This window comes from Gordonia sp. YY1 (genome assembly GCF_009872315.1).
Classification (GTDB): Bacteria; Actinomycetota; Actinomycetes; order Mycobacteriales; family Mycobacteriaceae; genus Gordonia; species Gordonia amicalis.
The window spans coordinates 1-50,513 of the sequence record NZ_WXYI01000025.1; the positions used below are offsets into that span (position 1 = coordinate 1).

Here is a 50,513-nt window from a genome sequence, read left to right on the forward strand (position 1 = left end):
CTCCGGATCGATTTTCTTAGGCATGTGCCCATCCTTCCTGACTCAGAAGGAAGCGGCATCAAACCTGGGGTGATTCACCCTCTGGGGCGTCGTGGTCGTGGTCACGACATCTGGATGGGGATGGAAGCCTGCGAAGGTTGTTGGCCGCAATGTCTTTGGAGGACGAGGGAGGCAAGGACGGTACCGAGGTGGTGACGCGCCCCGGCGAGGTCGCCGATCGCAGCGAGGTGGCGGACGAGACCGATGTGTGCGGCGAGGTGGCGGCGTCGGTTCGAGGTGACGCTGAAGTGATGGGCGCGGTGGAAGAACTGGTGGGCCGAGTATGGCGTGGGTGCCCGGTAGACGTCGCGCATGGCATGCAGATACTGACGACGGTGGTCGTCCGGGGGCGAGTGCGTCCCCCTCGGGTTCTCGGTCACAGCGCATCCCTCGAACTAGTACGCGCAGGCTGGGTCAACCCGCGTCATCTAACTACTATAGGGCCTAGTAATTGGCGGCGCGGTGGGTGCTGGAGTTGCGGCGTCACGGACGAGCCCCTGGGGCATACTGGCTGGTGGTGCAGGTGGCGGACCGCCGGGAAGGTGTATTGAGCGTGGGTCTCAGCGAGCACGACGGCGGGCGTCGAGGATCGAGGCGAACGATGGGTGAGCATCCATGAGTGCAGCGGTGGTGCTAGTTGTTGCCGCAGGTGTGCTGGGCTGGCTGTGGCCTCGATGGATGGTTCGGGTGCAGGGCCGTATCGATGCTCGTTGGGTGTTGGTGGCCTGGCCGGCCGCGCAGGTCGTGTTTGCGTTGTTGTGGGTGGGAGCTGTTGTGACGCTGGCGGTTCCCGGTCATTTCGGCATCCATTCGTTGTCTGAGGTGGTGTCGTGTCTGCGGGTGTTGTCACACGGCGCATCCCCGCGGGTGGAAGCGATCTCTGGTGGCGTGCTGGCGGTGGTGACCGTGGCAGCGATTGTCCGAGCGGTGACGATCGCGGTGCGATCGGCGGTGCGGATGCGTGGTGCTCGTGAGGAGTATCTTCAGTCGTTGCGGTTGGTGGGCGCCCGCAGTGAGCGCTATCCCGATGTGTGGTGGCTCGCCGACGGGCGGCCGATGGCGTTTTGTCTGCCGGGCAAGGATGCCGGCATTGCCGCCACGACCGGGTTGCAGGCGGCGTTGTCCGGTGAGGAACTCGATGCCGTCGTTGCTCATGAGCGCGCACACCGGCGGCAACGTCATCACACCGTGGTGTTGGCGGCCCGCGCTCTCGGGCGTGCGTTCCCGCTGATTCCGTTGTTCAGCCGCGCGGGCCGTGAGGTCGCCGGCTTGGTCGAGCAAGCCGCCGATGCCCGCGCGGCCCAGCTGGTGGGTGCGCGGGCGGTCTGCTCGGCGTTGGGAACGTTGGCCCGTTCGGGACCTGTAGCGGGCCCGGTGGGTGTGTTGTCGATCAGCGATTCGTCGTCGGTGGGGCCTCGGTTGAGCCGCTTGGACTCCGGTCACCGGTGCCGGTCGCGACGTCATCATGTGGGTGCTGCCGCGGCGGTGGCTGGTGTGGTGGCGGTGCCGACCACGCTAGCGGTGTCCGGTGTCGTCTCGGCGATGGTGATCGCGATGTGTGTGTAGCCGAGACCGACCCGGGCAGGTCCGACCGCTAGGGGTTGTTGAGAAGCTGCTGCATCCTCGCAATTTCGCTCTCCTGATCAGTGACGATCTGACGTGCCAGAGCGATCGCCTCGGGCGATTGGCCGTCTTGAATCTCGGTCTTGGCCATGGCGATGGCGCCGCGATGGTGTTCGATCATCTGCGTCAGGAACAGGCGCGACGCCTCGGCTCCTTGCGCGTCGCGTAGCTGCTGCATCTGTTCTGGCGACATCATGCCCATCATCGACGGCATCGGGGAGGAACCCGGCGCCATCGACGTACCCATGTCCATGTTGTGTCCCTGGCCCTCGAGTGGGGCTCCCCATTGCTTCAGCCACGACTGCATCTGCTCGATCTCAGGCTGCTGAGCGTCTTTGATCTGCTGGGCCAGACTGACGACCTGGGGGTTGATGTTGTCCTTCTCCAACAGGATGTCGCTCATCATGATCGCCTGGGTGTGGTGCGGGATCATCTGCTGGGCGAACGAGATGTCCGCGCTGTTGTGTTCGGCAGAGGCCGCCGCTGACGATTCGGTACTGACCGTGCTGGTACCCATCCCCGACATCGAGGAATGATCCTCAGTCGAGGTGTCCGAACACGCGGCCACCACTGTCAGAACAGCCGCCGCGGCAGCAACGACGACACCGGTTCGTGTGACTCTCATCGATCTCCTCCTCAAGAGTGATACTTCGCCACCGCCCGGCGGCGCTTCGATAACAATTCTACTAACACCGATAGTAGTTAGTCGCCTGCCCGCACCCACAAAACGGGCGGTGAACTGCGCAAACAAAGCCACCAATGCCCGATTAGTTCGCTTCGTAGTGGAGCCGCGTGTGACTGGTGGGGCACAAGTGACTTGTGGTGTGATCTCGCGGGTACACGCATGGCACTCGTGCGTGGGTCTACGACGTCCGCGGGAAAGGTCCGACCGCATGCAGATGGTGTTGACATCGCTACGGGTCAAGGCGGGGCAGCAGTGGGGCCCCAAAGCGCTGGGGGTGGCAGCGGCGGTGTGTGTGGGTGTTGCGCCTGTGATTGCCACCGCACCGGCGGCGGCCTCGACCGATGGACATGTGGCCGGGGAGCTGATCGCGATCGTGCAGGACTCGGTGAAGGCCGCTTTGGGTGGTGCCGCGGCTGCGAATTTGGGGAAGCCGATCACGCAGACGGCGTCCTGCCTGGGCGCTCAGGCCCAGTCGGGCAGCGTCGGCGATGCGGGCAGTGCAGCCGCACTGCAGTGCTTCGGCACGTTTTCGCTCATTGATCCGATAGACGGGTTCCGGATCATCGACGCGTTACCGCTGGCTCGGCTGGTAGCCACCCTGATCGCCGCAATCGTGCCGCACGATCCGAACGAGCCGCATGGCCCCCAGCCGCAGGAACCCGGAACGCCGACACCGCTGCTGCCCGGTAGTGGCGGTGCGGTGGCGCCGACTGCGGGCGAGATCACGTCCACCTTCGGTGACGGACGGGGCCATCAGGGCATTGATATCGGCAATGATCTGGGCGCGCCCATTGTCGCGATAGCTGACGGGGAGGTCATCACCTCCGGACCTGCCGAGGGGTTCGGGTTGTGGATGCGGATCCGGCACGATGACGGCACGATCACCACCTACGGCCACAACGACGAGAATCTGCTCGAGCAGGGCGCGCGAGTACGGATGGGCCAATCGATCGCCACAGTGGGCAACCGTGGGGTCTCGACCGGCCCGCATCTGCATTTCGAGGTTCTCGACCCGACGGGAGTCAACGTCGATCCGGCACAGTGGCTGGCCGATCGCGGGGTGGTTCTGGCGATGGCCGCTGATGCAGACGCCCGCGCGCCGGGGCCGGTGGTGCCGCAGTGGGTCGGCGAACCACGCCTGTGACGAACCCGGCGTGGTGGGTGGCTCAGGAACGAACGAGGCGAGCGATGGCCGCCGAGGCTTCAGCGATCTTCTCCTGCGCCTCGTCCCCGCCGGCGTGGGCGGCATCGAGCACACAGTGGGTGAGATGGTCGTCGAGCAAACCCAGCGCGACCCCCTCCAGCGCCTTGGTCAGCGCCGAAATCTGGGTCAGGATGTCGATGCAGTACTGCTCCTCGTCGACCATCCGATAGATACCTCGGGATTGCCCCTCGATGCGCTTGAGGCGGGCCAGGTATTTGCCCTTATCGCTGATGTAACCGTGGGAAGAGTGTTCCGAGGCAGAGGATTCTTCCGGGGTGGAGGATTGTCCCGGTGCGGACGCAGCGGTCATGGACTCACCTTCTCAATGGATCTCGGTCGGTTGTGCTGCAGTCCACGCACTGTACTCGCGCCTGGCTGCAGGTCGAGTCGGCGTAACAGTTGCGCGTTGAGTGCGACCACGACCGTCGAGGCTGACATCAGAATCGCTCCGACCGACATCGGCAGGACGAACCCGATGGGCGCGAGAATTCCGGCGGCCAGCGGTACAGAGATCAGGTTGTATCCCGCTGCCCACCACAGGTTCTGCTTCATTTTTCGGTAGCTGGCGTCCGACAGCTCGATGACCGACAGCACCGAGCGGGGGTCGTCGCTGGCGAGGATGACCCCGGCCGAGGCGATCGCGACGTCGGTGCCGGCCCCGATCGCGATGCCCACATCGGCCTGGGCCAGGGCGGGGGCGTCGTTGACGCCGTCGCCCACCATCGCCACCTTGCGGCCTTCGTGCTGCAGTTCGGCCACCTTGCTGGCTTTGTCTTCCGGCCGTACACCGGCGAACACCCGATCGATACCGAGGTCGTGAGCGACGGTGTGCGCCACTGCTTCGGCGTCGCCGGTAATCATCACAACCTCGACCCCGCGGGCGTGCAGCACCTCGACGGCTTGGCGGGATTCCCCGCGCACCTCATCAGCAAGTTTGAGAGCTCCAATCAGCTCAGTGTCGCGGGTGACATGCAGGATGATTGCGCCGTCGGCGCGCCAGCGATCAGCGATGGCCAGTTCCTGATGGCCCTGTTCCTCGAGCATGCGGGGCCCGCCCACCCGCACTGTGGCGCCCTCGACGCGAGCGGTCACACCGACCGCCGGTGACGAGGTGAAGTCGGTGGCCGCCGGCACCGGCCGCGCGCGGTCTCCGGCAGCTGCGACAATCGCTCGCGCCAACGGGTGCTCACTGTCGGCTTCGGCGCTGGCGGCCAGGGCGAGCACGGTGTCCTCATCGACGCCGTCGGCGGCCGCGATCTCGATGACCGTGGGCTCACCCTTGGTCAGGGTTCCGGTCTTGTCGAACAGCACCGCATCCACAGTGCGCATGGCCTCAAGTGCCAACCGGTCTTTAACCAGCACGCCGCCGCGGGCGGCGCGTTCGGTGGCAATGGCCACCACCAGGGGGATAGCCAAGCCGAGTGCGTGCGGGCAGGCGATGACCAGCACGGTGATGGTTCGAATCACCGCCTGGTCGGGTTGGCCGATGACCGTCCACACGATGGCGGTGATGATCGCTGAGCCGAGCGCGAACCAGAACAGCAGCGCTGCAGCGGAATCGGCCAGCCGCTGGGCGCGGGAGGTGGAGTTCTGCGCGTCTGCCACCAGGCGCTGAATCCCGGCCAGCGCCGTGTCATCGCCGGTGGCGGTGATCTGGACCCGCAGCCCCGAGTCGGTGGCCACCGTGCCGGCCACCACCTGATCGCCGATGCCGCGGCGCACCGTGCGCGATTCTCCGGTGACCATGGATTCATCGAGCTCGGCCGAGCCGTCTACGACGCGACCGTCGGCCGGCACGCTGGCCCCCGGGCGCACGATCACCACATCTCCGACCTGCAGCTCACTGGGAGCAACCGTGGTGATCTGGTCGCCATCGACGCGTTCGGCCTCATCGGGCAGCAGCGCGGCCAGCGAGTCCAGGGCCGAGGTCGTCTGGGCCAGCGACCGCATCTCGATCCAATGCCCCAACAGCATGATCACGATGAGCAGCGCCAGTTCCCACCAGAAGTCCAGTTCGTGGTGCAACACACCGATGCTCGCACCCCAGGACGCCACGAAGGCCACCGTGATCGCCAAGGCGATCAACAGCATCATTCCCGGTGCACGCGACCGCAGTTCTGAATAGGCGCCTACCAGGAACGGCCGCCCACCCCAGCAGTACATCACCGTACCCAGCACCGGTGAGACCCACTTCAACACTTCACCATCGGGTAGGTCATAGCCGATGAGCATCGCGAACATGGGCGAAAAGGCCACGACCGGCACAGCCAGGGCCAGCATGATCCAGAACAGCCGCCGGAACTGCCCGGCGTGATCACCATGCCCCCCATGCCCAGCGTGATCATGGTCTGCGCGGGCGCGCTCAGCATGGTGATCGTGGTGGTTGTGTGACGCTGCGGCGAGTTGGCCGTGGTGGCGTTCATCGGCGGCGTCGTGACCGACGTGCTCAGGGGAAGAGTGCTCGTTCATGCCGCTACCTTATACCCCTTGGGGGTATACGTCGAGGGGTTGGTGGGTGGAACTGTGGACGATGAGTGGGGCGGGCTGGTGAAGGCGCGCAGCCGCAGGCTGTTACTGACGACGAACACGCTGGACAACGCCATGGCGGCCCCGGCCAGCATGGGGTTGAGCAGTCCCAGCGCGGCCAGCGGTATCGCGGCGACGTTGTAGGCGAATGCCCAGAACAGGTTCATTTTGATCGTTTTCAGAGTGGTGCGTGCCAAGGCGATCGCGTCGGCGGCAGCGTTGAGGTCGCCGCGGACCAGGGTGATGTCAGCGGCATGCATGGCGGCGTCGGTGCCGGTGCCCATCGCCAGCCCGAGATCGGCGTGGGCCAGGGCAGCGGCGTCGTTGACGCCGTCGCCGATCATGGCCACAACCTTGCCGTCGGATTGCAGGTCGGTGATGACGGCGGCTTTGTCGGCCGGCAAGACGTTAGCGATGACGGTGTCGATACCGACCTCAGCGGCCACGGCATCGGCGACGGTCTGGTTGTCGCCGGTCAACAGGATGGGCGTCATACCCAGTGCGGCGAGCCGGGCGATGGCGTGTGCGCTGGTGGGTTTGATCGCATCGGCGACCGCCAGGACCGCATGGGCGCGGCCGTCCCAGGCGACGAGTACGGCGGTCTGTCCGGCTTCTTCGGCGGCGGTCTGCGCCTCGTTGAGGTGAGGGTCATCCACGGCGATGCCGTGTTCGGCCAGCAGCGTCGGACGCCCGACGGTGACCACACGTCCCTGGACCAGACCGCGCACGCCTCGACCTTCGAAGTTGCGGAAGTCGTCGACCTCGTCGAGCGGCCCGACTTCGGCGGCTGCACCAGCAGCGATGGCGGCCGCGACGGGGTGCTCGGAGGCATTCTCCACCGCCCCCGCGAGGGCGAGCACGTCTTCGCGAGTGGTGGAGGGAGCAGTGGTGACCTGGACGAGTGTCATCTGTCCCGTGGTGACCGTGCCGGTTTTGTCGAGGACAACGGTGTCGACGGTTCGGGTGGATTCGAGGACTTCGGGGCCTTTGATCACGATGCCGAGTTGGGCTCCGCGGCCGGTACCGACCAGAAGTGCGGTCGGGGTGGCCAGTCCCAGAGCGCAGGGGCAGGCGATGATCAGCACAGCGACCGCGGCGGTGAACGCCGCTTGCAGGGGATAGCCGGCGCCGATCCACGCGCCGAGGACAGCGATGGCGACGGCGATGACCACCGGCACGAAGACACTTGAGATCCGGTCGGCCAGTCGCTGGGCGTGGGCTTTGCCGGTCTGGGCGCGTTCGACCATCGCGGCCATTTGCGCGAGTTGGGTGTCCGCTCCCACGCGGGTCGCCCGCACCCGCAGGTGCCCGCCGGCGTTGACCGTTCCGCCGGTCACGGTGTCGGCGGGGGCGACCTGGACTGGCATCGACTCGCCGGTGACCATGCTGGCATCGACTGCCGAGGTGCCGGACACCACCACACCGTCGCTGGCGATCTTCTCGCCGGGGCGCACATTGAACTCGTCGTCAATGGCGAGCTCGCCGATCGGGATCCGATGCTGGTGGCCGTCCCTGATCACTGTGACGTCTTTGGCGCCCAGCTCCAACAAGGCCCGCAACGCCGCACCGGCGCGCCGTTTGGACCGCTTCTCGAAGTATCGGCCGGCCAGGACGAACATCGTGACCCCCGCGGCTACCTCAAGGTAGATGTTGCCTGCACCGTCAGAAGCGCTGACCGTCAGGGTGAATCCTTTACCGGACTAGGATGGCAGGAGCTCGCCAGCAATGCGTTTGCCGCAATCATCTGCTGACGACCGTCTCCCGAACCGACGCGCCAACGAAGGCGTGACTGCTCTTGTCAGAGCTTGATCTTGACATTGTCACCGCGGCTGATTGCTTCGGCGATGCTGGTCAAAGTCGGCTCGACGAGGGCGGTGCCAAGCTTGCGTTGCAGCGCTCGCTTGACCGTGGCTACGGGCTGGCCTTTGCACTGGCGGTAGACGGCGTCGACCTCCCGCTGCATGTTTCCCGCAACCTGCTTCGCGAGCTTCTTCTCGAAGTTCGGATCCATCGTGAATCCAGCCATGTCGTCCCCCTTGTGGTCACCACTTGAGTGATCACGATCGTATCTGCGGGCACCGACACCAACCCCGCCATCAGCGTCTACCTGACCATCCGCCTGACGAGGTAGCGAGCGTCACGGCCGACTCCCCGTAAAGATGCGGAGGAGAGGCTGCGCTGCCATTCGAGGCCGATGTAGCCGAGTCCGGTGTGGGTGGTGGACAGGCCTTTCCGTTGCCGGGGGCGCCCGTCCTGGTCGAGAGCACCGATACCGGCGAGGTAGGGCAGGTGGGGTGTGTATCCGGTGGCAAGGACGATCGCGTCGACGTCGCTGGAGGTGCCGTCGGGCCATACGGCGGTGTCGCCGTCGAGTCGGGTGAACATCTCGCGGGCAACGGGTTGGGATGCGGCGAGGGCGGCGCGGTAGCGGCCGGTGTCGAAGACCGGCACGGTGGGCGGGTTGGTGATCCGGTGCCCGATGGGGAGGGCGTCGATGCCGGTGATGGTGAACCAGAAGTGCATGTCGCGGCCGAGGGGGCGTTGCGGGGCGAACTTCACCGGTGTGCGGCTGGCGAGGGTGACTGTGGTGGTGTCGGCGAGTTCCGCGGCGATCTGGACCGCGGAGTTGCCGGCGCCGACGACGATGACGTTCTCCCCGGTGTGGTCGGCGGGGGTGCGGTAGGTGCTGGCATGCAGCAGTTTTCCGGTGAACGTGTCTTGTCCTGGCAGTGCCGGGAGGTGGGGTGAGCCGAATCCGCCTGTGGCGGCGACGAGCCGGGGTGCGGTGAAGGCGGTTCCGATGTCGGTGTGGGCGGTGAAGGTGTGGCCGTCGTGGTCGACGGCGTCGACCCGGTGGTTGAGGTGGATGTCGACGTCGAGGCCCTTGGCGTAGCGGCGCAGGTAGTCGACGACTTCGTCGCGGTGCGGGTAGTGGTCGGGGTCGCCGGGGAAGGAAAGCCCGGGTAGGGAGCTGTATTTCGCGGGCGAGAACAGGGTGAGGCTGTCGTAGTAGTGCGGCCAGGATCCGGCGGTGTCGTCGGAGGCTTCGAGGATCGCGGCGGTCAGGCCACGCTGGCGGAGGGAGTGGGCAGTGGCCAGGCCGGACTGGCCGGCGCCCACGATGAGGGCGTCGTAGTGGGACATGTGGGGGTCCTTCGAATCAGGGAGTGGCGTCGACGGTGCGGCGGGGGACGCTGGCGGCCGCGACGAGGGCTGCGAGGAGTGCGATGGCACCGAGGACGAGGTAGGCGTGGGCGTAGCTGCCGGTCCAATTCGACAGGGCGGTGCCGGCCCACGGGGCGAGTGCCATCACGATGACGATGGGGGCGGACATCAGGCCGTTGAGGCGGCCGTAGTGGACGGCGCCCCACCGGTCGGTGATGGCGGTGGCTTGGACGAGGGTGAACAGTCCACGGATCAGTCCGGCGCCGATCGCGACGGTGATCAGGGTCACGACCGTGGTCACGACACCCAGTAGTGCGGTGCTGACGGCGGTCGCGACGAGAACACCTATGGCACGGCTGCGAGCCGAGGTACGGGCCGCGAGGGGCAGGTAGCCGATGCGGCCGAGGAGCTGTCCCGCCCCACTCAGGCCGAGGGTCAAAGCCGCCAGAGACGGGGAGAAGCCTTGTTCGATGAGCAGCGGCACGAGGTTGAACACGCCAGCGAAGGCGGCGAACGCGCCGAGGCTCAAGGCGGCGACGAGGGCGAGGAACGCGGGGCTGCGGGAGGCGTCGCGGTGATCGGCCGCGTCTCCGTGCGCCGGTGCCGGTGGGTGCGGCCAGCGCCCGCGCAGCCCCCACAGGTGGGCGGGGATGGTGATGACGGCGAGGATCGCCGCGAGGATGAGATAGGTGGCGCGCCAGTCGGTTCGCTCGACCAGCGTCGCGGCGAGCGGGGCGAAGACGGTGCTCGCCAGGCCCGCGGCGAGGGTGAGGATCATCAGCGCCTTGACGTAGCTGTCGCCGTACCAGCGGGTCAGCGCCGCGAACGCGGGCGGGTAGAGAACGCCGCCCATCGCGATGCCGGCGAGGATCCAGCCGGCGTAGAACGTCGGCAGGTTGTGTGCGGTCGCGATGAGGAGCAGTGCGGGCACGGCGAGTACGGAGCCGGCGGTCATGATGGCGCGCGGGCCGATGCGGTCGATGATGCGGCCGACGGGGATGCCGGTGAATGCGGCGGCGAGCTGGCCGATCGAGAACGCGGCCATGATCGTCTGTAGGGACCAGCCGGTGTCGTCCGCGATGGACACCGACAGCACGGGGAAGGCGTAGTAGAGGATGCCCCAGCTGGTGATCTCCGTCAGGCACAGGATCGCCAAGACCCGCCGCAGACCAGCCGCGGGAAGGGTGTCGGTCTGCGGCGGGGCCTTGGTGTCCGTCATCGGGCTATCGTGACCCGCCGGGTGCGGTCAGGGTCACCAACTCTGGCTGCGGCGCGCCGCAGCAGCCGCCTTCCGAGGCGTCGGCGTCGGGCTCGTCGAATACCCCTGCGCCGCCGCAGACCCCGGTTTCGGGGAGGATCAGCTCGACGCGGGCGGCGGCCTCGTGGTCACCGGCGATCGCGGCGGCGATGCTGCGGACCTGCTCGTACCCGGTCATGGCCAGGAACGTCGGTGCGCGGCCGTAGCTCTTCATTCCGGCCAGGTAGAAGCCGGGTTCGGGGTGGCTGAGTTCCTCGGCGCCGTGCGGGTAGACGGTGCCGCAGGAGTGCACGTTCGGGTCGATCAGCGGGGCCAGCTCGATCGGGGCCTGCAGGACCGGATCGAGGCCGAGGCGGATCTCCGACAGCCAGGACAGCTCGGGCCGGAAACCGGTGAGCACCACGACACGGTCGACACCGTCGACCCGCTGACCGTTGTCGGAGGTCAGGGCAACCCGGTCCTGATCGGCGGGTTCGACTGCGGCGGTGCGGAACCCGGTGACGACGTTCAGCAGGCCGTCGTCGACGGCCTTCTTCGCCTTCAGGCCCAGGGCGCCGCGGGCGGGCAGCTGGTCGGATTCGCCGCCACCGAATGTGGAGGCGACGTCGCCGCGGCGCAGGATCCAGGTGATCCGGGTGCCGGGTGCTTCCTTCTCGAGCGCGGCGAGGGCAACGATGGCGTTCAGTGCCGAGTGGCCGCCGCCGGCGATCGCGGTGTGCTTGCCCGCGTACTGCGCGCGCACTTCCCGGTCGTCGAGGTCCGGGACGCGGTAGGAGATGACGTCGGCCGCGGCCTTCTCGCCGAGCGCGGGTAGTCCTTCGCCGCCGAGCGGGTTCGGGGTGCCCCAGGTGCCGGAGGCGTCGATGACCGCCTGCGCAAGCACACGTTCCTCGGTGCCGTCGGCGCGGCGGATGTGCACGGACAGCGGTTCGGTGTCGCGGCCGGAGTCGACGACGAGGTCGCGGCCGCGGCGGGCGACGCCGATGACCTCGGTGCCGAACTGCACGGCGTCACCGAGTGCGGCGGCGAGCGGGACGAGGTAGTCGCGGACCCACTCCTGCCCGGTCAGATACGCCTCATCGTCGGGGGCATTCCAGCCGGTCTGGTCGAGCAGGCGGCGGGCGGCGGGGTCGATGACCTCGGCCCAGCGGGAGAACAGTCGCACGTGGTTCCACTCGGCCACGGCAGCTCCTGCGCGGGGGCCCCGCTCGAAGACCAGCGGGGTGAGCTGGCGTTCGCGCAGTTCGGCGGAGGCGGCCAGACCGATGGGTCCGGCACCGATCACGACGACGGGCAAGTCGTTCATCATTCGACCTTTCATCGATGTTCTTCGATCAATGCCCACAGTATCGATGGCCATCGATGAATGCAACCATCGATGCCGATCGATATACTGAGTTCATGGTTACGTCCACTGAGTCCGCCGAGTGCCGTGTCCCGCCGAGTGCAGGTGCCGGGCATCCGTCGGCCGGTTTGGCGGCCGAGGACGCGGCCACCTACGCCGGTTGGTTCGCCTGCCTGGCCGAACCGACCCGTGTCCGGCTTCTCCACGAGGTCGCCAGCACCCCGGCCGGCGTCAGCATCGGGGAGCTGGCCACACGGCTGGGCATCGGCCAGCCGACCATCTCGCACCACGTCCGCAAGCTCGCCGACGTCGGCTTCGTGACCGTCCACAAGGACGGCACCAGCTCCGTCGTGGTGGTCAACCCGGCGTGCTGCACCGGCCTGCCGAGCGCGGCCGACGCAGTCATGGGCCTGCTCACCCAGCGCCCGTGCTGCCCGGACGATCTCCCCGGCGACGTGACCGTTCGACCGATGACCGACGAGGACTGGCCCGCCGTGCGCCGCATCTACAGCGACGCCATCGCCACCGGTCTCACCACCTTCGCCACCGAGGTGCCGCCTCGGAAGACGCTGGACACCCAGTGGCTCCCGGATCACCGGTGGGTCGCCGAGATCGACGGCACCGTCGTCGGCTGGGCCGCCCTAACCCCCGCGTCGCCCCACGAGCACTTCCGCGGGGTCGCAGAAAGCGCGGTCTGTGTCGCCGAAGGCTGGCGCGGCCGCGGCGTCGGCAAGGCCCTGCTCCGAACGCAGGTGATCGCCGCCGACCAGGCCGGCCTGTGGACGCTACAGACCTCGGTCTTCCCGGAGAACCGGGCCGCGATCGCGCTGCACCACTCCGCCGGGTTCCGCACCGTCGGGGTCCGCGAACGCATCGCCCAACTCGGCGGCGAGTGGCGCGACACCGTCCTGCTCGAACGACGATCCGAGACCGAGGCCGCCACCAGCTGCGCGGCGTTCTGACCGTCGTGGACATCGAGCTGCTCTACTTCGACGGCTGCCCCAACTGGCAGATCGCCCGGGACCAGATCGCCGAGGCCCTCGCCGCGACCGGGAACGCCGGAACGCCGATCGTGCTCCGGGCGATCGACACCCAGGACGAGGCAGAACGCGAAGCGTTTCCGGGATCGCCCACCATCCGCATCGACCGGGTCGACGCGTTCGGGCCGACCACCGGGGTGGGACTGACCTGCAGGGTCTACCACACCGCCAACGGCCCCGCCGGAGCACCGACAGTTCCCGACCTCGTCGAGGCGCTCCGCCAGGCGGAGCTGCGGCGACACTGACGTCAGACACTCAGTCCGCGTATGCGGACCGTGCGTTCGAGCATCGTCGAAATGTCGAATTGGCGGAAACCGACCCGATCAGTGACCTCGCGAGTGAGGGCAAAGATGCCCGCTCGTTCCGCCCACAGCGCAGCACTGCACCGAAGGCGACACGAGCGGGTTCACGGCCGAAGCAACATGCGACCTAGCAGCAGCCCGTCATCGGCGTGCACGCGCACATCTCACATGTTCCGTTCGCCATCATTACCTGACAGGTCCACCAGGCCTGCAGATTCGTCAGCCAGTTCTCCATGTCCTCACCTGATCTCCAACCCCCATCTAACATCGTAGTTCATCGGTTATCATCGCCGTATGACGATTGATCGTGCGGATGGTTGCCTGACAGCCGGGAGTACCGGCTCGACCCTCGATGCGGCGGTGGCGTTGTTCCACAGCCTGTCGGACGGGACCCGGTTGGCGATCGTGCGCCGCCTCGCTGCGGGTGAGGCTCGGGTGGCGGATCTGGTCGGCGAGTTGGGGTTGGCGCAGTCGACGGTGTCGGCGCATGTGGCGTGTCTGCGAGACTGCGGGCTGGTGACCGGCCGCCCGCAGGGGCGGCAGGTGTTCTATGCGCTGGCCCGGCCGGAGTTGATGGATCTTCTCGCCTCGGCGGAGACGCTGCTGGCGGCGACCGGGAACGCGGTCGCGTTGTGCCCGAACTACGGCACCGATGCCGAGGAGAAGTCATGAGCGACGCGTGCGGCTGCGGCCACGACGAACCCCGCCCCGAAGGCGAGGAAGAACACGAGCCCGAAAAGCTCTGGCACATCACCGAGATCCGCGCCGCCGCCGCGGCCGGCGTGCTGCTGGTCGCGGCGCTGATCGTTCGCGTGACCGGCGGAGCCGATGCGCTCGCTGTGGGGTTCGAGGCGGCCGCGCTGATCGTGGCGGGTTACACGTTCGTCCCGTCCACGCTCAAGAGGCTGGCCAAGGGCAAGATCGGCGTCGGCACGCTGATGACGATTGCCGCCGTCGGAGCGGTGCTGCTCGGCGAGGTCGGCGAGGCCGCCATGCTCGCGTTCCTGTTCGCGATCAGCGAGGGGCTCGAGGAGTACGCGGTCACCCGCACCCGCCGCGGCCTGCGGGCCCTGTTGTCCCTGGTCCCGGACACCGCCACGGTGCTCCGCGGCGGCCGCGAGGAGACCGTCCCGCCGGCCGAGCTCGCTCTCGGCGAGATCATGATCGTCAAGCCCGGGGAGCGGATCGCGACCGACGGCGTCATCCGCACCGGACGCACCGCCCTGGACACCTCCGCGATCACCGGCGAATCGGTGCCCGTCGAGGCCGGTCCCGGCGACGAGGTGTTCGCCGGGTCGATCAACGGCACCGGAGTCCTCGAGGTCGAGGTCACCGCTGGCGCGCAAGACAACTCGCTGGCCAAGATCGTGCGGATCGTCGAGGCCGAGCAGTCCCGCAAGGGCGAAGCGCAACGCCTGGCCGACAAGATAGCCAAGCCGCTTGTCCCGGCCGTGATGGTCGCGGCCGCGGTCATCGCCGCAGTCGGCAGCCTCGCCGGTGATCCGCGGGTGTGGATCGAACGCGCCCTCGTCGTGCTCGTCGCCGCCTCACCGTGCGCGCTGGCGATTGCCATCCCCGTGACGGTCGTCGCCGCGATCGGCGCCGCGTCCAAGCTCGGCGTCCTGGTCAAGGGCGGTGCCGCCCTCGAAGCACTCGGCCGCATCCGCACCGTCGCGCTGGACAAGACCGGCACTCTCACCCGCAACCAGCCCGTCGTGATCGACGTCGCCGCCGCTAACGGCGCCACCCGCGGCGACGTCCTCGCGGTGGCCGCGGCGTTGGAGGCCCGCAGCGAACACCCGCTGGCCCGAGCGATTCTCGCCGCCGTCGGCCACTACGTGCCCGCCGACGATGTCGATGCCGTGACCGGCGCGGGCCTGACCGGCCGCATCGACGGCGCACCGGTTCGGCTCGGTCGACCCGGCTGGATCGACCCCGGCCCCCTCACCGCCGACATCGAACGGATGCAGCGTGCCGGCGCCACCGCGGTCCTGATCGAGCGCGCCGGAACCGTGATTGGGGCGGTCGCCGTCCGCGATGAACTCCGCCCCGAGGCACACGAGGTGATCGCCGGCCTGCGCCGCGACGGCTACCAGGTCGCGATGCTCACCGGCGACAACGACCGCACCGCCCGCGCCCTGGCCGCCGACGTCGGCATCGACGAAGTGCACGCCGACCTGCGCCCCGAGGACAAGGCCCGCATCGTCGGAACCCTCCGCGCTGCGCGACCGACCGCGATGGTCGGCGACGGAGTAAATGACGCCCCCGCCCTCGCCACCGCAGACCTCGGTATCGCGATGGGCGCAATAGGAACCGACGTGGCGATCGAGACTGCCGACGTCGCTCTGATGGGCGAGGACCTGCGCCACCTACCTCAGGCGCTGCACCACGCGCGCCGGTCTCGGACGATCATGCTGCAGAACGTCGGCCTGTCCCTGGCGATCATCACCGTCTTGATGCCGCTGGCCCTGTTCGGTGTCCTCGGCCTGGCCGCGGTCGTCCTCGTCCACGAAGTCGCCGAGATCGTCGTCATCGCCAACGGCGTCCGCGCCGGACGCGCCCGAACCCTCACCGCAGCGACACCCTCGGCGATCACGCGCGAACCGATCGCCGGGACTCGGTCATGACCTACGCCGAGCCCACCACCTCGACCTCAGCCAGGTGGCGCCGCGGCCGCCGCACCCTCGTCGCGGTCGCCGTCGCCTTAGCTGCGATCGCGCTGGTCGTCGATCCGATTGCACGCGACACTCTTTCCTGGGGTCGGACCGTCGATCTCGGCCTGCTGCAACTGCGCCTGACCTACAACACCGGGGTCGCTTTCAGTCTCGGCGACCAACTCCCCACCGCCGTCGTTCTTGCCGCCACCGCGGCCATCACCGCCACGATCAGTGTGTTCGCGTGGCGTACCGCACCGGACAGTCACCCGATCCAGACCGTCGGGCTCGCCGCGATCGTCGCCGGCGCCGCCGCCAACGTCATCGACCGTCTTCTCGACGGCAAGGTCACCGACTACTTCCACACCGGATGGTTCGCCACCTTCAATATCGCCGACACCTACATCACCTGCGGCGTCGTCCTCGTCATCGGCGCATTGCTCCTCGAATCCAACGAGGACCACTCACCATGACCCGCATACCCGAGCACCTTGCGCAACGCCCACACCGCGGAAGCGTCCGGGTGAACGTGGGCGCGCTCGTCGCCGGTCCCTTATCGGACGAGTGTGGTCAGTCGTCGAGGTCGAGTTGGGCGACTGCAGCTTTGGCAGTGCGTCCGACGCCGAGGATGGTCGCCGAGCCGGGGCCGGTCCAGTCCCCGTAGCCGAGCAGGTGCAGGCGGGGCTCCTTGAGCGCCTTCGTGCCCGAGACGGCGATCGTGCCGTCGTGCTCGCGCAACCGCAGCGGACGCAGGTGGGCCAGCGCGGGCCGAAAGCCGGTGGCCCACACAATGACATCGGCGTGCTGAACCGTGTTTCCCCAGGCGACGCCGTCTCGGGTGAGACGGTCGAACATCGGTAGCGCCTGCAGGACACCACGATCGCGGGCCTCACGCACCTCGGGCACCATGACGATGTCGCCGAGGGAAGCCGGTCCGCCGGGATCGGGTTTCCCGGCGGCGATCGCCGCGGCGCGCTCGGATGCGACCTGGAACAGCACCCGCCCGTCGACGTCGTCGGCGAGGAAGCGGGGTGGCCGGGTCGTCACCCACGTGGTGGTGGCCACGGTGGAGATTTCGGCGACGAGCTGGGCGGCGGAGTTGCCGCCACCGACGATCACCACCCGGGCGCCAGCGAAGTCCGACGGTTGCCGGTAGTCGACCGTGTGGAGTTGGCGGCCGGTGAACTCCCGCGCACCCGGGTACAGCGGCCAGAACGGTTGCTGCCAGGTGCCGGTCGCGCTGATCACCCGCCGGGCCCGCCAGATCCGTTGGTTCGTGGTGACGGCGAGGTGCTGCCCGTCGCGGTCCACACCGGTGACCCGGACGGGCCGCTTGATCGGCAGGTCGTAGCGCTCCTCGTAGGCGGTGAAGTAGTCGACCACGTGCGAGGCGGGCGGGAAACCGTCCGGCCACGGCGGCATCGGCCATCCCGGCAGGGCCGCGAACTCCGCCGGGGAGAACAGCCGCAGCGACGGCCACGTGTGTGGCCATGCCCCGCCGGGTACCGGTTGGTCGTCGAGGATCACGAACCGGTGCCCGGCTCGCCGCAGGTAGTAGCCCGCGGCGAGCCCGGCCTGTCCGCCACCGATCACGACCACATCCATGTCGGTCACCGATCGCTGCTGCATCATGCTCAGACGGTGACGGGCTCGCCCGCGGCGGCGAGGGTGTTCTCGGTGATCTCCCCCTGGTCGGCCAGCCAGCGCTCGGCGTCGATCGCGGCGGCACAGCCGGTGCCGGCCGCGGTGATGGCCTGACGGTAGGTGTGGTCGACCAGGTCGCCGGCCGCGAAGACACCCTCGGTGGAGGTGGCGGTGGTCGGCGACTGCACCTGGACGTAGCCGGCGGCGTCGACGTCGACCTGGCCCTTGACGAGCTCGCTGCGCGGGTCGTGGCCGATGGCGACGAACATGCCGGTGACGTCGAGCGTGGACCGCTCGCCGGTGACCGTGTCGCGGACCACCAGGCCGGTGACGCTGTTCTCACCCAGCACCTCGACCGGCTCGGCGTTGGTGACGAAGCGGATCTTCTCGTTCGCCTTGGCGCGCTCGAGCATGATCCGGGACGCGCGGAACTCCTCGCGGCGGTGCACGAGGGTGACGCTGCGGGCGAACTTGGTCAGGAAGGTGGCCTCCTCCATCGCGGAGTCGCCGCCGCCGACCACGACGATGTCCTGGTCGCGGAAGAAGAAGCCGTCGCAGGTGGCGCAGGCGCTGACGCCGCGGCCGAGGAGCTTCTCCTCCCCCGGGATACCGAGGTAGCGGGCAGCGGCACCCATCGCGAGAATGACGGCGCGGGCGTAGTACGTCTCACCGTTCGCGACGACCTTCTTGACCGGGCCGTCCAGCTCGATCTCCTCGACGTCCTCGGTGCGGATGTCCGCGCCGAAACGCTTGGCCTGCTCGCGCATCTCGTCCATGAGATCCGGGCCCATGATGCCCTCGCGGAAGCCGGGGAAGTTCTCCACCTCGGTGGTGGTCATCAGCGAGCCGCCGAACTGGGTGCCCTCGAAGAGCAGGGGCTCGAGCTCCGCGCGGGCGGCGTAGACGCCGGCCGTGTATCCGGCGGGTCCGGAGCCGACGATGATCAGGTCGTGGATGGTCGCGTCAGTACTCAATGAGGAGCCTTCCGTGCGGCCCCCGCAGGGGCGAAGAGGTGGACGTTGTCGGTCAGGAACGGGCGGGCTCGGCGGTCAGTTCTGCGATCAGCGCCTCGACCTTCGCCTTGATCTCGTCACGAATCGGGCGGACCGCGTCGACACCCTGACCGGCCGGATCCTCGAGAACCCAGTCGCGGTAGGACTTTCCGGGGAAGACCGGGCACGTGTCGCCGCAGCCCATCGTGATCACCACGTCGGAGGCCTGTACCGCGTCCACGGTGAGGATCTTCGGGGACTGCGTCGAGATGTCGATGCCGACCTCGGCCATCGCCAGGGTCGCGGCGGGGTTGACCTGGTCGGCCGGGGCGCTGCCCGCGGAGCGGACCTCGATCCGGTCACCGGCCAGCGCGGTGAGGAATCCGGCGGCCATCTGGGAGCGGCCGGCGTTGTGCACGCAGACGAACAGGACCGACGGAGTGGCGTTCGGGGAATCGGTGGTCATCGAGAACCTTTCGGGAAGATGGAGGGGTCAGGCCTGGGTGGTGGTGGTGAGTTCGGTGAGCAGGCCGCGGACACGAATATCGATCTCGTCGCGGATCGCGCGCACCATGTGCGGCGATTGCCCTTCCGGGTCGGGTACCGACCAGTCGAGATACCGTGTGCCCGGATGGACCGGGCAGGCGTCGCCGCAGCCCAGGGTGACCACCACGTCGGCGACGGCGACGACCTCGTCGGTCAGCGGCTTGGGATACGCGGCGGCCAGGTCGATTCCGGTTTCGGCCATCACCGCGAGGACGGCGGGATCGATCCCGCCGGTCGGGGCCGAGCCCGCCGAATGGACGTGGACACGGCCGCCGCTGTGGTGGTCGAGCAGCGCCGCCGCCATCTGCGAGCGGCCGGTGTTGTGGGCGCAGACGAACAGCACCTCGGGCGCCGTCTTCACCACGGAACCGTCGGTGTGGGCGCGGGCGGTGAGGCGTTCGGCGGCCAGCCTGGGCGCGAGCGCCGTCAGATGGGTGTGCACCGTGGCGGTCTCGCGGAGCGCGGCGTACGACTCGAACACCGTCCGCTCCACCGTTTCCGGGGAGAAGACCCCGACGTATCTGCCGGCGAGATGCTCGGCGGCCCGCCGCAGGACCGCCTCGGGGACGAGTAGTTCGGACTGATGGCGGTCGACATGCTGGGACATGTTCGTCTCCTGGCCTTCTCGGGTCACGAAGCGATGGGTGCGGGAGAGTCCGTGCGGTTGAAGCGTTTGCGTAGCGCGAGGGAGACGTAGACCAGGCCGACGAGGACGGGGACCTCGATCAGCGGTCCGACGACCCCGGCGAGGGCCTGGCCGGAGGTGACGCCGTAGGTGGCGATGGCGACCGCGATGGCGAGCTCGAAGTTGTTGCCCGCGGCGGTGAACGCGAGGGTGGTGGTGCGCTCGTAGCCCAGTCCCATTGCGGCGCCGAGTGCGTAGCCGCCGCCCCACATGATCGCGAAGTACGCGAGCAGCGGGATCGCGATCCGGACGACATCGAGTGGCTGCGAGGTGATCTGGTCGCCCTGTAGCGCGAAGAGGATCACGATGGTGAACAGCAGGCCGTAGAGCGCCCAGGGGCCGATCTTCGGCAGGAACCGCTCCTCGTACCACTCGCGGCCCTTGGCCTTCTCCCCGAAGTGGCGGGTGAGGAACCCGGCGAGCAGCGGGATGCCGAGGAAGATCAGTACGGACTTGGCGATCTGCCACGGTGAGGTGTCGATGGTGGTCTGTTCGAGGCCCAGCCAGCCGGGCAGCACCGAGAGGTAGAACCAGCCGAGGACGGCGAACATGATTACCTGGAAGACGGAGTTGATCGCGACCAGGACGGCGGCCGCTTCGCGGTCGCCGCAGGCGAGGTCGTTCCAGATGATGACCATCGCGATGCAGCGCGCGAGGCCGACGATGATCAGACCGGTCCGGTATTCGGGCAGGTCGGGCAGGAAGATCCAGGCGAGCGCGAACATCAGCGCCGGGCCGAGGACCCAGTTCAGCAGCAGGGAGCCGAGGAGGAGTTTGCGGTCGCCGGTGACGGTGTCGAGGCGGTCGTAGCGCACCTTCGCGAGGACCGGGTACATCATGATCAGCAGACCGAGCGCGATCGGCAGGGAGATGCCGTCGAGTTCGACGGCCCCGAGTGCGTCACCGAGGCCGGGGATCATCCGGCCCAGGAGCAGGCCGGCGACCATCGCCACACCGATCCACACCGGCAGGAACCGGTCCAGGGTCGAGAGCTTGCCGACAACAGCGGGATGGGTGGTCGTCTCGGTCACCGGGCCACCTCCACGACCGCAGCTGCGGGCACGCAGGCCGAGCCTTCGACGACACCGACCTCGGACGCCAGCACCGCCGACAACTGCGCGAGCGCGGACGGGATCACCCGGTAGTAGACCCAGGTGCCGCGGCGCTCACAGTCGAGCAGACCGGCCTCGCGCAACACCTTGAGGTGATGCGAGATCGTCGGCTGCGACAGCTCGAACGCCGGGGAGATGTCGCACACACAGCTCTCGCCGTTCTCGTGGCTGGCGATCAGACTCAGCATCCGCAGACGCACCGGATCCCCGAGCGCCTTGAACATCCGGGCCAGGTCAGAGGCCCAATCTGAGGTCAACGGCTCCCGCGTGATGGGCGAGCAGCAGGCCTCGACCCCACTCGACGATTGATTCGACATACGTCTATATTGACTCTTATCGATTCAACTCGTCAACCGAACGGCCGGTGAACACGGCCACCCCGGAAGGATCCGAGCGTGAACAAACCTTCGGTGCTGTTCGTCTGCGTGAAGAACGGCGGCAAGTCCCAGATGGCGGCCGGGCTGATGCGCAAGGCCGCCGGCGACGCGGTCGAGGTGCACTCGGCCGGCACCAAGCCTGGCGCCGCGGTCAACGCCCTGTCCGCGCAGTCGCTTCTCGAGGTCGGCGTGGACATCACCGCCGAGACCCCGAAGGCGATCGACCCGCAGCTGCTGCGGGCAGTCGACGTGGTGGTCACCCTCGGCCGCGAGGCCCACGTCGATCCCGTCCCGGGGACCCGGTTCGAGAACTGGGACACCGACGAGCCGTCCGAACGCGGCATCGACGGCATCGACCGCATGCGCCTGGTCCGCGACGACATCGCCGCCCGCGTCGACCGGCTCGCCGCCCAGCTCACCGCCCCCACCCACCCCTGAGAACTGAGAGGCCCCCCTGATGACCCGTATCGAGGTTTTCGAGCCCGCACTGTGCTGCAACACCGGAGTGTGCGGCGACGACGTCGACCAGGCCCTGGTCACCTTCACCGCCGACATGGACTGGATCAACACCCAGGGCGGCGACATCGCCCGCTTCAACCTCGCCAATGAGCCCCTCGCCTTCGCCGAGCGGGAACCGGTCAAGGCGTTCCTGCAGCTCTCCGGCTCAGAGGGCCTGCCCCTCGTCCTCGTCGACGGCGTCACCGCCGTCACCGGCCGCTACCCCGACCGCGCCCAGCTCGCCAAGTGGGCCGGCATCGCCCCCGAACCGGTGGCCGCGCCCGCCGCGATCCAGATGCTCGGCCTCACCGACACCACCGACGCCGGATCCACCCGTGGGCCTGGGTGGTCAACAACTCGATCGCTGCAGCTCACCCGACATCACCGCTGCTCCGACGGCGTGCCGGGACAGAAGTCGTCGAGATCAGCTCCATCACCAGCACACACAACCGGAGTGCGATCGTGCCGATGCTGGCCACTGAACCTGTAGGGATCAACGCACTGAATGCACTGACCCGCCCGTCCGAGACGACCCAGTCGAACCTCCCGCCGACCTAGAATCTCCCGCACCACTGGAACTTGGTCTGGTCATCCAATTCCCGACGTTCTTTTGAACTTCGGCGTGCCGCTGGTTCACTGAACGACCGTCTCGCCCTGAGCGGATCAGCGAGCCGACGGGATACCCAAGTCGGCCAGGCCTGTTCGGCCGTACGGGCCCGATCGGTCGAGGACCGTGAGCTTGCGGATCGCCGCGTCTCGGCTGGTCTCGAGCCCTTGGATTTCGCCGAGCCACCCGTTTGTTCGCGCTTCAGCGATCCTCTCGCGCAGGTTCGCGATGATCGCGACCAATCGTGGTCGCGCCCGGGGGTCGACACGGAGCATCGGGCAACGGATACAGGCGTGTTCATGGTTGCAGGGGGATCCGTAGGGGCGACCGCAGGTGCCGAGTTCAAGCTGTCGGGTCGCGAAGTGCTGCTCGAACTCAGCCCACTCTGTATCGGTGGGTTCCCGGTACTCGACGGCGGGGCGCATCGCTCGACGGTGGTCGAGGTAACGGCGGTAGGACCCGATCAGCTCATCCTGGAAAACCGCGACGTACCCCTGCGTGGTGGTGATGTTGGCGTGTCCGAGGAGCTTGGCGGCGATGTGGACCGGGAGTCCGCCCGTAACCGCGTCCGTGGCGAACAATCGCCGGAAGTCGTGCGGTGTGAAGTGCAACGGCTCGCCGGCCGCGTCACGAAGGCCGATGCGCTCGATCGCCTCTTCGAGAAGGCGTCGCAGGGTTCCGTACCCGATCACTGAACGTCGGTGCCCGTTGCGGCACTGGAAGAGGTGCGGAAGCGCTGGACCTGTCGTCCGCTCATGCTTGTCGTATCTGGCGACCAGCGGGATCACTCCATCGTTCTCACCGCGTAGTCGAGTGATAATCGAGGCGAGGACGCTGGCGAGTTCGGGGCTGACGAGCAGCAGGCGCTCCTCGTTGCTCTTCGAGGGAAGAATCTGCAGAAGTGGCACCGTCTCGCCCGTATCCGGCGGCCTGTAGGTGACGAGTGCGAGGTGAGTGAGTTCGCCGAGCTCTTCCACTCGTATTCCGGTGTGGCGCAGTGTCTCGATAACAGCCCAGGTCCAGAAGGCGTCGTCTTCCTCCTTGACGACGTCGATGCGCCGGCCCGCTGGATCGATGACGTGAACGAACGTCGTGTTGCCGTTGACGCGTCGCTTGTCGCTGGGGTCGACCCTGCGGTATTTCGTTGCGCGGTACTCGAACTCTTCGCCGGGTTGGGCCCTCCGCGCATGGTCGAGAAGCGCCGCCCGGTCTTCGCGATGGTCGTTTGCGCTGTCCACGAGACGGTCGAGATGTGGAAGCCGAGTGCGGACGCGTTGGTGCATCCGGGCTTGTCGGGTGCGCTTGGCCTTCTCGATTCCCTTTGTGTCCATACGGTGCACGGGAGACGGAGCCGCCCACGGAGCCCAATAGGGATCCGCGAGGGCCCACTCCTGGATGTCGAGGTAGAACGCGCGCACAACCATCAGCACGTCCAGGTAATTCAGCCGCGGTCTGGTGGACCCATCTCGATTCGTGACGGTACGCAAGCGCAGCTTCCAATCTCGCGCGGCATTGTCGCTGAGGTGCAGGGAGTCGACACCCGGATGGTGGGCTTCGATATCAGCCCAGAAGGAGCCGAGTAGGCGGGCTGTTGAGTCGAAGGAGGTGTAGTCCAGCGCTGGCTTCCTCTCGTTGAGATAGCGAACGAGGAGATCCCGGATAGCCGAGTTCTGGATGGCGAATCGGTCGATGATCTGTTCGGCGCTGCGCTGGCCGACTCTCAGACACGTCAGCAGGTCGTTGTCGGGAATGGGGGCAATCCCGCGGACGAGATCCCAGGCCGCGTGGACGCCGTTCGGGTTGGACCCGTTGGAGTGCCGGTTGTCTGCAAGATAGTCGGTGAAGTCATGTAGCTGCAGTTGGTTGAGGTCTCGGCCGGTTGCCAGGACCATCTTGCTCAACACCAACCGCGCTTCGCGGAACTGGTACGCCGTCAGTTTGGCGCGCGGTGCGTTGGCGGCGATGCGTTCCCAGAGATCGGGGCGGAGCCTCTCTCGAACCGTCTCGTACAGGCTTCGTGCCCTGTATGCGCGCAGGAACGCGTAGTCGACGATCACCACTCGATGGATGAGGAGCGCCGGCACTGTGTCGATCACGTTCCTGCGGGCGACTCCGCGCGCCGAGAGATGCTCGGTCATGGTGGTGATCCAGCTCGGGTAGTCGTTCCCCGATGCGGCTGACCACCGCTCTTGCCAGCCGGTTCCGGGGAATGTGGAGAGCCACTCGAGGATGCCGCGCAGCGCGATCGCGGCCCGCTCGCCGCGTACCGGGTGATTCCGCCAGCGAAGGTCTGCCTCCACGGCGGCAAGCACCTCATCGATCGAGTGGCCGTCGTGGTGTCCGTGAACGCGCTCGGGGCGGACGGTCACTGAGGGAGTTGCCACTGTCGTCAGCACAGATCCTCACCGCCAAACAGAACAGACATGTCATGGTCCCGGTATCCCAGCGACTTCCCCGCGAGGGGGTGTGGTGGTGAAGGCCTGCTCAGGTGCTCGAGTACACGCGACGCCACCTGGACATCTGATTCGTGCAGGTACACCTGGACGGTCGTGGCGATTTGTCGGTGGCCGAGGATTGTCTGAACGTCACGGAGCGAGAGCTTCGAGTCGTCGGCCATACGTCGTGCGGCAGTGTGCCGCAGATCGTGCATGCTCCAGTTGGTTCCGAGCGCGACGTTGGTGCGACGGAAGACGCCTCGGAGCGTTTCGTAGTTCATCGGTTGGCGGGACGCACCAGCCCGACGATTGCGGACGCGAAGGGTCCACCACAGTGGGGCGTTCGGTTGCACATCATCGATCTCGGACAGATACAGGCGGAGCCACAGCAGCGCCTCCGCGCTCACAGGTAGCCATTGTTCGTCCCGTGAACCTTTACGAGTCACCCGCACCAACTGCTCGCCCCAGTCGACGTCGGCCATCCGCATCCCGAGGATCTCCCCAGCTCGGGCACCATTGCTGACCGCCATCGACAGCAGTGCCCTGTCGCGATTGGAGGTGAGCGCACCGAAGAGCCGAACCCATTCCGGATCGGGAAGGACCCTCGGACGACGTTTCGGTATGGGCGGGTTGTAGCGAAGCCGGCCGTCGGTTCGGAATGATTCGAGGGGGTTGTGGTGCGCATGGGCGCGCCGGCTCGCGTTGCGCAACTGGACTGGGTTTACCAGGGGCCCAGTCCCTTCGATGATGGCCCATTCGTAGAAGGTGCGCAGCACCGCATTGCTGTGGCGGATGGTCCGCGGCTTGTAGCGGTCGTCGAGGTACTGCTTGCGTGTGACGGCGTTGATCGTGCCCGCGGTCGAGACGGACACGGTCCGCCGACCACTTTCCGGCTTGATGGCATCAGACAACCAGAGAACGAACTCGCGCAGGTCTTCTTGTGTGGCACGGTTCCACGGCCGGTCGATCACACGCAACCAGCGCCACCATCGCAGCAGGTCATACGCATAGCTCCGAACCGTCCCGGCGCGGTGACCACGAGTGACCAACTCCTTCAGAAACTCGCCGACCGGCTCGATCTCACGATCGTCCGGTCCAACCAGAGACCAGAACGGAACCCCATCTACTGGGTTCACACGACCCCAGGCCGGAAGCCTCGTCGGCACACCCTTCGCGTCTTCACGGTTCACGGACACTCCCTTCAACAGTGCCCTCGACAATGACCACGCTGACCGCCCCCGCCTCGATCGTCCTCGGCGTGTCCGAACTTAGTCCGGTCAACATCCCGTGGGTCGTGCCTGGTTGTCCGGCGGTGCCGAAGAACAACGCATACAACGACCACAACAGCGCCGCGGTGGTGCCGACCGAGATGAGGGTGTCCATGGTGGCCGCACCGTGGCGCAGGTTGAGCAACGCGGCGCGATGAAACGGCCATGCCGCCCACACGATCACTGGCGCGGCCAACGTCAACGACGCCCACTGCCAGTAGGTGAACTGCAACGCCGGGACCATTGCCAGCGCGATCACCGGTACCGAGAGAACCACCGCACCGATCAGTCGGTGACGCAAGGCCACGAGCTCCCCGTCGTCGTCCGAAGGGTCATCGTCGGGGGCGGCACCTTTGGTGGGAGTGGCGGGCAGCGCAGCGTGGTATCCGGCCTGTTCGATGGTCTCGATCAGCAGGTGTGGGTCGACACCGGCGGGTGCGCTGACGTGAGCTTTTTCGGTGGCGTAGTTCACCGAGGCGCTCACTCCGTCGAGTTTGTTCAGTGTGCGTTCGATGCGTGCCGCGCACGATGCACACGTCATGCCCGACACGGCGAGTTCGATATCGACGGCGCCTGTCTGCTCGGCGGTGGCCGCAGGTGGGTGGATCGGAGCTGAGGTGGTCATGGGGGGTTCCTCGTTGGGTGAATGCCTCGGCGCAGTGCCCCGGGTGGCGCTGGTCAGCGAGTTAGTGTCCGGCGTGCGGATCGGCCGGGGGGCCGTGGAGTCAGGTGTCGGGGCCGGGGCGCCGGTGGGGACGTCGAGAACGAAGGTGGCGGTATGCACAGCGCCCTGGACCTGGAAGTCGAGGTAGAGCAGATAGCGGCCCGGGGTGGGGGCGGTGGTGGCGAAGCGGACCTGTGGTCCCGCGAGTTGACCGGCGGTTGGTGCCGCGCCTTCTGGGTGAACATGCAGGTAGGCCAGGTCACCCTGTCGCAGGGCCACCAAGTGACCGAAAGCGCCCAGATACGGCTGCAGGGTGGTGACTGGTTGTCCTGCTCGGCGCACGGTGACGGTCAGTTCGGACTCGGCTCCAGCGCGCAGGTGCCCGGCCAGTTCGATGTCGAACCCGTCGACGGGTGACTGTCGTGATTCGGCGGCGGGTGGGGCCGGCTGGTAGTCACCGCTGACTTCGACGGTGCTGGTGAGGGTGAGGGGTTGGCCGGTGGCGGCGGGCACGAAGTCGGCGTAGATCCGGTAGCTGCCTCCCGTCGCCCACTGCCAGGGCAGCGTCCAGCGCCCTTCGGGCGAGAGAGTGGGGTGCACGTGTCGGAAGTGGGTGCCATCCGCGCGGACGACGATCAGGTGCAGCTGCTTGTCGTGCTCGGCGGCGAAGTCGGTGACCGCGGCCCCGGCGGCGTCGAGGATCTCAAAGCTCAGCGGTGCCTGCACCCCGGACGCATGGGGTGCCACCACATTCCCCAGGATGAAGCCGGCTGCTGCCATCGAAACTCCGCGAACCTGATCGGCCCCCGGAGACGAGGCGGATGTTCGCGACTGTGGTGCAGCATTGTGATCGGCATGGGCGGACTCAGCCGGGGAGGTCGACGCCCTGTCGGGAGCGACACCAGCGGCGATGGCGTACGCCGCAGCGAAAACTATCAGCAGGGCCGCGGCGAAGACGCCGAGCTTGGTTGGAACATTCATCGCTGGATTCCTGTCATCGGTGGTGGCGACACCCACGCCGCCCGGGAGAGGCTGAAGTCGCCAGTGGGGCAGACACTTCAGCCCCCCATCGGCTACTGCGCCAGGTGGTAGCCGGCCTCTTCGATCGCGCCGCGGATCGCGTCGGGCTCGATCGGGGCCGAGCTGGAGATGGTGACGTGCCCGCTGGCCACGTCGACGTCGACGTCAGTCACGCCGGCCAGTGCTCCGACTTCTTCACGCACCGACGACGCGCAGTGCCCACACGTCATTCCGGAGACGATCACTGTCGATGTGCTCATGAGATGTGCCCTTTCGGTACAGCAGTGGTGCCGACGACCCTCAGGGGGTCTGTCGCTGTGGCGTCTCGCCACACCACATTCATACCTTACCCCCCTAGGGTAATCAATGGGTTGTGGTGGGCTGAGCTTCGGTGGTGGCGGTGAAGCCCAGCCATCCGCGGCGGTGCAACAGCAACAGGGCTGACGCCGCCGCCATGCCGGTGAGGACTAGAGCGATCCACACCAGTTCGGGCATGTCGCGGGTGGTGGCCGCGCTGAACAGCCACCCGGTCGCGGCGTTGCCGAGCAGAATCCCGATCCCGACGATGGTGTTGTAGAGCCCGTAGTGGGTGGCGACAAGCGTGCCGCGGGCCAGTCCCACCACCGTGTCCATTTCGAATGGGAACACTGCTGCGGTGGCGGCGGCGAGCAGAGCTGCGGTGAGTAGCAGGGCGGCGATGTTGAGGGCGATGTTGCGCTGATGCGTTGCGGTGCTGGCGACTAGGGGCAGGAAAGCTGCAGCCATCAGCGTCATTCCCACGCTCAGGCTGCCGGTGCTGCCCCAGCGGTTGCCGAACCATGTGGTGATGCGTAGCTGGCCGGCGATGGCCACCAGACCGGTCACCACGAACATTGCGGTGACAACACTGGTGGCGAGGGTGGGGTTGTCTGCTATGCGGTCGGCATGTAGGGGCAGGGCGAGGTAGACCTGGAAGGACAGCACGTAAGAGCTGGCCATCGCCGCAGCGAAGAGCAGGAATCGCCGGTTACGGACGACGCTGCGCCAGTCCTGAATGATTGAGGTGCTGCTCGGGGCAGGTGTTGTTGCGGGTAGCGCTTTGATCTGCACGAGGGTCAGGACCGCGAAAACTGCTGCCGCACAGAGAGAGGTGAGCCGGAAGTCCAGGGCGGTCAGGGCTAGTCCGACCAGCGGCCCGAGCAGGATCCCGGCCTGGTAGAACACGTTGAACACGGCGAATGCTTCGATGCGGCGCTCACCGGCGTCGGCGGCCAGGTAGGCCCGTACGGCGGGGTTGAACAGCGCCCCGGCGAATCCCGTTGCCGCCGAGGCGATCAGGATCGCCGGCAGCGAACTGACCAGGGCCAGTAGGACGAATCCGATGACCCTCATCAGGCATCCGGCGATGATGAGCGGTTTGTAACCCCAGCGGTCAGCGAGTGTTCCCCCGATCAGGAACATGCCCTGTTGGGAGAAGTTGCGTATCCCCAGGACCAGGCCCACTGCCCATGCGGCCAGGGCCAGCGGGCCGGCGAGGTAGGCGGCGAGGTAGGGCATGAGCATGTAGAAGCCGAGATTGATGGTGAACTGATTGACCATCAGCACTTGGCTGGGGCGATCGAAGCTGCGGAAACTGCGGTAGAGGCGTCGCATAGATCAGCTCGTGGGCTCGGCGTGCGGCACGCAAGTGGGGTCGATGATGGTAGGGCACCACGTCCAGCTGCTCGCGACCTGAGTGAGCGGATCGCTGATGGTGCGGGGTTCAGTGGGCGGCGCCGGGGCGCCGATCAGGTCGTGAGCGCGGCAGTACTCATCGTTGTAAATGGTTCCGTAGTAGCGAGCGGGGCCATCGGGGAACACCGCCGCGATGCGCGTATCGGCCGAACGAGTACGCGCCAGCCAGCCCGAGACCAGGGCCACCGCGCCCACGCTCCAGCCGCCGGTGGCGTAATGCGTGGCGGCCAGGGTGCGACATGCCCAGACTGCCTCGGCCGGCGCCACCCAGTGCACCTCACTGAACTGGTCATAGGCAACGTTGCGGGGGTAGATACTCGAGCCGAGTCCCCGCATAATCCGTGACTGTGCCGGCTGGCCGAAAATCGTCGAGCCAATGGTGTCTACGCCCACAACCTCCAGCTCAGGGTTGAACTGCCGCAGAGTATGAGCCACACCGGCTGAGTGCCCACCGGTGCCCACCGAGCACACCAGCACATCGATATGTCGCAGCTGCGCGATCAACTCCACACCCAACGAGCTGTAACCGGTCACGTTGTCGGGGTTGGAATACTGGTCGGGACACCACGCAGCCTCGTCGCGCTCGAGCAGGGTGCGCACGCGGTCGCGGCGGGCTTGTTGCCAACCCCCGACCGGATGGGGATCGCTGACGACATCGACCTGGGCGCCGTATGCGGCGAGCATCTGCCGCAAGATCGGTTCCAGTCCTGGATCGGTCACCAAGGTCACCGGATGCCCGAACACGATGCCCGCTAAAGCCAGGCCTAATCCCAGTGTCCCACTAGTTGATTCGATGATCCGCGCCCCCGGGGCCAGCTCTTCACGGGCGCGGGCGCGTTCCACCATGTGCAGCGCAGGCCGGTCTTTCATACCACCGGGGTTGAAGCCTTCCAGCTTGGCCCAGAAGCCGCGCCCGTGCTCGGCGAAGGGTTCCTCGATGCGCAACACCGGGGTGCCGCCCACCAGCTGACGACTCAGCCCAGCACGGGGCGACGCGGCTTCGGCGGGGAAGGTACTGGCGAATGGATCACTGGTGGTGAGGCTGTAGGAGACAGTCACACGGGCATCCTCTGCGTTGTTGAACAGGACGCCGCCGGGCAGAAATCAGATCATCAGTGTGAGAGGGAACTGTGTCGTAACGTTCCACCCGGCGACACCGCCACCTTGCCCACCGAACCTCAAGGCTGATCGGCAGCGTGGATCAAGATCTGCTCAAGAATGCCCACGAGGTTGGATGATCGTGTAGACCACCGCCACCATAGGAGCGTGCCCCAAGATCGCAACGTCGTCGACGACCTCCATATGCCGGTGGTCCGACCACCGCACGGTCTGCACGCCCTGGTGATCGAAGATGAGCCCGACATTGCCGAAGTCGTTGCTGACTACCTGCAGCGCAGCGGATTCACGGTCACCGTTGCGCCCGACGGCCAGGAGGGAGTCGCCGCCGCACGCACGGCGAGTCCGGCAGTAGTCATCCTCGACCTGGGCTTGCCGTCACTCGATGGCGTCGAGGTCTGTCGACAGTTGCGCACCTTCACCAACGCCTACATCGTGATGGTCACGGCCCGCGCGGACGAAGTCGACACAGTCGTTGGCCTGTCGGTGGGGGCCGATGACTACCTCACGAAACCATTTCGCCCTCGTGAGCTGATGGCGCGCATCGACGCCATGCTGCGCCGACCACGGCCGACCCCAACCGGCGAGTCGCACCCGCGGACGATAGGGGAGCTCACCCTCGACCCTCAGGGTCGTGAAGTCCAGGTGGAGAGCACACCCGTGGAGCTGACTCGGACTGAGTTCGACGTTCTCGAAGCGCTCACGCGGCGGCCCGGTGTTGTGTTCAGTCGAGAGCAACTGCTCACCGAAATCTGGGGACCCGACTGGGTCGGCGATGCCCACGTCGTCGAAGTCCATGTCGCCAGTCTGCGCCGCAAACTCGGTGACAGCGCCGTAGCCGGCCGATTCATCCGCACCGTTCGCGGAGTGGGCTACCGGATGGGTGACGGCCAACCTCGAGGAGCCAGCGATGAACGATGAACGTCGACGGTTACGTATCCCCGGCAGCTTCGGCTCCCGGCTCATGCTCGCTCAAGCTATCGTCATCGCCGGCGGCGGCATCAGCGTCGCGATCGTGGCACTATTCGTGGCTCCACACACCTTCCACGACCACCTCGGCCAAGCTCGCCTCGAGCCAGGGTCAGTTCAGGCCGACCATGTCGAAGCCGCGTTCACTTCCTCGATCGTCGTCTCAATGTCTGTCGCATTGATCACCTCGACGATCCTGGCCACGGCCGTCAGCTGGTTCCTGGCTCGCCGCGTACAACAGTCAGTCGCCAGTGTCGCCCGCTCAGCCGTGGCTATTGGCGCCGGCAACTACCGCACGCGCGTACCCGATCGCCAGCTCGGCACCGAGTTCACCCAGCTCAGCCGAGCTATCAACCAACTTGCACAACGGCTGGATTCACAAGACGACATCCGTAAGCGGATGCTGTCAGACCTTGCCCACGAACTGCGCACCCCACTGACCACCATCGGCGCGATCACCGACGCCATCGAAGACGGAATCCGGGCTCCCGACTCACAGACCTTTGACGTCGTGCGCACCGCCACCACCCGCCTGCAGCGTCTCGCCGAGGACATCGCGACCGTATCCAGCGCCGACGAGCATCAGATGCCCCTCCACCCGGCGACGATCACTGTCAACGAACTGCTCATCGCGACCTACGAAGAAGCCGCCGACCTGTTCACCGACGCCAAAGTCACGCTAGGCATCGTCACCACCGCCGCGCGCGTACACATCCATGTCGACGCCGAACGAATGAGCCAAGTACTGCTCAATCTGCTCACCAACGCGCTGCGACACAGCTCCCCGGGCCAGCGAGTCGTAGTGAAAGCCGACACCGCCCCGGCACACGCGGTGCGCATCAGCGTCGTCGACTGCGGTGACGGCATTCCCCCTCAACACCTTCCACACATCTTCGACCGCTTCTACCGCACCGACTCCTCACGCACCAGAGACGCCGGCGGCAGCGGAATCGGCCTCACCATCGCCCGCTCTATCGTCGAAGACCATGGGGGCACCTTGCTCGCCGAAAGCCTGGGAGCCGGACACGGAGCCACCTTCACCATCACGTTGCCGACCACCACCCGACGTCACATCCACCGCAGCACCCCTGGAACCGAATTCTCCGTGGCCTTCAAACACCGCCCGCGTCGCGGCGCTGCCGATGCGCTCCAACGGGACCAAGCTACTAACTGAGGTAGTCCGTCGTAAGATTGACCCGCATCTAGAGATGGTGGGTGAAAATGACTGGGCTGGGTTCACTGGAACGCGCAGTGATGGACGTGCTGTGGTCAGCCGGTGCGGCGATGTCGGTGCACGACCTAGTCGAGGAACTCCACGACCGCGAACCGGCCTACACCACAGTGCTCACCGTCGTCACCAACCTGCACAAAAAAGGGTTCGTCGGTCGAGAAAAAGTCAGCCGCGCCTACCGGTACTTCCCCATGCAGACCCGTGAAGAGGCCACCTCACGCACCTTGCGTCAGGTCCTCGACGCCAGCGGGGACTCCGCGGCAGTACTGATGCACTTCGCCCAGACCGTGACACCCGCCGAGCGTGAAGTGCTCAGCGAATACCTCACCCTTAAACCTCGCCACACCCGCGGCGGCGGCACCAAAGCCTAAGCCATAGAAACCCTCCGACAAGGGAAACTCCGGCGAGGCCCAGGCCCGACTACTCAACCGGTCGCGCGCCCCTTGACTGCTGGGAGTAGACGCGCCACCAGCGCACCGGCCACACCCGCAGCGAAGGCCGCAGCACTCAGAGCCGACACCCAGTCGTGCACATCCACAGCGGTCAGCACCCGCAGCTCAACCGGATCACCGCGCCCGACTCCTGAGCGGGGGTCGGATGGCACGAGATCCGACGTTCGGAGCAGCATCACCAGCCAGAACGCGGCCACCGCCTCAAACATCACCACAGCAAGACCCACCGCACGGGAGATCGTACGGGCAGGACCGCGCGGGCCGAACCGACCCGCACGCCGCACCGCGACACCGTCAGTCATGCCTCACCACCTCCCCGCACACCCGCATCACACCCCACTTCTACTAACCACCTTCGTATTTTGTGGCCATCGGGCGTGGGCGCCGGGAACGAGGGTCTCGAAGCAATCACCACAGGAGGCCGGCCGGGCCAGGCGGAAGACTATCGCGGCCACCAGACCGAAAATCGCGATCACACTGCCAGTACGGACCCACCTCGGGGGTCGATTGAGCTCTGCCCTCAACGCCAACTCGGCAATCGGATCAGCAGGCACCACACCACCCTCGATCGGCCCGCCCGTGGCGGCGAACACGATGAACACCCACATCGCCGAGGCCATCCACACGAGCGAGTCCACCATCACCGCCAACGACGCGCCGTGCAGACGAGCAGAAGACAGCATGAACGCCCCAACACAGAGCAGCGCCAACACGATAGCCGCCGCGAAAAAGCCCTGGGGAGCAACCACCATCACGCCGCCGGCCGCACTCACAGCAAGCGCACACGAAACGAGCGCCCGCCAAGCCTCCCCACCTCGACCCGGCCGACGGGCAGCGGCGACACCACACGCTACGACCGCACCGAACAGCCCCAAGAGTGCCCCTTGGGCCACAACGCTTGCGATCACCGCGCCTCCAACAGCCATCTTGAAACTAATCCAAATAGTAGTTCAGATGAGCCGGAGGACGCTGAGCGGAGGGGGAGTAGCCCTACCCCATGGATGAACCGAGGCCTCCCGAGGCGAGGAACCCTGGGCCGCGCTCACACCAGTCCCTAAAAGGTGTCTGCCACCCGACTTCGAGAGTGACCGCGCGGTACACGCCAAACTGGCGTGCCCGTAACTGGAAGCGCAACAACCAAGTGCTCTCTGGTATCAGATCTCCTGGCAGGTCCCCGATAGCCGGTCCAGGCAGGGGTCACGGTAGTAATGGCGCAAAAAACAACGAAGTTCGCGTAGTGCCTGGTCAGCGGGTAGACGGACGCTCTTGTTGGTGGCCGCTATCGGTGGCTGCGGTCGGGGCCGATGAGGCTGGTGATGCCGCGCATGGCTGCCGGTGAGGGTTTGAAGTAGCGGCGTAGGTTCTCGGGTTTGCGGTGGCGGGACTTGGCCATCAGCTCCACCAGGCTGGCACCGGCCTCGCCGAGATGCGTCAGGCCGGAATGCCGAAGTTCGTGCAGATCCCAACCGGTGCCGGGCCCATTCGTCGCGGTGGCGGCATCCAGCACGGCGCGGGCCTGGCCGTAGGACAGCCGGGCCAGCCCGGTGTCGGGGCAGATGTCCCGGTCGGCGGCGGCCTTTCCGGGGCCCGGTCGGCGGTGGGTGACGAACAGCGGTCCGCGGGTGCGGCCCTTGGTGAGGCGTGGCAGGAGCCGGGCGGTGCCCGCGTCCCAGTACACGAGCTCGTGCGCGTACTCGTGGTAGGTGGCACCGCGGCGGCGGGTGCGGGGCTTGGCGCCCTTGGACTTCACCGGGCAACACCGCCCGGCCAGATCGAGGTCCTCGATGTTGACCTGGAGCAGTTCCTCGGTGCGGGCGCAGGTTTCGTAGAGCATCCGCCACAGCGTCTTCTCCCGGAGGTCGATGTCGCGGCGGGCGATGAGCCGGTCGATCGCGGTGCGCGAGTGCACCGGGGTGGTGGAGTCCGGTGGAGTGGAGCGTTTCACCCAGGCCGGGACCGCCGGGGCGGTGTGGCCGTGCTCGCGGCACCACGCCAGCCACGACGCGACCGCGGCGCGGCGGGCGTTCCAGGTGTTGACTGCTGAGGAGCCCCACAGGGTTTCGAGGGTTTCACCGATCTCATCGTCGGCGACGTCGGCCAGCCGCCGGGTCTCGCCGAGCGTGGCGGTGGTCTTGTCGACGGCGATGCCGTAGGCGCGGCGGGTGTTCGGGGAGCCGATCGAGTCGAGGAAGCTGTCGCCGGCGGCGCGGACGGTGATCCCGGACGGCACGGTGGTACCTCCCTCACTGGGCTTGCCGCAGATAACAGGTCCGCGTCGCGCACCGCCGGAGCGGAGTCGGCGCAGGCCGGATGTCATGATGCTACAGATAACAGGGTGTTATCCGTGGCAGTCGGAAAATGGCCTCACCCGAGTACCGGGCGATGCTCATGGGGTGTCTATGCGCCGATTTCGCGGTGGACGCCGCCGGCGGCGGTGTTGACCGCTTCGGCGAGGGTGGGGTGGATGTGGATGGCTTGGGCGAGTTGGGTGTAGGTGGCGCCGGTGGTCATGGCGATGACGGCCTCGTGAACGAGGTTCCCGCCGTCGGGTCCGGCGATGTGGCAGCCGAGGATACGGTCGGTGGCGGCGTCGGCGACGAATTTGACCAGGCCGCGGGTGTTGCCGATGGCGCGGGCTTTCACGACGCCGGTGAAGTCCTGGCGCCCGACGACGACGTCGTAGCCGGCGGCGCGGGCGGCAGGTTCGGTGAGCCCGACGGCGCCGACTTCGGGGTCGGTGAACACCGCGTGCGGCACGATGCGCCCGGTTGTGGTGCGGTCCTGGCTTCGGAATATGGTGCGGTAGACGATGTCGGCGTCGTCGCGGGCGGTGTGGGTGAACATGGGCCCGCCGCGCAGATCGCCGAGCGCCCAAACATTTTCGGCGTCGGTGCGCAGGGAGGCGTCGACGGTGAGGAAGCCCTGTGGGTCGGGTTCGAGACCGAGGTACTCGAGGCCGAGATTGTCGCTGTTGGGGGTGCGTCCTGTCGCGATCAGCAGGTGGCTGCCGGTGATGTCGTCGGCTTCGCTGCCGGTGCAGCCGAGCCGGATGTTCCCGGTGGTGCCGGTGGCCGCGGTGCAGGTGGTGCCGGTGAGCACGGTGATGCCGTCGGCGGTCATGCCCTCTCTGACGGCGGCGGAGATGTCGGGGTCCTCGCCGGGCAGCAGCCGGTCGGCGCGTTGGATGAGGGTGACCTCGGAGCCGAATCGCCGGAACATTTGGGCGAACTCGCAGCCGACGTAGCCTCCGCCGACGACGAGCAGATGTGAGGGCAGGTCGGTGAGGTCCAGCAGGGTGCGGGAAGTGAAGTAGGGGACGGTGTCGAGGCCGTCGATGGCGGGGATGGTGATCCGGGTCGGGGCGGACAACACCCCGTGGCCTTACGGGCGCGGCGCCGCAGGGTGTAGCCGACGGCGGCGGCCACGACCAGCACGCCTGCGGCAAGCAGCCACGGGCTGGTCAAGACACCGCCGAGACCGGCGAGCACGCCGCCGGCGATCAGGGCGGGACCGGCGCAGCAGGCGACCATCACCAGCACGCCACCGGCCACTGCGAGCAGACCACCGAACCCGCCCGAGTCGTTGTCGGGTGTGTTCATCGCCTTGTTGTCGGGTGTGTTCATCGCCGCCCACTACCGTCCGCGGCGGGGATGCGCGGGCAGCAGCCCAGCGCGGCGGAGTTGTCGGCCGCCAGCGACCGCGCCAGCATCACCAGGTCAGCTACCCGCGGATCACCCACGGAGTACCGCAGTTTCTTCCCGTCGCGGCGCGCGAGGACATACCCGCAGTCGGCCAGGCAGGACAGGTGTACCGACACCCGGGGCTGCGAGATGCCGGCGTGTTCGACGCAGTCGGCGGAGGTGCGCTCCCCGGCGAGGATGAATTCGAGGAGCTTGAGCCGGGTCGGATCCGACAGGGCGCGAAAAAACTTCGCCGTCGTATCCAGATGCGTACACGCCGACTCGGCACCGGGCACGGTGACAGTGGCGGTGGTGGACCGGGCCATGGGATCGCCTCCACGAGACTTGAACTATTCGGATAAGCGCATAATATGGTTCCGGTAGATATTCGTCAACACGAATAGCAGCCGTTGTCGGTTCAGCGGTTGCCCGACCAGGAGGCACCCTCGTGACCTTGACAGATTCCCGCGCCGATCTGGCGATCATCGGTTCCGGCTCGGCGGCGTTCGCCGCCGCCATCGCCGCGGTCAACCTCGGCAAACGGGTGGTGATGGTGGAGCGCGGGACGGTCGGGGGCACGTGCGTGAACGTCGGGTGTGTGCCCTCGAAGGCGCTGCTGGCCGCCGCCGAGGCCCGCCACGCCGCCGAGGCGGCGGGCCGGTTCCCCGGGCTCACCCCCGCCGAGGTGCCGCTGGATTTCCCCGCCCTGATCGCGGGCAAGGACGCGCTGGTCGGGCAGCTGCAGGCGGAGAAGTATGTCGACCTGGCCGCCGACTACGGGTGGGAGATCGTCTCCGGCACCGCGGTGTTCGACGGCAGCGCCGAGGCACCCGTGCTGCGGGTCGCGCGCGCCGAGGGCGGTGTACGGGTGATCGAGGCCGACCAGTATCTGATCGCCACCGGTGCCGCGCCCTGGGCTCCGCCGATCGACGGCCTCGTTGAGGCCGGGTATCTGACCTCGACCACCGCCATGGACCTCCAGCAGCTGCCGGAGTCGCTGATCGTGGTGGGTGCGGGCTATGTGGGGCTCGAGCAGGCCCAGCTGTTCGCCCGCCTGGGCAGCAAGGTCACGGTGATCGCGCGTAGCCGGCTGACCTCGGGTGAGGAACCGGAAATCTCGGCCGCGCTCGAGGCCGTCTTCGCCCACGAGCGCATCGACGTGCTCACCGCCGCCACCGTCGAGAAGGTCCTCGCCGACGACGGGCACAAGGTGGTGACCGTGCGCACCGGCGGCGGCGCCAGCACCGAGCTGCGGGCCGAGCAGGTGCTGATGGCCACCGGCCGCCGCCCCAACACCGCCGGGCTGGGCCTGGATGCGGTCGGCGTCGCCGTCGACGAGCGGGGCGCGGTCGTGGTCGACGACCGCCAGCGCAGCAGCAATCCGCGCATCTGGGCGGCCGGGGACGTGGCCGGGGATCCGCAGTTCGTGTACGTGGCCGCCGCGCAGGGCACCCTGGTCGCCGACAACGCCCTGGCCGGTGCCGATCGCGTCCTGGACTACACCACGGTGCCGCGCGTGACGTTCACCAGCCCCGCGATCGCCTCGGTCGGACTGACCGACGCGCAAGCCGCCGCGGCCGGGCTGGCCTGCCAGTGCCGGGTGCTGGGGTTGTCGAGCGTGCCGCGGGCGCTGGTCAACCGGGACACCCGCGGCCTGGTCAAGATCGTCGCCGAAGCCGGCACCGGCCGGATCATGGGCGTGCACGCCCTCAGCGACGGCGCCGGGGACCTGATCACCGCCGCCACCTATGCGATGACCGCGGGTCTGACCGTCGACCGGCTCGCCCACACCTGGGCGCCGTACCTGACCATGGCCGAAGCGCTGAAACTGACCGCGCAGACTTTCACCACCGACGTCACCAAACTGTCCTGCTGCGCAGGCTGACGCCGTCGGACGGGAGGCAGTGATGAACGGACACATGACGATCGGGGACCTCTCGGCCCGCACCGGGGTGCCGGTGAAGGCGCTGCGCGAGTACACCGACCTCGGCCTGATCTACACCCTGGGCCGCAGCCCGGCCGGCTACCGCCTCTACACCGACGACGCGGAGTGGTGCGTGCGGTTCATCGGCGAGCTGCGCGGCCTCGGGCTCACCATCGCCGAGATCTGCCAGCTCACCTCCACCGACCGTGACGACCACGGCCGTTCGGTCGGCGCCCATCTCGCCGAGCTGCTGCAGCGGTCGCGGCAGCGGCTGCGCCAGCGCATCGCCGATGCCGAGCAGATCCTCGACCGCATCGACGCCTTCGAAACCGCACACCGTGCGCATCTGGCCACCGACGACCTGTGCTGGGCCGGTGACCCGTGCGGATGCGAGCTACGGGCTTGACCCTCACCCCGGGGACAGACCCTACCGTCGGCACCGTCACTGTCCGATCGCCCTCGAGGAGTCCGATCCCATGAGTACCGACAACCTCACTGCCGACGTTTTCGCCAAGATCCTGCCCGCCGGCCGGGACCGGGCGCTGATGCGCGCCGCGCTGCGGCTGCTCACCCACGGCACCCCGGTCACCGTCACCGAACTCGCCGCCGCCGCGGGAGTGCCCGACCTCGACCCCGCGCAGACGCCGATCGGCGCCGACGTCGAATACGACGAGGCCGGCCGGATCGTCGGCTGGGGCCTGACCCTCAACCCGACCCCGCACCGGTTCAGCGTCGGTGGCCACCAGCTCTACACCTGGTGTGCCCCCGACACCCTCATCTTCCCCGCCGTCATCGGCGCACCCGCCTGCATCGAATCCGACTGCCCGATCACGGGCACCACCGTGCGCCTGACCATCGACCCCGTCACCGGGGTCAGCGACCTGGAACCGGCCACCGCGATGGTGGCCTTCGTCGACCCCGACCGGATCCAGCCCGGTCACCTCCGCGCCACCTGCTGCAACCCGCAGATGTTCCTCGCCACCTCCGACGCCGCCCACCACTGGCAGGCGAAATTCCCAGGCATGACGGTGCTGCCGGTCACCGACGCCTACCACCAGCTCGCCCGCCCCCTCGCCGACGCGATCACCGACCCGACCACGACCACCGGAACCAGCGCCTGCTGCTAGATCGCGCCGCCGCCGATCCGGGCCGGCGCTGCGGGTCAGAACAGGGTGTCCCGCACGCGCAGCGGCCGGTACCCGGTGGGGCCGAGCTGGGCGAGTTCGGCGTCGATGTCGACCTCGATGGCGCCGAAGAAGTTGATGTTCTCGCTGTGGGCCGGGGAGATGTGCGTCAGCACCTCGTCGTCGATGCGCCGCCCGGCCCGCCGCATCTGTTCGGTCGCCAGCCCGTAATACTCTGTGGTCCAGGCGATGACGGCGTTGGTCGCCAACGTGAGGCACCATGCCTGTTCGGTCTGTCCCTCCAGGTGCCTCGCGCGCACGGCGCCTTCGTGCGCGTAGAGCAGGTCGCGGCGGAGCGCGTGCAGGGATTCGCCCTTGTTGAGCTGTCGGGAGATCTTGCGCCGATAGCCCGGGTCGGACAGGTACCGGGCGGCGTAGATCGTGCGCCGCAGCGCCCCGTATTCCTTGAGCGCCGCCGCGAGGGCGTTCTGCCGGCCCGACGCGGAGAGCTTGCCGACCAGCAGCGACGCGGTGGCGTGCCCGAACTTCAGCGACCCGCTCAGCCGGAGCAGGTCGTCGTAGTGCTCGGCGATGAGATCCAGATTCAGCTTGCGGGTCAGCAGCGGCCCGGCGTGCGGGAACGCGGACTCCACCTGGGCCCGAGGCGCCGCCCGATACAGGGTGATCCGGCCCAGGTCCCGGATGCGGGGCGAGAGCTGCAATCCGAGCAGGTCGAACAGCCCGAAGTTCACGAGGGTGACGCCGTGCGTGTCGGTCGCATGCTCGGTGATCGGCAGATCCGTTGCATTGCCGAGGATTTCGTCCAGCACGTAGTGAGCTTCGCGTCTCGTCGCGACGATGACCTTGGTGCCGTAGGTGGCGTGCTGATCGGTGACATGGGTATACGTGCTCAGTCCTTCGTTCGCGAAATAGCGGCTCAACGCTCTGGCGGTGACCGATTTGCCGCGGGTCGGGAACCGTTGCCCATCACTCGACGACAGGGTGCCGGCGCCGAAGACCGGGGTCAGCGGCAGCCTTTGGTGGTAGTCGATGATCGTCAGGTTCGCCGCCCGCAGCGTCTCCTCCCGCACATACCATTCGCTGGTCCAGGCCAGGATGTCGTAGGAGAGGCCCGACGCCTCGGCCATTCGGGTCAGCCCGAGGTTGGTGGAGTAGGCCAGCAGGACGGCGATGAGGTTGCGTTTCAGCTCCGGGCTGCGGGCCTGTTTGCCGCCGGCGTGGGTGAAGCAGTCCAGGTAGCCGGTGCGTTTGTCCAGCTCGATCAGCAGCGACACGATCGGCGCGAACGGCAGCATCTCCGTCAGCTCGGCCTTGAGCGCCGTCGCCTCCGCGGGCACATCCTCCGCCGACAGCGGTGAGATCACCAGGTCACCGGCCTCATCGAGACGGACCGGCCCGTCGCCGCCGGCGAGCACCTTCTCCAACTCGCCCATAGCGGCGTCGAGCTCGTCGGTGGCGGTCGCCAGCGCGCGAGCGGGATCAGCGGACTTGCCGACCAGGCGGCAGAACTCGTCACGCTGCGGCTCCCACGCCTGCGGGGTCAGCAGGTACGCGGCCGGGTCGGCGTAGCGGCGCGACCCCGGCACGAACACATCCCCGCTGCGCAACCCGTCACGCAGCCCCAGCAGCACGCACAGCTCCCAGTAGTGCCGATAGGCGGTGGTGTTACCGGCTTTGCGGGCCTCGTCGAGGTAGCCGCGCCACTTCGTCGGCACGAACCCGGTCGGCGCGTCGTCGGGCACCTTGCGGGTACCGGTCGCGTTCAGCTCCCGCAGCATGTGCACCCCGATCAGCAGCTCGGTCGCGGCGGTGCCGCCGGCGAACCGGACTGTCGACAGCACCTGCGGGGTGAACTGCCGCAGGTAGGAGTACGAGCTGTCCAGAGCGGCCAGGTGCCCGTGATCGCGCGGCAGCCGAGGCTTGGCCTGCGCGACCGCGGCCCGCAACCGCTCCCATCCGATCCGATCGCCCCGGATCAGGCCGCCGATCTCCTCGTCGGGGATCTGCAGGTCACAGACGATCGCCAGCAGGTCGTCGAGCAACCCCTGCCGATCCTCTCCGGCCTTACCGCGCTCGGCCAGCTCGTCGCGCATCCGGCGTTCGGCCTTGCTCAACCTGGCCGAGATCGCCTGATCGAACAGCTGCACCACCTCGTCGAGCACATCGGTGGCCGACTGCGCCAACACGGTGAGCAGAATCGGGTAGCGGCGTTGCGGATCCCGGCGTTCGAGGGCTTGGCCCGTCAAGCGGCGGCCCACCGTCGCCAGGAACCGCCGCCGCTCCGCGGCAGCACCGACATGTCCAGCTCATCCGCGCCCAGGTTGCGCAGGAACACCAGCTTCTCGACCTCGGCCTTCACCGCGGTCGCCGACGCCTCCACCGGGCCGGTCGACAACCACCGCAACCGCGACATCTCGATCGACGGGTCGACGACCAGCAACGCATTCAGTTCCTTACACCGCTGCGGCGTGAACTCGCGCGCCAACCGGTCGTAGGTCTCCCGCTGCGCCCGCGTGCGAGCGTGCGCGACCCGGCGGACCACCGTTTCCGGGCCCGGCCGGATCACCCGCGCCGAGATCAGGTACTCACACGCCAGCCGGAACAACAGCGTCGGCGAATCGTGCTCCATCGCCCGCGCCAGCAGAAACTCATCCAGCTCCTTCAACTCCATCGCCCCGGCAGGCCGCCACCCCAGATACTGGGCCACCAGCCGCACATGCTCGGTCCGCGTCTGCGCCCGCTTGCCATACGAACGAAGCTGCGCTGCATCGATATTCAGCTGATCCGCCAGCCGGGCCACCGCCACCGGCGGCGCCGACGGCACCTTGTCCGGCACGAACCCCAGCCACGGCAAGGTGCACAACGCCACCGCCAGGCCCAGACGGACCGCAGGGCCCCTGCCCTGCGGAGCAACAAACGCCAGATCCGCCGGGGTCAGCGTGAAGTACCGGAACAACTCCTCACGACTGATCTCCGGGAACTCCCGCAGGCGCTGCAACTCCTCGTCCGCGAATACCCGCGTCGCCACGAACCCCAGCCTCCAACACGCCGACCAACCTCATCGGCAGACAAGCCAAGCACCAACCACCCCGGCCCGCAGCCCGAACCGAGAAATCGCCGCTGACCAGGCACTACGCGAACTTCGTTGTTTTTTGCGCCATTACTACCGGGACCCCAGGCAGTTCTAGAGCCAGTTTCTTCTAGCTGTCGGTCAGTCGATCTCGCAGCCCACAGGGTGGTGCTGGTGGGTGCATCGGGCAGCGTACTCGGCCGGGGTCTGGTAGCCCAGCGCCGAGTGGCGGTGCCGGTGGTTGTGGTCGTCTTTGAAATCGTCGATCACCACGCGAGCTTCGAGCAGGGTGGGCCAGCAGTTGCGGTTCAGGCACTCGTCGCGAAGCCGGTTGTTGAACGATTCGATGAATCCGTTGTTCCACGGCGTGCCGGGCGGAATATAGGAGATGCCTACCGACCCTGCACAGAACGCCTGGAGCGCCTCTGAGATGAACTCAGGGCCGTTGTCCATGCGTAGCACCATGGGTGGGCCACCCCAGATCGCGAAGGTCTTCTCCAATTCCTCGACCAACCGGTCGGCGGTGATCGAGCGATCCACGATGTTGAGCAACGACATCCGGGTGTGTTCATCGACCATTGATGCGATCTTGACCTTCTTGCCATCCACGGTCGAGTCAAACTGAAAGTCCAATGCCCACACCACCTTCGGCGCATCCGCCGCCACGATCGGCACTGACGATTGCCCGGCTCGTTTGCGCCGCGGCGCCCGGCGCACCTGCAGGCCCTCCTCCGTCCACAGCCGATGCACCTTCTTCTTGTTCACCTCGATACCGTCGTCGAACCGCAGGTGCGCCCACGCCCGCCGGAACCCGTGTCGCGGGTGCTTGCGGGCGTAGGTGCGTAGCTGTGCACGCATACCAGCGTCCGGGTCGGCCGGTGTCTGAGCCAACGGCAGACGCCGGTAGGTAGACCGTGAAAGCCCAACAACCCTGCACGCCATACGTTCTGACATGTTCTTCACGTCTTTGAGCATGTCGATCGCGGCGCGTTTGGCGGTCGGGCTCAGAATTTTCCCTTGGCGATCTCCCGCAGCGCGTCTTTCTCCAACTCGGCGTCGGCGAGCAGGCGCTTGAGCCGGCCGTTCTGCTCGCGTAGCTTCTTGAGTTCCTTGGCGGCATCAGCGTCCATACCGCCGTACTGGCGGCGCCAGTTGTACAAGGTGGCCGCCGACACCTCGAGGTCGGCGGCGATCTCCTCGCCGTTCTTGCCCTCGGCCGCCAGTTCATCGGCTCGGCGCAACTTGCGCACGATGTCCTCAGCCGAGTGACGCTTCCGTCCCGCCATGATCCCTATCGTCCCTTCTCCGCCCTCAACAGGGCAATCAGGACTCTAGAACCACCCGGACCGGTTCACGGGGGACACGCCACTCCGACCGTGGGTGAGTGCGATTGACGGGCTTTGCAGCCGAGGCGCGTGCCGCGCCGTGTGCCGTTGATCGCGACCGCAAGAGTGTTGCGGCTCAATCTTGTGTCTGCGTGAACGCTGGTAGCAGGATCGCACCGATGAACCACGGGGCGTCGTCAGCGTCAAGGCGTCCGGCGCGTACTTCCTCGGCTGCCGCGTTCATCACCACGTGGGTGGTGGTCAGGAGCCACGTCACGGGCAGATCAGTTCGGAACGCATCTTCGCGTTGTCCACCTCGATCGGATTGCTGGTCGCCGGCCCGGTTGTCGGGCTGTGGTTCGTCATCCGCCAGCTGCGCGCTCAACGTCATCATCGGCTGGGTGCTCACTACAGCCGTCGTGGCCGGGGTGAACCGTCTGATCAACCGCTCCTAACCTCGGGTGCGACCTTCGAGATCACCCTCGACCGGCGGAGCCGCTGACGTTACGTCAGAGAATGTTCAAATACATACTCCCCCAACGCCTTTCAGCTGGTAGCGAGACGTGTTGAAGTAGGACGAGTAGCGACGGGAGTGCAGCGTGCCGTCCACGACACCAACCGGCCCGTGCGGCGAGCGCTACCAACAGGCACTGTAACCGCCACCCCACCATCCTCACCTCGAGCAGACGTATGCAGGGAGGAGTGGCACAACCACGCAGGGCCACTACAGCGAGTGGTCGGCAAAATGCGCGACACGCTGTCCACACCTCGGACGATCGTTGACAATGGCTCAATGGATGCTTCCGCCATCGTTGCCGCGATTGCCGCCGCCATCACTTTGGCTGCCCTGTACTTCACGCGACGACAAGTCAAGACCGCAGAAGAACAGACCGCAATCCAGCGGGGAATGTACAAAGATGCCGCTCAACCGTACGTCTGGGCAGATATCCGACCTCACGCCCAGCATGCTTCATTCATGATGCTCATCCTGAAGAATGAAGGACCGACCGTCGCTACCGACGTCTCACTGAAGATTAATCCAGGATTGCCGTCTGAATGGGCCCGGAACGAAGACCACGAGAAGTTCGCGAGCATGCGCTGCTTTGATTCGCTACCACCTGGACGTATGATGCAGTGGAATCTCGGATTGCCACAAGACCTCTTACCATCCCCCGATACTCCGGGTAACGGTGATGGGCGTTTCAAAATATCGATCTCTTTTCGTGGACCGAACGGGACGAAAACCACTTTAAGTTATTCGATAAACCTAAGCGAGTACCGATGGGTCGCAAAGACGACACCCGGCACCCCAATGACTATCGCAAAGTCAGTGGACGACGCCACCAAGACCCTATCCAAGGCAATCAATAACGTTGCGATACAGCTTTCCGAATAGCTTTTTCACGAACGGCAGCAGCGCAATTTCGGAAGCAGGGCTGTCAGTAGTATAGCTCCTAGTCTGGCAGCCCTCCCTCTGAGCGTCGCTCTTGAATTAAAGCATCAAGAACAGCTTGATCTCGAAGCATGGACCGCGGAATAGGTGCAGGCAGGCCGAGTTGATCAAGTAGCTCTCTCAATGAGACGGGGACAGGGCCAGGCTGTAACGTCGTCCACGAACCCAATAGATCAGCGATGTCTCTGGGAGTCGTGGAGAATGCTTCACCGAGGCCCTCGAACAACGCTAGGTCACTCAGCCTCAGTGGCACAGGGGCTCGCGCGGAGCCCCGCAACTCCTCGAACGGCGCAGACCTTGTAATCCAATCCAACCGGACGGAGGTTATGTTTGCGAGACCGTTATTCGGCACAACAACGTACGGTATGAATACCGGATTCGCCTCAACTCCAAAGGATAAGTGCTCCCTAATCAATCTCGCAGTTGACAAAATCTGGTTGAACTTGCTTTCGACAAACGAAGTATCCATATCTTTGTCGTAGGCAGAGACGTCAGCAAGACCTTGAGCAAGCCTGGCACTCAGGTGGTGATTCGTTGCGTCAATGAGAATGCAGGCACGTCCCGCAACCAACAGGAAATCGCAGACCGAAGGGGCTTCCCCTTTAGTACTAGACCACTCCTCCCGCATTTCGCTTTCATATACTACCCTCGAAATTTTGGAACTATAGGATGCAATCCGCCCCAGAATGTCACCAGCGACACGCTCGAACGCATAATTCATTGCAAGGCTGAATGCCTCGGCCGCTGAACCTGGCTTCGCAGGACCAAACGAGAAAAATGTTTGCCAATACAACTGCGAACCAAAGAACCTATCAACAATCCATTGATATCGGAGCGCAAAAACTGTGTCGTCGTCGTCCCGAAGAAATGGACGTTCCGTGAAAACGTATCGCTGATTCGTAACCGGACCCTGCTCGCGATCACGACGAAGCCTGCGCGCATAATCATTCGCCGAATATGCCATGTTCTTAAGTACGAACTCTACGGCGCATTCGGTAGCACCAGCACGCACTAGGTCCGAGCGTCGAACAACGAACCGCCCAGAGGAAACGATCTCGCTAATGATCTGGCCTGCAACCATGACATCGAGCAGCGGGATGCCATTTGCGAGTTCGAAAGCCTCAGCCGGGTTGGCACCTACTCGCGCGTCACTCACGCGTGCCGGCCAAGGCCGAAACCACAGATCGTACGTTAGAGCCTTGATCAACTCGATCTTGACGGGTTCATTGCTAAGGAAATTCGCCATATCATCCAATGCATGCTGACGAATCGCCGCGATGGTCTCGTCAGAGGTATACGCTTCGATCTCTGCGATGTACGCACCGACGTCGGCGGGGTCTGGGTTCGCCATTGAATCGAGTGCGTTCTGTACGCTTACGTGTTCCGTCGTAATGGACATAACTAGCTCAATCACGTCACTTGTTTCGATATCACGTACCCCGGATGATCCCTCTGTGACTGGACACGACTCAAAGACTTCTCGTATGAGTTGCGTTACTGATCGAGGGGGTACGAGACGATGGGTGACCCCGATCATCGGAGACAGCCGGTTAGCCCACTCCGCCCCAACTTCTGTCAGGAGTTCACGTTCGACACTCACCTCTGACCAGTCAGTCGTAGTAGCAACGTCAAGTCGAGACTGCATTGCTGCCAACGCATGAAGAGCCGATCTCTGGGAAATCTGTCCAAGTCGCTGAACCCGCTCGGCGTGGCTCAATGCGGTCAGCCCCGCGTGGTCAGAAATGATCGCGAATAGCGGTGCAGGCTGTCCGGTGGGTAGACGCTTGGGCGCCATGGAAGGTGACGTTCCGGGGCGCGCCCCGTTCGACCGCCTCTCGCGACGCCGTTGTTTGGTTGTCTTACCCGTACGAGGCTTGCCTCGCTTCTTCTTCGACATCTTAACCTCCGCGATCACGTCGGGAATTTGTGATATTCGCACCACTGCCTATACAGAATAATGGCAGCGTAAGTCATGCGCCGTTGTCAACGATTGAATACGTCTCTTGCGTATGCCGCCGCAGCAGAGACCGAATTCCGCTCGATCGTCGCAGGGTACTACCCAAGCATGTGTGGAAGGAATCCCATTCGAATTATCCCCCCAGTGTCGGACTTACATGATCAATCGTCGCCCAAGTTGCTCACATATTCTGCGTACGTTGCAGCAGCTGCCACAGCATGTCGCTCGATCGTCGCGGGGGAGTAGCCTAGGGCATCCGCGAGGATCGCGGGTGGTGCGAGCTTTGTGAGTTCGTGAAGTGTTCCAAGGCGGGCCGCCCTGGTACTGCAGATCGTCGTGAGGCACGTTCGTAAGTACCCCGGGTTGATATGTTGACCAGGCATGTACCCGCGGAACACCCATGTTGTGGCCGGATGCGCAGCGGTGTTCGCGAGCTCGCGCTCGCCAGCGAGGTAGCGGAATGGCTCATCAAGGGGCTCGGGCAGGGCGATGGCGATGTCGCCGAGCGTTACTGTCACAAGCTCGTCGGAGACAATCACGTCGTCCCACGTGAGTTTGACGACGCGATCGATCTGCTGGCCGAAGACGAGTACCAGGATCGCCGCAGCTCGGTCTCGAGGATTCAGCGCCAGTTTGTTCGACGTGATGCTGTCGACGGCATCGTGCTGGTCCTCAGTACTCATCTTGCGACTGCCACGACGGTGCGGCGTCATCGTTAGGTTCGCAGGGACCAGCGTGGTCTTGATAGCCCACGAAAGGAAGCGTATGGCGAACTCTCTCGTGCTCGGACCTTCGGCTTGCCAAGCGTCTAGGTCGGGCTGAGACAGGCCCGTAATCGAGATGTCCCGAGCGGTGAGCCAGTTGAGGAAGTCGATTGTTACAGTGACGGTTTGCTTGGATCTCAAGAAGGTTCCTTGCGACACCGACTCCATCGAATGCATCTGACGTAGATGGTGCCAACGAATATAGCGGTTTACGACGTCACGATGTTCCTCGGATATTACACGGCTGAGGGCTTCGTTGGACCATTCGATATAGCGGTGGAGCAGTCCGTCCCTAGGCGAAAGGATCTCGTGGGCCACCAACAGTTCTCGAACGTACTCGCGTGTTCGTGACTTCGGTAACGCATCGACCACCTCATGAGTCACCGCTGGCGACTGTGCAAGGTCAGTGAGAAATGCAGTGACGTGCGGTTGGTTGATCCACGTGAGTCCGCTATTGGCTCGTTTCATGGACTTCAACGCGGCCGCGAAGGGTTTGAGCTCAGCGTTGATGGCCCCCGTCTCTGGGTTCGTCAGGATCCGGTCAATCGTCGATCCGAAGACGCATCGCCAGCACCGCCCCTTGGCATAGAGCTCTTCTTCTGCGCCGCATTCCACGCAGTCGACGTTCAGTTTGATGCCGCTGCAGGCACGGCAGGCGGGTCGACCGTTGATGATTCCGGGCAGGACGCCGTTGTGGCCACATGCGCACACACCGCGGGTCCGTTTGGCCGCTTGGTAGCAGTAACCACAGATCTCTAGCTCCTGCCAGGTAACGACGCATTCGCGGTGCTCTCCGCAACGCTCGCAGGGGAGCCAGCGCTCTGGGTCTTCTGGCTTACGTGGGCGTGCCATCGTTACCGTCATCTCGGACGATCTTGATCCTGCGTGCCACGGAGCGCTTCTCACCTACGCCTAAGTCCGCCGGATTCGCCGGCGCGTCTGCGGTGGCCGCGGCTCGCATCTCGACGTAGGGCTCAAACAGATCGTTGGGTGTGCATTCGAGGATGTCGCATAGGGCAGCGAAGGTACGAGCCGGGATCCGTTCGGGAGTACCAGTCACCAATCGGTGCACTTGGGCGTTGGAGAGGTTGATCCCACGTGACTTCAGCAACGGGATGAGTTCCGTTGTCTTCCAAAGGTTGTGGTCGGCCATTCGTTGGCGCAGATTCCAGTGATAGCCGATTCGGCGTTGCTCGCTCACGGGTACTTCTTACTCCCACTTTCGTCACGAGTGACGATTCTCTGTTGGATCATCCTCTGGATGGTCTTCTGTTTGAAGTCTGCAGATACCGATGTGTAGAGGGCGGTGGTCGAGGAGTATGCATGGCCGACTTGCTGTTGTACGAACATTGGGTCGTATCCCGCCTCGAGGAGATGTGTGACGTACGAGTGGCGCAGGCAATGCATCTTGAGCTCCTTCGGCAGGCCGGCCATGTCGCGGACTGCGGTGAAGGTTCGATTGAAGTTTCGGATACCCGTGGCGCCGGCGCGTTCGGATGGCCACAGTGATGCCGAGCGGTCCGCAGTCGCAAAGAGCTCACGCCCGTGCTGCGACATCCAATGTTCGAGAATGCCTACGACCCAGTCGAACTCAGGCACAGTCAGGACCGTGCGTCGCCGTGGGCCCGACCCTGACATGCCCTTGGCGTAGCGGACTTGAACAGCGCCGTAGTGTCCATACTTCTCGACATGCGGATTCGGGCCGAAGTCGTAGTGTTCCAGCATCGCCAACTCGCGGCGCCGGAGACCGTAGGCATAACAGACCTTAAACGCTGTCGAGTCTCGCATGAGCGGGAGCCAGCGTTTCGAGCCCTTCGTGAACTCCTGGTCTACGAGGTCATCACACGCGTCAAAGAACGTCTGTAATTCGACCTGGGTGAAGCTACGCCGATTGGCCGGAATCGCGTCATCTGTCTTGTGGCGCGGCGTGTTCCACTCGAAGACAACTTGTCAAGCCCCGAGTTTTGTGGAGAGTCGGTTAGCTGGTTTCCTGTAACAGAATCCGATGAAGGTTGTCGCCGTGGG

45 protein-coding genes and 5 pseudogenes are annotated in these 50,513 nt (G+C 66.1%); 16 read left to right on the plus strand and 34 right to left on the minus strand.

The features are described from left to right. Window positions 1-101 precede the first annotated feature (101 nt). Complete coding sequence (locus BPODLACK_RS21580; protein WP_024499308.1) at window positions 102-419, minus strand: hypothetical protein; 318 nt, start codon at window positions 417-419, stop codon at window positions 102-104. Between the two features lie 235 nt (window positions 420-654). On the opposite strand from BPODLACK_RS21580, the gene BPODLACK_RS21585 reads away from it, so the two are divergent. After that, window positions 655-1,605, plus strand: a complete 951-nt coding sequence (locus BPODLACK_RS21585; protein WP_005179979.1) for a M56 family metallopeptidase — start codon at window positions 655-657, stop codon at window positions 1,603-1,605. 28 nt (window positions 1,606-1,633) lie between these two features. Here the strand turns inward: BPODLACK_RS21585 and BPODLACK_RS21590 are convergent, their stop codons facing one another. Beyond that, complete coding sequence (locus tag BPODLACK_RS21590; protein ID WP_024499309.1) at window positions 1,634-2,287, minus strand: DUF305 domain-containing protein; 654 nt, start codon at window positions 2,285-2,287, stop codon at window positions 1,634-1,636. 268 nt (window positions 2,288-2,555) lie between these two features. Here BPODLACK_RS21590 and BPODLACK_RS21595 point away from each other — a divergent pair, with 268 nt between their 5' ends. Next, window positions 2,556-3,491 (plus strand): M23 family metallopeptidase, encoded by a 936-nt coding sequence (locus BPODLACK_RS21595; protein WP_024499310.1) that lies wholly within the window; start codon window positions 2,556-2,558, stop codon window positions 3,489-3,491. Window positions 3,492-3,513: 22 nt separating this feature from the next. On the opposite strand, the gene BPODLACK_RS21600 is transcribed toward BPODLACK_RS21595, so the two are convergent. The 7 genes from BPODLACK_RS21600 to BPODLACK_RS21630 all read right to left on the minus strand — a co-directional run bounded on the left by BPODLACK_RS21600 (window position 3,514) and on the right by BPODLACK_RS21630 (window position 11,806). Continuing rightward, window positions 3,514-3,861 carry a metal-sensitive transcriptional regulator gene (locus tag BPODLACK_RS21600; RefSeq protein WP_005195356.1) on the minus strand — a complete coding sequence of 116 codons (348 nt, stop codon included), beginning with the start codon at window positions 3,859-3,861 and terminating at the stop codon, window positions 3,514-3,516. Continuing rightward, the gene (locus tag BPODLACK_RS21605; protein WP_024499311.1) at window positions 3,858-6,020 is read right to left on the minus strand and encodes a copper-translocating P-type ATPase; all 2,163 of its coding nucleotides are present in this window, start codon (window positions 6,018-6,020) and stop codon (window positions 3,858-3,860) included. Before BPODLACK_RS21605 ends, BPODLACK_RS21600 begins: the two co-directional genes overlap by 4 nt. Then, on the minus strand, window positions 6,017-7,696 hold the full coding sequence (locus BPODLACK_RS21610) for a heavy metal translocating P-type ATPase (protein ID WP_024499312.1): 1,680 nt from the start codon (window positions 7,694-7,696) through the stop codon (window positions 6,017-6,019). The genes BPODLACK_RS21605 and BPODLACK_RS21610 overlap by 4 nt, the downstream gene beginning before the upstream one ends. Before the next feature lie 179 nt (window positions 7,697-7,875). Next, window positions 7,876-8,103, minus strand: a complete 228-nt coding sequence (locus BPODLACK_RS21615) for a hypothetical protein (protein WP_005195354.1) — start codon at window positions 8,101-8,103, stop codon at window positions 7,876-7,878. A 77-nt stretch (window positions 8,104-8,180) separates the two neighbouring features. Further along, window positions 8,181-9,221, minus strand: coding sequence for a flavin-containing monooxygenase (locus BPODLACK_RS21620; RefSeq protein WP_005195353.1), 1,041 nt, complete (start codon window positions 9,219-9,221; stop codon window positions 8,181-8,183). A 16-nt stretch (window positions 9,222-9,237) separates the two neighbouring features. Next, window positions 9,238-10,461, minus strand: coding sequence for an MFS transporter (locus BPODLACK_RS21625; protein WP_005195350.1), 1,224 nt, complete (start codon window positions 10,459-10,461; stop codon window positions 9,238-9,240). Window positions 10,462-10,465: 4 nt separating this feature from the next. Then, entirely contained in the window at window positions 10,466-11,806 is a 1,341-nt protein-coding gene (locus BPODLACK_RS21630; RefSeq protein ID WP_005195348.1) for an NAD(P)-binding domain-containing protein, read from the minus strand. Window positions 11,807-11,901: 95 nt separating this feature from the next. On the opposite strand from BPODLACK_RS21630, the gene BPODLACK_RS21635 reads away from it, so the two are divergent. The 5 genes from BPODLACK_RS21635 (at window position 11,902) to lspA (ending at window position 16,314) form a co-directional block, all read left to right on the plus strand. Beyond that, a complete protein-coding gene (locus tag BPODLACK_RS21635; RefSeq protein WP_005195334.1) occupies window positions 11,902-12,807 on the plus strand; it encodes a GNAT family N-acetyltransferase in 906 nt (301 codons plus the stop codon). Between the two features lie 5 nt (window positions 12,808-12,812). Further along, a complete protein-coding gene (locus tag BPODLACK_RS21640; RefSeq protein ID WP_005195331.1) occupies window positions 12,813-13,130 on the plus strand; it encodes a hypothetical protein in 318 nt (105 codons plus the stop codon). A 351-nt stretch (window positions 13,131-13,481) separates the two neighbouring features. Beyond that, window positions 13,482-13,859: an ArsR/SmtB family transcription factor gene (locus BPODLACK_RS21645; protein ID WP_005195330.1), complete on the plus strand. Its 378-nt coding sequence runs from the start codon at window positions 13,482-13,484 to the stop codon at window positions 13,857-13,859. Further along, the gene (locus BPODLACK_RS21650; RefSeq protein ID WP_005195329.1) at window positions 13,856-15,814 is read left to right on the plus strand and encodes a heavy metal translocating P-type ATPase; all 1,959 of its coding nucleotides are present in this window, start codon (window positions 13,856-13,858) and stop codon (window positions 15,812-15,814) included. Before BPODLACK_RS21645 ends, BPODLACK_RS21650 begins: the two co-directional genes overlap by 4 nt. After that, complete coding sequence (gene lspA / locus BPODLACK_RS21655; protein WP_005195328.1) at window positions 15,811-16,314, plus strand: signal peptidase II; 504 nt, start codon at window positions 15,811-15,813, stop codon at window positions 16,312-16,314. The genes BPODLACK_RS21650 and lspA overlap by 4 nt, the downstream gene beginning before the upstream one ends. Window positions 16,315-16,411: 97 nt before the next feature. Here the strand turns inward: lspA and BPODLACK_RS21660 are convergent, their stop codons facing one another. The 6 genes from BPODLACK_RS21660 to BPODLACK_RS21685 are packed head-to-tail and all read right to left on the minus strand — an operon-like array spanning window position 16,412 to window position 21,137. Beyond that, window positions 16,412-17,473, minus strand: a complete 1,062-nt coding sequence (locus tag BPODLACK_RS21660; protein WP_005195327.1) for an ArsO family NAD(P)H-dependent flavin-containing monooxygenase — start codon at window positions 17,471-17,473, stop codon at window positions 16,412-16,414. Window positions 17,474-17,475: 2 nt separating this feature from the next. Further along, window positions 17,476-18,459, minus strand: a complete 984-nt coding sequence (trxB, locus tag BPODLACK_RS21665; RefSeq protein WP_005195324.1) for a thioredoxin-disulfide reductase — start codon at window positions 18,457-18,459, stop codon at window positions 17,476-17,478. A 52-nt stretch (window positions 18,460-18,511) separates the two neighbouring features. Further along, on the minus strand, window positions 18,512-18,943 hold the full coding sequence (locus tag BPODLACK_RS21670) for an arsenate reductase ArsC (RefSeq protein ID WP_005195323.1): 432 nt from the start codon (window positions 18,941-18,943) through the stop codon (window positions 18,512-18,514). Between the two features lie 27 nt (window positions 18,944-18,970). After that, on the minus strand, window positions 18,971-19,630 hold the full coding sequence (locus BPODLACK_RS21675; RefSeq protein ID WP_005195321.1) for an arsenate reductase ArsC: 660 nt from the start codon (window positions 19,628-19,630) through the stop codon (window positions 18,971-18,973). Between the two features lie 23 nt (window positions 19,631-19,653). Then, entirely contained in the window at window positions 19,654-20,739 is a 1,086-nt protein-coding gene (arsB, locus tag BPODLACK_RS21680) for an ACR3 family arsenite efflux transporter (RefSeq protein ID WP_005195320.1), read from the minus strand. Further along, window positions 20,736-21,137: an ArsR/SmtB family transcription factor gene (locus BPODLACK_RS21685; RefSeq protein WP_005195318.1), complete on the minus strand. Its 402-nt coding sequence runs from the start codon at window positions 21,135-21,137 to the stop codon at window positions 20,736-20,738. Before BPODLACK_RS21685 ends, arsB begins: the two co-directional genes overlap by 4 nt. 78 nt (window positions 21,138-21,215) lie before the next feature. Here BPODLACK_RS21685 and BPODLACK_RS21690 point away from each other — a divergent pair, with 78 nt between their 5' ends. Both BPODLACK_RS21690 and arsD read left to right on the plus strand, forming a co-directional pair. Further along, window positions 21,216-21,635: an arsenate-mycothiol transferase ArsC gene (locus tag BPODLACK_RS21690; RefSeq protein ID WP_005195317.1), complete on the plus strand. Its 420-nt coding sequence runs from the start codon at window positions 21,216-21,218 to the stop codon at window positions 21,633-21,635. 19 nt (window positions 21,636-21,654) lie between these two features. After that, a pseudogene (arsD, locus tag BPODLACK_RS21695) lies at window positions 21,655-22,038 on the plus strand (arsenite efflux transporter metallochaperone ArsD); the annotation flags it as partial. 320 nt (window positions 22,039-22,358) lie between these two features. Here the strand turns inward: arsD and BPODLACK_RS21700 are convergent. The 7 genes and pseudogenes from BPODLACK_RS21700 to BPODLACK_RS21730 form a co-directional block, all read right to left on the minus strand. Beyond that, the gene (locus BPODLACK_RS21700) at window positions 22,359-24,686 is read right to left on the minus strand and encodes a tyrosine-type recombinase/integrase (protein ID WP_157226812.1); all 2,328 of its coding nucleotides are present in this window, start codon (window positions 24,684-24,686) and stop codon (window positions 22,359-22,361) included. A gap of 5 nt (window positions 24,687-24,691) precedes the next feature. Then, entirely contained in the window at window positions 24,692-25,927 is a 1,236-nt protein-coding gene (locus BPODLACK_RS21705; protein ID WP_005195314.1) for a tyrosine-type recombinase/integrase, read from the minus strand. Between the two features lie 84 nt (window positions 25,928-26,011). Further along, window positions 26,012-26,630, minus strand: a pseudogene (locus tag BPODLACK_RS21710) (cation transporter); the annotation flags it as partial. Between the two features lie 61 nt (window positions 26,631-26,691). Continuing rightward, window positions 26,692-27,650: pseudogene (locus BPODLACK_RS23955) on the minus strand (hypothetical protein). A gap of 92 nt (window positions 27,651-27,742) precedes the next feature. Beyond that, window positions 27,743-27,949, minus strand: coding sequence for a heavy-metal-associated domain-containing protein (locus tag BPODLACK_RS21720; RefSeq protein WP_024499317.1), 207 nt, complete (start codon window positions 27,947-27,949; stop codon window positions 27,743-27,745). A gap of 103 nt (window positions 27,950-28,052) precedes the next feature. Beyond that, a complete protein-coding gene (locus BPODLACK_RS21725; RefSeq protein ID WP_024499318.1) occupies window positions 28,053-29,321 on the minus strand; it encodes an MFS transporter in 1,269 nt (422 codons plus the stop codon). A 3-nt stretch (window positions 29,322-29,324) separates the two neighbouring features. Further along, on the minus strand, window positions 29,325-30,461 hold the full coding sequence (locus BPODLACK_RS21730) for a PLP-dependent cysteine synthase family protein (RefSeq protein ID WP_024499319.1): 1,137 nt from the start codon (window positions 30,459-30,461) through the stop codon (window positions 29,325-29,327). Between the two features lie 243 nt (window positions 30,462-30,704). Between BPODLACK_RS21730 and BPODLACK_RS21735 the strand changes: the two genes are divergently transcribed. From BPODLACK_RS21735 to BPODLACK_RS21745, 3 genes are read left to right on the plus strand one after another with little or no spacing between them, the layout of a single operon-like run. After that, window positions 30,705-31,439: a response regulator transcription factor gene (locus BPODLACK_RS21735; protein ID WP_005180009.1), complete on the plus strand. Its 735-nt coding sequence runs from the start codon at window positions 30,705-30,707 to the stop codon at window positions 31,437-31,439. Then, the gene (locus BPODLACK_RS21740; protein ID WP_005195289.1) at window positions 31,429-32,661 is read left to right on the plus strand and encodes a sensor histidine kinase; all 1,233 of its coding nucleotides are present in this window, start codon (window positions 31,429-31,431) and stop codon (window positions 32,659-32,661) included. The genes BPODLACK_RS21735 and BPODLACK_RS21740 overlap by 11 nt, the downstream gene beginning before the upstream one ends. Before the next feature lie 47 nt (window positions 32,662-32,708). Next, window positions 32,709-33,089 carry a BlaI/MecI/CopY family transcriptional regulator gene (locus BPODLACK_RS21745; RefSeq protein WP_005180013.1) on the plus strand — a complete coding sequence of 127 codons (381 nt, stop codon included), beginning with the start codon at window positions 32,709-32,711 and terminating at the stop codon, window positions 33,087-33,089. 53 nt (window positions 33,090-33,142) lie between these two features. On the opposite strand, the gene BPODLACK_RS21750 is transcribed toward BPODLACK_RS21745, so the two are convergent. The 5 genes from BPODLACK_RS21750 to BPODLACK_RS21775 all read right to left on the minus strand — a co-directional run bounded on the left by BPODLACK_RS21750 (window position 33,143) and on the right by BPODLACK_RS21775 (window position 37,176). Next, window positions 33,143-33,472, minus strand: coding sequence for a hypothetical protein (locus tag BPODLACK_RS21750; RefSeq protein ID WP_005195283.1), 330 nt, complete (start codon window positions 33,470-33,472; stop codon window positions 33,143-33,145). Window positions 33,473-33,499: 27 nt separating this feature from the next. After that, the gene (locus BPODLACK_RS21755; RefSeq protein ID WP_231742666.1) at window positions 33,500-33,943 is read right to left on the minus strand and encodes a hypothetical protein; all 444 of its coding nucleotides are present in this window, start codon (window positions 33,941-33,943) and stop codon (window positions 33,500-33,502) included. 506 nt (window positions 33,944-34,449) lie between these two features. Beyond that, window positions 34,450-35,400: a tyrosine-type recombinase/integrase gene (locus BPODLACK_RS21760; RefSeq protein WP_005195278.1), complete on the minus strand. Its 951-nt coding sequence runs from the start codon at window positions 35,398-35,400 to the stop codon at window positions 34,450-34,452. A 167-nt stretch (window positions 35,401-35,567) separates the two neighbouring features. Continuing rightward, window positions 35,568-36,539, minus strand: coding sequence for a dihydrolipoyl dehydrogenase family protein (locus tag BPODLACK_RS21765; RefSeq protein ID WP_236577746.1), 972 nt, complete (start codon window positions 36,537-36,539; stop codon window positions 35,568-35,570). Between the two features lie 250 nt (window positions 36,540-36,789). After that, window positions 36,790-37,176 carry an ArsR/SmtB family transcription factor gene (locus BPODLACK_RS21775; RefSeq protein ID WP_004018626.1) on the minus strand — a complete coding sequence of 129 codons (387 nt, stop codon included), beginning with the start codon at window positions 37,174-37,176 and terminating at the stop codon, window positions 36,790-36,792. Between the two features lie 122 nt (window positions 37,177-37,298). Between BPODLACK_RS21775 and merA the strand changes: the two genes are divergently transcribed. The 3 genes from merA (at window position 37,299) to merB (ending at window position 39,901) form a co-directional block, all read left to right on the plus strand. Beyond that, the gene (merA, locus tag BPODLACK_RS21780) at window positions 37,299-38,735 is read left to right on the plus strand and encodes a mercury(II) reductase (RefSeq protein ID WP_005195274.1); all 1,437 of its coding nucleotides are present in this window, start codon (window positions 37,299-37,301) and stop codon (window positions 38,733-38,735) included. A 22-nt stretch (window positions 38,736-38,757) separates the two neighbouring features. Continuing rightward, the gene (locus tag BPODLACK_RS21785) at window positions 38,758-39,180 is read left to right on the plus strand and encodes a MerR family transcriptional regulator (RefSeq protein ID WP_005203167.1); all 423 of its coding nucleotides are present in this window, start codon (window positions 38,758-38,760) and stop codon (window positions 39,178-39,180) included. 70 nt (window positions 39,181-39,250) lie between these two features. Next, window positions 39,251-39,901, plus strand: coding sequence for an organomercurial lyase MerB (merB, locus tag BPODLACK_RS21790; protein ID WP_005195267.1), 651 nt, complete (start codon window positions 39,251-39,253; stop codon window positions 39,899-39,901). A gap of 35 nt (window positions 39,902-39,936) precedes the next feature. On the opposite strand, the pseudogene BPODLACK_RS21795 reads toward merB, so the two are convergent. The 3 genes and pseudogenes from BPODLACK_RS21795 to BPODLACK_RS23335 form a co-directional block, all read right to left on the minus strand. Next, a pseudogene (locus BPODLACK_RS21795) lies at window positions 39,937-42,947 on the minus strand (Tn3 family transposase). 183 nt (window positions 42,948-43,130) lie between these two features. Beyond that, window positions 43,131-44,275 (minus strand): IS3 family transposase gene (locus BPODLACK_RS21800; protein ID WP_085950783.1). Its coding sequence is split into 2 segments (ribosomal slippage): window positions 43,131-44,008 and window positions 44,008-44,275, totalling 1,146 coding nucleotides; the frame shifts between segments, so codons are not numbered across the junction. 175 nt (window positions 44,276-44,450) lie between these two features. Next, window positions 44,451-44,723, minus strand: coding sequence for a hypothetical protein (locus BPODLACK_RS23335; RefSeq protein ID WP_024497892.1), 273 nt, complete (start codon window positions 44,721-44,723; stop codon window positions 44,451-44,453). A 384-nt stretch (window positions 44,724-45,107) separates the two neighbouring features. Here BPODLACK_RS23335 and BPODLACK_RS21810 point away from each other — a divergent pair, with 384 nt between their 5' ends. Further along, window positions 45,108-45,710 carry a hypothetical protein gene (locus BPODLACK_RS21810; protein ID WP_139180018.1) on the plus strand — a complete coding sequence of 201 codons (603 nt, stop codon included), beginning with the start codon at window positions 45,108-45,110 and terminating at the stop codon, window positions 45,708-45,710. 58 nt (window positions 45,711-45,768) lie between these two features. Here BPODLACK_RS21810 and BPODLACK_RS21815 read toward each other — a convergent pair whose 3' ends face one another. From BPODLACK_RS21815 to BPODLACK_RS21830, 4 genes and pseudogenes are all read right to left on the minus strand, one after another. Further along, complete coding sequence (locus BPODLACK_RS21815; protein WP_139180017.1) at window positions 45,769-47,118, minus strand: hypothetical protein; 1,350 nt, start codon at window positions 47,116-47,118, stop codon at window positions 45,769-45,771. A 767-nt stretch (window positions 47,119-47,885) separates the two neighbouring features. After that, a complete protein-coding gene (locus tag BPODLACK_RS21820; protein ID WP_024497891.1) occupies window positions 47,886-49,340 on the minus strand; it encodes a hypothetical protein in 1,455 nt (484 codons plus the stop codon). Beyond that, window positions 49,324-49,689, minus strand: coding sequence for a helix-turn-helix domain-containing protein (locus BPODLACK_RS21825; protein ID WP_024497890.1), 366 nt, complete (start codon window positions 49,687-49,689; stop codon window positions 49,324-49,326). The genes BPODLACK_RS21820 and BPODLACK_RS21825 overlap by 17 nt, the downstream gene beginning before the upstream one ends. After that, window positions 49,686-50,438, minus strand: a pseudogene (locus BPODLACK_RS21830) (tyrosine-type recombinase/integrase); the annotation flags it as partial. The gene BPODLACK_RS21825 and the pseudogene BPODLACK_RS21830, both read right to left, overlap by 4 nt. Window positions 50,439-50,513 lie beyond the last annotated feature (75 nt).

What these genes read in the sequence shown, in the direction of transcription:
- merB (WP_005195267.1), top strand. Translation starts at nt 39,251, where the DNA reads ATGAGTACCGACAACCTCACTGCCGACGTTTTCGCCAAGATCCTGCCC.
- BPODLACK_RS21605 (WP_024499311.1), bottom strand. Translation starts at nt 6,020, where the DNA reads ATGAACGAGCACTCTTCCCCTGAGCACGTCGGTCACGACGCCGCCGAT.
- BPODLACK_RS21735 (WP_005180009.1), top strand. Translation starts at nt 30,705, where the DNA reads ATGCCGGTGGTCCGACCACCGCACGGTCTGCACGCCCTGGTGATCGAA.
- BPODLACK_RS21725 (WP_024499318.1), bottom strand. Translation starts at nt 29,321, where the DNA reads ATGCGACGCCTCTACCGCAGTTTCCGCAGCTTCGATCGCCCCAGCCAA.
- BPODLACK_RS21630 (WP_005195348.1), bottom strand. Translation starts at nt 11,806, where the DNA reads ATGAACGACTTGCCCGTCGTCGTGATCGGTGCCGGACCCATCGGTCTG.
- BPODLACK_RS21745 (WP_005180013.1), top strand. Translation starts at nt 32,709, where the DNA reads ATGACTGGGCTGGGTTCACTGGAACGCGCAGTGATGGACGTGCTGTGG.
- BPODLACK_RS21720 (WP_024499317.1), bottom strand. Translation starts at nt 27,949, where the DNA reads ATGAGCACATCGACAGTGATCGTCTCCGGAATGACGTGTGGGCACTGC.
- BPODLACK_RS21615 (WP_005195354.1), bottom strand. Translation starts at nt 8,103, where the DNA reads ATGGCTGGATTCACGATGGATCCGAACTTCGAGAAGAAGCTCGCGAAG.
- BPODLACK_RS21660 (WP_005195327.1), bottom strand. Translation starts at nt 17,473, where the DNA reads ATGATGCAGCAGCGATCGGTGACCGACATGGATGTGGTCGTGATCGGT.
- BPODLACK_RS21650 (WP_005195329.1), top strand. Translation starts at nt 13,856, where the DNA reads ATGAGCGACGCGTGCGGCTGCGGCCACGACGAACCCCGCCCCGAAGGC.
- BPODLACK_RS21585 (WP_005179979.1), top strand. Translation starts at nt 655, where the DNA reads ATGAGTGCAGCGGTGGTGCTAGTTGTTGCCGCAGGTGTGCTGGGCTGG.
- BPODLACK_RS21635 (WP_005195334.1), top strand. Translation starts at nt 11,902, where the DNA reads ATGGTTACGTCCACTGAGTCCGCCGAGTGCCGTGTCCCGCCGAGTGCA.
- BPODLACK_RS21610 (WP_024499312.1), bottom strand. Translation starts at nt 7,696, where the DNA reads ATGTTCGTCCTGGCCGGCCGATACTTCGAGAAGCGGTCCAAACGGCGC.
- BPODLACK_RS21595 (WP_024499310.1), top strand. Translation starts at nt 2,556, where the DNA reads ATGCAGATGGTGTTGACATCGCTACGGGTCAAGGCGGGGCAGCAGTGG.
- BPODLACK_RS21620 (WP_005195353.1), bottom strand. Translation starts at nt 9,221, where the DNA reads ATGTCCCACTACGACGCCCTCATCGTGGGCGCCGGCCAGTCCGGCCTG.
- BPODLACK_RS21590 (WP_024499309.1), bottom strand. Translation starts at nt 2,287, where the DNA reads ATGAGAGTCACACGAACCGGTGTCGTCGTTGCTGCCGCGGCGGCTGTT.
- BPODLACK_RS21675 (WP_005195321.1), bottom strand. Translation starts at nt 19,630, where the DNA reads ATGTCCCAGCATGTCGACCGCCATCAGTCCGAACTACTCGTCCCCGAG.
- BPODLACK_RS21685 (WP_005195318.1), bottom strand. Translation starts at nt 21,137, where the DNA reads ATGTCGAATCAATCGTCGAGTGGGGTCGAGGCCTGCTGCTCGCCCATC.
- BPODLACK_RS21625 (WP_005195350.1), bottom strand. Translation starts at nt 10,461, where the DNA reads ATGACGGACACCAAGGCCCCGCCGCAGACCGACACCCTTCCCGCGGCT.
- BPODLACK_RS21820 (WP_024497891.1), bottom strand. Translation starts at nt 49,340, where the DNA reads ATGGCACGCCCACGTAAGCCAGAAGACCCAGAGCGCTGGCTCCCCTGC.
- BPODLACK_RS21810 (WP_139180018.1), top strand. Translation starts at nt 45,108, where the DNA reads ATGGATGCTTCCGCCATCGTTGCCGCGATTGCCGCCGCCATCACTTTG.
- lspA (WP_005195328.1), top strand. Translation starts at nt 15,811, where the DNA reads ATGACCTACGCCGAGCCCACCACCTCGACCTCAGCCAGGTGGCGCCGC.
- BPODLACK_RS21600 (WP_005195356.1), bottom strand. Translation starts at nt 3,861, where the DNA reads ATGACCGCTGCGTCCGCACCGGGACAATCCTCCACCCCGGAAGAATCC.
- BPODLACK_RS21775 (WP_004018626.1), bottom strand. Translation starts at nt 37,176, where the DNA reads ATGGCCCGGTCCACCACCGCCACTGTCACCGTGCCCGGTGCCGAGTCG.
- BPODLACK_RS21785 (WP_005203167.1), top strand. Translation starts at nt 38,758, where the DNA reads ATGAACGGACACATGACGATCGGGGACCTCTCGGCCCGCACCGGGGTG.
- BPODLACK_RS21645 (WP_005195330.1), top strand. Translation starts at nt 13,482, where the DNA reads ATGACGATTGATCGTGCGGATGGTTGCCTGACAGCCGGGAGTACCGGC.
- BPODLACK_RS21750 (WP_005195283.1), bottom strand. Translation starts at nt 33,472, where the DNA reads ATGACTGACGGTGTCGCGGTGCGGCGTGCGGGTCGGTTCGGCCCGCGC.
- BPODLACK_RS21670 (WP_005195323.1), bottom strand. Translation starts at nt 18,943, where the DNA reads ATGACCACCGATTCCCCGAACGCCACTCCGTCGGTCCTGTTCGTCTGC.
- BPODLACK_RS21815 (WP_139180017.1), bottom strand. Translation starts at nt 47,118, where the DNA reads ATGGCGAACCCAGACCCCGCCGACGTCGGTGCGTACATCGCAGAGATC.
- BPODLACK_RS21740 (WP_005195289.1), top strand. Translation starts at nt 31,429, where the DNA reads ATGAACGATGAACGTCGACGGTTACGTATCCCCGGCAGCTTCGGCTCC.